Genomic DNA, 57,671 nt, shown 5'->3' with positions numbered 1-57,671 from the left:
ACCAGTTCTGTTCATGCCATTGTTTACATCAATATATAATTGGGCAGAAATATTGGCTTTTGCATGTGCTGCTGCAATTTCCTTTGCGGTAACAATATTGTCGGTTAAGCAGGCAAAAATACATTGGGAGTGTTGTTGTTGCAATGCCACCCATCTCTGTATTTTAGGGCCAACGGGTTGGTATGCCAGCAAAATATCCGGTGCATTTAATTGTGCCAGCATTTCGGCTTCAGCAATGGTAGCACATTTAAATTGAGTGATGCCGGCCTCCATCATCGCTTTACATACTTCGGGTGTTTTATTGGTTTTTACATGCGGTCTGATTCGTTCAGTTTGGTGGTGCATCCTTGTTAATGCTGACTGAATATTCGCCAGCATTTTTTCTTTATACACCAATAAAGCCGGCGAATCAACCATATCAATATTTTGAATACTATACCATTCCATTCTAAAATAATTTTATTGTGAAAGCAACTTATGCCAGTTTAAACATCGCTTCAATTTCAACAGGTATATTATCCGGAAGCGTTGCCATGCCTACTGCACTTCTTACGCCAATGCCTGCATCGTTACCCCATATTTCAGCAAACAATTCACTGCACCCGTTAATAATGAAAGGGTGTTGGTGAAAATCGGTGGTGGCATTCACCATTCCCAATACTTTAATCACTCTTTCAATTTTGTTGAGTGTTCCCAAATTGGCACGCAATGTTGCCAGAATGGCCAGCCCAACCTGTCGGGCAGCAGCTTTTCCTTCATCCGCCGAAATGGCTTCACCAATTCTTCCAATCATAAATTTGCCTTTGCTAATTAAAGGGCCATGGCCTGATACATATACATAATTGTTGTCAATTAAGAAGGGCTTGTATACACCAATAGGATCGGGTGGCGGAGGTAAAACAAGGTTCAATCTTTGTAAATTTTCTTCCGGAGTCATTGTATTGTTTTTGCAATAAAGTTAAACAGATTGGGATGATTGTGGATTGAAAATATACAGCAATGAAAATCAGACTTGTAGTCTGTATTGTTCATTCGGTATTGGGCAGCAGAAATACCGGTGTGAACGGGATTTTAATGGGCTATAAGTATTCGAATGTATAAAAGTCTGTCTTTTTTAATAGGATGAAACAATTAATTGTATATTTTCATCAACAAAATTGATTGAAAAATGACATTGGTTCAGTTAGAATATATTGTGGCTTTAGATACACACCGACACTTTTCAACAGCAGCAGCAGCCTGTTTTGTAACGCAACCTACACTCAGTATGCAGATACAGAAATTAGAGGAAGAACTGGGCGTAAAAATTTTTGACAGGAGTAAGCAACCAGTATTACCTACGGAATATGGTATGGATATTATTCAGCAGGCCCGCAAAATTCTTGCAGATCGGGATGTGTTGCTGGAAATGGTGGATGCCAAAAAAGGCATTATTCATGGGGAATTGAAAATTGGTATTATACCCACACTGGCGCCTTATTTATTGCCCTTATTCATTCATGCGTTTACCAAAAAATTTGCTGCAGTAAAATTGCAGGTAAGTGAATATACCACCGACCAAATTATTCAAAAACTGAAAGAAGGTAATATTGATGTGGGTATTTTAGTTACTCCTTTGCATGAGAAAGGGATAAAAGAAGAACCGCTGTTTTATGAAGAAATGTTAGCTTATGTTTCTAAAAACAATGAAGTTTTTAAAAAAACGTATGTGTTACCTAAAGATATTGATCCCGGCAAACTTTGGCTTTTGGAAGAGGGCCATTGCTTCCGTTCTCAAATATTAAATTTGTGTGAACTGAGAAAGCCTGCTGCAGAAGGTGGCCATTTTGAATATGAAGCGGGTAGCTTAGAAACCCTGCGCCGGATGGTTGATTTATACGATGGGGTAACCATTTTGCCTGAACTGGCTACTTTAGATATGAGCAGCAAACAACAAGCTTGTCTCCGTTATTTTAAAAGTCCTGCACCTGTTCGCGAAGTAAGTATGGTTACCCACCGCAATTATGTAAAGCGCCGTTTGGTAGAAGTTTTGAAGCAACAAATAGAAATGGCTATTCCCGATAAAATAAAGCAAAATAAAAAAACGAAAGTCGTACCCATTTAAGTAAACTGCCATTAACTTAACATATTATTGCACCGTATTTTAACAGCAACATGCCTTGCGTTTGTATATAAATCTTGACGTTTTATTATGAATGCAATACCCATAAAATTAAAACACTCATGAAATTATTTTTTATACGATATACCAAACTATTATTTATCTGGTTGCAATTGCACCGAATTTTTGGTTGGATGGGTAGTTTTTTTGCCAATATGTACTATCTCACCTTGTTTTCAAAATGGGCCTACCAGAACAGAAAAGTAGCTTATAATGATTTTCCCTGCAAGTGGGATTATCAGCGCAGGAAAAAAATGTATGAATGGGTAATTGAGCAGGAAAGGCTTGAACAGGAAGCCATCAATTATCTGGAATTTGGTGTGGCTTGGGGCGAATCCTTCAACTGGTGGTTGCAGAAAAATAAGCATCCACAAAGTACATTTTATGGTTTTGATACATTTGATGGATTACCTGAAGACTGGGGCCCATTTAAAAAAGGAGCTTTTAGCAGTAACCAGGTATTGCCAGATATTAGTGGGGATACAAGAGGTCTGTTTCTAAAAGGATTATTTCAACAAACCATACCTGGGTTTGTGCAGCAGTTAGATAATACCCGAAGAAATGTGTTGATGATGGATGCTGATTTGTTTTCGGCCACCTTATATGCGCTCACTTCGCTGGCGCCTTATTTAAAAAAAGGAGATATTATTTTCTTTGATGAATTTGTAGTACCTACCCATGAATTTAAAGCCTATCAGGATTTTATTCAATCTTATTACTGCAACCTGCAATTAATTGCTGCTGCCAATAATTATTATTTTGTGGCATTTAAAGTGCAATAAAACAAGAATAAGCATCCATTTAGTTTAGTAAAAAACTGCTTAATTTTATTGTACTCTTTTTAAATTCAGGCTGGTATATGGTGCAACGATCAGCGGAAATTTTTCAACTGTAACAAAGCCGGGATCTAAACCAAATCCACGTTCTTCGCTCAGGGAAATTTCTTTCAGCCAAAAATATAGTTTCATAATAATGCGTTCCATAAAGGGTAATTCATTATCTGAACTCAGGTATTTTTCCAATACAATAAACTGAAAATCACCAGCAATATTATTCTTCTCTAAACTGGCATATCGGCTGGTAATATTTACTTCTTTATTGGCAACCAGATCCTGTACCACTTTTTTAAACATTACGTGTATACGTTGTTCTACCCTGAAGCCGAGGCGAAATTCAACCCTGATAATATCATCCGCCATAATGTGATCTACACTGTATTCAGAAGTATACGGATCATCCAAAACATCCACATGTATTAACCAGTAAGTATCGGCCCTTTTTGGTTTTTTGTTGAGGATGGAATAGATAATTTTATGTTCTATTTCTTTGGGATTATTGGCGCTGGTCATATATACCAGATGTGATGCATATTTAGGAATAGAGTCATCCTGGCTTAATTCTTTCAATAGCGGTATATAATGTTGCAGTCGTACAAATTCAACATAGCGGTTTTTAATTTTACGGCTTCTAAACCAAATATACATTACTGAGAATAAGCCACCACCTACTAGTAAAGTAACATAACCACCATGCGGGAATTTTTCTAAGTTGGCAATTAGAAAAGAAACTTCAATGGTAAGGTACACTGCCAGGTATAAATATATCCAAAGCGGGAAAACCCTGTGGCTTACCAAATAATTGGCAAATAAAATGGAAGTACTGATCATGCACATGGTAATAGCCAACCCATAGGCCGCCTCCATATTAGATGATTTTTGAAAAATAAGCACAATGCCCGTACAACCAATAAATAAAAGCAGGTTAACGCCGGGAATATACAATTGCCCTTTTTCTTCTGAGGGATAATTGATTTTCATTTTAGGCCATAAGTTCAAACGCAGTGCCTCACTAATTAAGGTAAAAGAGCCTGAAATTAAAGCTTGGCTGGCAATAATAGCGGCAACTGTGGCAATGATAATTCCAACCAACTTAAACCATTGCGGCATTACACCATAAAATGGATTAAATCCGCCATCAATCATTTCAGATGTAATAATGCCATGGTTGTGTTGTGCCAATAACCAGGCACCCTGCCCCAAATAATTTACGATGAGGCAGGATTTTACAAAAATCCAGGAAATATGAATGTTCTGTTTGCCGCAATGTCCAAGATCACTGTACAATGCTTCAGCCCCTGTGGTACAGAGAAAAATAGCACCCAGTATCCAAAAACCTTTGGGATATTGCGTTAGCAGCTCAATGGCATAATGTGGGCTAAAAGCTCTGAAAATGGAAATATCATCTAACAAATGCGTGGCACCTAAAACGGCAAGCATACTAAACCAGATAAACATGATAGGGCCAAAAAAGCGGCCTATAAAATTGGTGCCGAATTGCTGCACAAAAAATAAAAGCGTTAAAATACCAATAACAATGTATACAATAATGGGATCGCCTTCTACAATGTTTAAACCCGGTAATTGCCGTAAGCCCTCAATGGCAGAGGTAATTGAGATAGGAGGAGTAATAATGCCATCGGCCAATAAAGCGGCACCACCAAGCATGGCAGGATAAACCAGCCATTTTTTTCTTCTGCGTACCAATGCATATAGGCTGAAAATGCCACCCTCGCCCTTGTTATCGGCCTGTAAGGTTAAAATAACATATTTAATGGTGGTTTGAAGCGTGAGTGTCCAGATAATGCAGGATAAACTTCCAATAATTAAAAGATCATTGACAGGCCGGTCTCTGATAACAGAATTCAACACATAAAGTGGTGAGGTTCCAATATCTCCGTAAATAATCCCCAAAGCAATTAACAAACTGGCCGGTGTAACTTTACTAATGGTTTTGTTCACAGTAAACAATTGCGTAAAAAAATATTAACAAATGTATAGTAAAAAAATTTAGACGGCCGGCATCTGTAGCAGGAAACGCAAATCTTTTTTAATGATTTCTTTGCAAGGTTCACTTAATTTTGTTTGCAATGTTCGTATAAATTTGAAGGGAATATTTGTAATGCCCTGCAATGGTTACTGAATGAAGTGATTAATATAAAAAAATAATATATGTATACGAAAAAAATGGCTTTTTTATGCCTGTTGCTTGTATTTTCCCTGTATGTGATGGCACAGGATATTACTTATTCTGCACCCGACAGAGAAGATGTACGAAATATGAACTATGAAATTTTGGGAAAACTGAAGGGTAATTTTCTCATATACAAAAATTATAGAAATATTCACACCATTAGCGTATATGGCGATGATATGAAGCTGGTTACCAAAAATAAAATTGAAGGTCTGCCAGATAAATTATTCAATGCCGATTTTATTGCTTATCCTGATTACTGTTACATGTTTTACCAATATCAAAAGAAAAACATTGTGTATTGCATGGCACAAAAAATAGATGCAATGGGTAAACAAATTGGCAATCCCCTGGAATTAGACACTACCGTATTGGCATTCAATGCCAGTAATAAAATTTATTCATCTGCCTATAGTGAGAATAAACAACGCATTATCTTTTTTAAAATTAACACCAAAAGCGATAAACAGTATATAGTTACCACACTGTTGTTCAATGCTGATTTAAGTTTACTGCACAGAAGTACAATAAATATTGCTATGCCCGAAAAAAATGATTACCTCACTGCATTTGAAGTAGATAATCAGGGTAATCTGGCTTTTTTGCGTGCCTGGGGAACCTCGCAAAATGACAATATTATTGGAATGGATTTTTACTTTAAGCCTGCTATGGAGAATACCGTAGTGGCCACTCCATTAAACGTAAAAGGTTTGTTTTTAGATGATTTACATATAAAATTCGATAATGAAAATCAGCATTGTTTGATTACCGGTTTTTTTGCCAAACAAAGAAGGGGAAGTGTTGAAGGGTTGTACAATTATATTTGGGATGAAACCAAACTAGCCCCATTGCATGCAGGGATTCTCACATTTAATGATGATTTAAGAAATGATGCAAGGGGTGAAAGCAGTATGCGCAATGCCTTCAATAACTACTATATTCATAACATTATTATGCGAAAAGATGGCGGATACCTGCTTACTGCAGAATCAGCTTATTCCACCTCAAGAGGTAATGCCTACAACCGTTGGGATTATATGTATGGATCACCTTTCTTTAATCCTTATGATTATTATTATGGTTATGGTTATGGCTACGGTATAGGTATGATGGGTTCTTATTTTTATCCCTGGTCTTTTGGTGGCCCAATGAACAGTGTGAACCGATTTTACGCCGATAATATCATGATTCTTTCTTTCAACCCTGGTGATTCTTTAGAATGGAGTAATGTAATTCACAAATCACAATACGATGATAACTCTGATGCTTTTATAGGATATGGATTATTAAACTCCGGCGATCAATTACACTTTTTATTTAATACTGTTGAAAGGCGCCAATCGCTGCTAACCGACCAAAGTATTACACCCGATGGGCAAATTATAAGAAACCCGTTATTCAAAAATTTAGACAGAGGTTACCAGTTTATGCCAAGGCAGGGTAAACAAATCGGGTTGAGGCAAATGATAATTCCTTGTCAATACCGCGGTTATATTACTTTTGCCAAAGTTGTTTTGTAATATAAAAATGGCAGCGTGGTAAATTTATTCAGGAACAAATCATATAGTGGCATCATTTTTTTGGCGCTGCTGTTTTTAGTAGTGCATTCACATTTTTTTGTACAGGCTCCCATCATTACCACACCCACCCATAGCGGTTTTTTTGAAGTATTTATTCAGCAATACATACAACCTTTACCCGGGTATTTGCTGTTCCTGATTTATGCTGCATTGGTATTAGTGCAGGCCATTCGCTTCAACTTTGCTTTGAACAATGCACACATGTTTCAGCAGCCGGGTTATACCAGCGGCATGGTCTATATACTGCTTTCGGGTTTTTTACCCGGTTGGAGCCAAATTAATGCGGCATTACTGGCCAATACGCTGATTGTTTGGGTATTCATTAAATTAATACGATTATACAATAACCCTGCGCCTAAAACCCTATTGTTTAATATCGGGCTTATTTCGGGTTGCACCATCTTATCTTATCATCCCACCATTACTTTATTATTGGTGATATTTTTTGCGTTGGCAGTTGTAAGGCCTTTTCGGGCAGCTGAATGGTTGGTTCTGTTAATTGGAGCCATATTCCCCTATTATGTGGTGGCTGCTTTTCTGTTTATTACCAATCAAACCAATAATATCTATGGCATTTTACCCCATTTTCAATTAGCCTGGCCATTGGCATTGCCTGCACACTGGTTAAGTATTACCATTGGTTATGTGTTGCTGTTATTCATTCTTTCTTTTTATTTCTGGCAACTGCATGTAAACAGAATGGTGATTCAAATCCGAAAAAACTGGCTGATTGTGTTGGTATTGCTATTGGTTAGCCTTTTTGGACCATTTATTTTTGCCTATGCAGGTCGAACGGCTGCTTTTGTATGGATAATACCTTTATCTGCATTTTTTGCCAATTATTTTTTATATTCCAAAAAAACATTGTTGCCAAACATTTTTTTTTGGCTGACTTTACTGCTGATTTTTCATAATAATTGGTTATTAGCTAAAATTTAGCGGCATCTTAGCGCAGGCAATTGTAAATTTGCACTGACTGAAAAGTAATGGATAGGGTGCTTAATAATTTTTTGCATTGAACCTAAATAAGCTTTTCTATTGAAATTCATTAAAACCATTGTATGAAATTTGGCGTTGTTGTTTTTCCCGGGTCTAATTGCGATAGAGACATGCAAGATGCATTGCAACAAGATTTGAATAAGGAAGTGGTGATGCTCTGGCACAAAGATAAAGACCTGAGTATGTTTACTACCGATGATTGTATTGTTTTACCTGGAGGTTTTTCATATGGTGATTACCTGCGTTGCGGTGCCATTGCCCGTTTTAGTCCGATGATGGAAAGTGTGATACAATTTGCCAATAAAGGAGGAAAAGTATTGGGCGTATGTAATGGGTTCCAAATTTTATGTGAAAGTGGCCTTTTGCCAGGGGTATTATTGCAAAATATTCATCAGCAATATATATGCAAAAATGTTACTATTACCAATGGTGCAGAAGTTTTTACCATTCCGATTGCACATGGCGATGGAAGGTATTATGCATCAGAAGAAGTGATAGAAAATCTTCAAACGAACAATCAAATTTTGTTTCGTTATTGCGATGCGGAAGGAAATATTGTGGCCAATGCCAATCCGAATGGTGCGCTGTATAATATTGCCGGCATCCGAAATTCCAATGGAAACGTATATGGTATGATGCCACATCCGGAACGGGCCAGTTCACCATTATTGGGCAATACCGATGGCAAAAAAATATTTGCATTATTAGGGTTGGCTTCTTAAAATGGGGGGCAACGGTTAACAGAACTTTTACATCTTGTAAATTGTAATAAATAATCAAAAATAAAATCAATATGAAAAAATTATTGGGTATTTTAATATTGGGAATGTTTTTTTCTGCATCACAGGCACAAATTAAAGATCCGGTGAGATGGAAATATGAAGCAGTTAAAAAAAGTGCAGATACTTATGAAATTGTAATTACTGCTACAGTTGAAAAACCTTGGCACATCTATTCGCAAAATACAGGAGCAGGGGGGCCGGTGCCTACCAGTATTACATTTAAAAAAAATCCATTGGTTACTGTTGGAGGTAAAACAATAGAAGTAGGCAAATTGCAAAAAGTATATGATAATAATTTTAAAACCGAAGTGCTGTATTATTCCGGCCAGGTATTTTTTAAACAAATGGTGAAATTGAGAGGCAATGTTAAAACCAATATTTCCGGCACTGTTGAATATATGGTTTGTGATGATCAGCAATGTTTGCCTCCTACTAAAAAATCATTTGATATTAAATTATAATTTTAAAAATCATTTACTTTTTAGAAAACATACATTTATACATTAAAGTGTTGAATAAGGGCATCATTTGCCAAATTACTGTACTCGAATTGTAAGGATTATTATAAATTTTAGTCTATAGGCTACACCTAAATCAACCATTCATGAAGTATTTGTTTTCATTCTTACTGTTGCTGTTTAGTTTTGCCATACTACTTCAAGCACAGCCACAACATCCGGTAAAATTTTCTTACCAGGCAGAAAGGTTAACAGATACTTCGGGTGTTTTAAAAATACAATTAAAAAGTTCAGATAGTACTGCTTTTTTTGCTGCTGAACAGTCGGCTGCCGATAATCCATTTACGGCGCAATTACATGCCGACAGTAGTACAATAGTTGAATTACATAGGGTAAAAGCAACAGGCAGGGCCATTACTGAAAAAGATAATGGCGGAAATACATTGACCCTTTATCCCGATAGTGTAACTTTTGAATATCCGCTACATTTAACCAAAGACAGCACAACTATTAAAGGAACATTTGTGTGGCTGGGCAAAAAGGGAGAGAATTACCCCAGCAATGAGGAAAAGTTTTTGGTACAGTTGCCATCTGTTTTAAATACAGCAAATAGTACCGGCAATACAGCAGTAGCTGGTCAATCTTTATGGTCTGTTTTTTTGCTCACTTTTGGTGCCGGATTATTGGCCATCATTACACCCTGCGTTTTTCCATTAATTCCTGTTACCGTTAGTTTCTTCTTAAAACGAAGTAAAACCAGAACGGAAGGGATTCGCAATGCGGTGTGGTATTCCATTTCAATTATTGCCATTTATACCATACCCACTTTATTGCTTACTTTAATTTTTGGTGATACAGTATTATACACCATTTCTACTTCAGCAATTACCAATATTTTATTTTTTGCCATATTTATTGTTTTTGCCATTTCTTTTTTCGGTGCTTTTGAACTAAATCTGCCAAGTAGTTGGGCCAATAAAGCCGACCAAAAAGCAGGAAAAGGCGGGTTATCCGGCATTTTCTTCATGGCATTAACACTTGTTATTGTTTCTTTTTCTTGCACTGGACCCATTGTTGGAACATTATTGGGACAAACCAGTGCAAAAGGTGTTAGCATTGCACCCGTAATTGGAATGCTGGGTTTTGGGGTAGGCCTTGCATTACCATTCTCATTATTTGCTTTTTTCCCTTCCATGCTTTCTGCCTTACCCAAAAGTGGCGGTTGGTTAAATTCGGTAAAAGTTACTTTTGGCTTTATAGAATTGGCTTTGGCTTTGAAGTTTCTGTCGAATGTTGATTTAATTTATCACTGGCATTTATTAAATCGTGATGTGTTTCTGGTATTATGGATTGTGGTATTTGGCTTAATGGGCATGTATTTGCTGGGTAAGTTAAAATTTTCTCACGATAGTGATTTGCCTTACTTAACGGTACCCCGTTTGTTTTTTGCCATTATTACTTTTTCATTTGCCTTATATCTGATACCGGGTTTGTGGGGTGCACCGCTGCAACCACTTAGTGGATTTATACCTCCCGCAACTACTCAGGATTTTAATTTAGAAAATTTAAATTATAAAATTGACGACTTGAAGAATGGGCATTTTTCTTCTGCCACAAATAATGGTGTACAACCACTTCCTCCAAAAAAATATACCGATAGGTTAGAAGTGCCATTTGGGTTAACCGCTTATTTTGATTTGGAAGAAGGCATGGCTGCTGCCAAAATTGTAAAGAAACCGATAATGCTTGATTTTACCGGCCATTCCTGCCCCAATTGCCGTAAAATGGAAGAACAGGTATGGAAAAATCCGGATGTATTGCGTAGGATTAAAAACAATTTTGTGCTGGTGAGTTTGTATGTGGATGAGAGTACCGAACTCCCTGCTGCTGAACAAATAACGTTGCCTAATGGCGATAAATTAACAACAGTTGGAGAAAAGAATTTGAATTATGAAGTGACCAAGTTTGGATTGAATGCACAGCCGCTTTACATGTTTCTCGATTTAAACGGCCAGCCCTTGAGTGAGGTGAAGTATGGATATAATCCGGATGTAAGCAAATTCATCCAGCATTTAGACGCAGTAAAACAAAAGTTCAATGCGGAACAAAAATAGAAGCTGCTTTCGTTTTATGATCTAATCACTTCGTTTATAAAACAATTTGGTATTCTACCATCATTTTCCGTAAATTAATTAAGCCATAACGCATACGGCCCAATGAAGTATTGATACTGGTATTGGTAATTTGGGCTATTTCTTTAAAACTCATGTCGGCAAAATGCCTTAAAACAATCACTTCTCTTTGTTCTTCCGGCAAATGACTCAACATGTCATGTAGTTTTTGGCGCGTTTGTGATTGTATCATTGATGTATCTGCACTCTCATTGGTAAGGTTCAGCATATCAAAAACATCTTTATCATCACTGCTAATAATGGGGCCGCGTTTCACTTTTCTAAAATAATCTACACATAGGTTATGCGCTATACGCAAAGCCCATTGAATAAACTTTCCTTCTTCATTGTACCTGTTACTTCGTAGGGTATCAATAATTTTAATAAATACATCCTGAAATAAATCTTCAGCTAAGTATTTATCTTTTACCATAAATAAAATAGAGGTAAAAATTTTTTCCTTATGCCTGTTTACCAACGTTTCTAAGGCAGCCTGATTTCCTTCCTGAAAGGAAAGTATTAAATCGTTGTCAAGCAATTGTTGTAGTGGTTTCATAAGTATTTGTTTGTTGTGGTTGTTCATTTAGAAAATGACCATTCATTGTTTTGGGTGAATATGCCGAATCATTTTTTAAATAGTAACAAAATTTTTTAATGAATACAGTTTTCAGTGCGACAATCTTTTTTCTGTTTACCGCATTATTTCTGTATCCATATATTGTAGGCCTTTACCTCTGGAGGCCGGTAAATAGCTTGAAATTAAATAACATATTTCTCCCTGCAAATTATATGGGTTAATGTTGACAACTATTTATATGTGTTTAACAATATTCACATTTTAAAAACCCGATTGCAACATAACCGCAGGAAATGTGTTTATTTGTTGTAGATATGGTCTCCAAAGAAAAAAAGAAAATAAACTTATTGCCCAAGATAACTGAAAGTAATGATGCTATTTTGGTAAAAGGTGCACGGGTGCATAATCTTAAAAATGTAACGGTTGCATTTCCGCGTAACCAATTCATTGTAGTTACAGGTGTAAGCGGGAGTGGAAAATCGTCTTTAACAATTGATACTTTATTTGCAGAAGGCCAGCGTCGTTATGCAGAAAGTTTAAGTGCTTATGCCCGGCAGTTTATGTCGCGTATGGTTAAACCTGATGTGGATTATATAAAAGGCCTTTGCCCTGCAATTGCCATTGAGCAAAAAGTAATTACCCGTACGCCCAGAAGTACTGTGGGCAGTATGACAGAAATTTATGATTATTTGCGGTTGCTGTATGCAAGAGTGGGGCTAACCATTTCTCCCATTAGCGGTAGAGCGGTTAAAAAAGATGATGTGGCAGATGTATTAACTGCCATTCAACAATTAAAAACCGGAAGTAAATGTTATTTGTTATTTCAATTCAAACAGCATGTATCCCGCTCCGTTATAGAAGAGCTGAATATTTTATTGCAAAAGGGTTTTTCGCGTATTTATTTTTCGGGTACATCTAATGCTCAAAAAGGGCCGGCATTGTATAATATTGAAGATCTGCTGGAAGAAGATGCAGGCTTAGCGCATTCACTTTTTAAAAACAGTGCAGCAGCTTTTGTGCTGGTAGATAGAATGATTGTAAAATCATTTGAAGAAGAAGATATTCATCGTTTATCGGATTCCATACTTACCGCATTTTATGAAGGGGAAGGAGAAATGTTTGTAGAAGTAAATGAGGTAACACTATTGCATTTCAGTAATAAATTTGAATTAGATGGTATTGTGTTTGAAGAACCGGTGCCCAACCTGTTTTCTTTCAATAATCCTTATGGAGCATGCCCCACCTGCGAAGGTTTTAGTCAGGTATTAGGTATTGATGAAGATTTGGTAATCCCCGATAAAAGTCTCAGTATTTACGAAGGGGCTGTAGCTGCCTGGAAAGGTGAGAAACTCAGTTGGTGGAAAGATCAGTTTATTCAAAATGCCAAAGGTTTCCCTATTCATAAACCTATTGCCGATTTAACAACAGAACAATATGAACAGCTTTGGAATGGAACCGGAAAAGCACTGGGTATTCATTCATTTTTTAAAGAAGTGGAAGATAATTTATATAAAATTCAATACAGGGTGTTGTTAAGCCGTTACAGAGGCCGAACTACTTGTCCCGATTGCTATGGTTATCGGTTAAGAAAAGAAGCCTTGTATGTGAAAGTAAATGACAAACATATTGGCGAGTTATGTGCCATGCAAATAAAAGATTTGCAGCAATGGTTTCAGGAAATACAACTCAGTCCATTTCAGCAGCAGGTAGCCAAAAGGGTATTGCAGGAAATTGTACAACGCCTGCAAACCATGATGGATGTTGGATTAGGTTATTTAAGTTTAAACCGATTGGCCAATACCCTGAGTGGTGGTGAAAGTCAGCGGATACAATTGGCCAGAAGCCTGGGTAGTAACTTAACCAATTCATTGTATATTTTAGATGAACCCTCTATCGGCCTACATTCCCGCGATACCGAAAAATTAATAAAGGTATTGAAAAACCTGCGTGATTTGGGCAATACGGTGGTTGTGGTAGAGCACGATGCTTTAATGATGCGGGAAGCAGATTATATTATTGATATGGGGCCATTTGCAGCTCATTTGGGGGGGGAAGTTATTGCAGCGGGTAATTACCATGCGATTATTGAAAATAAAAACAGTTTAACAGGAAAATATTTAAAAGGCGAACTGCGGATAGATCCACCTGAAAAATTACGAATTCCCAAAAAATTTATACGGGTAGAAGGTGCCAGACAAAACAATTTAAAAAACATTACCATCGATTTTCCTTTGGAGGTGCTTTGTGTAGTGAGTGGTGTAAGTGGTAGTGGAAAAACCACTTTAGTAAAACAAATTCTGTATCCGGCACTGCAAAAACTAAAAGGGCAGCCTGCAGAAAAAACAGGTGTACACAAAGCCATTACCGGTGATGTTGCAGCCATCGATCATATTGAAATGATTGATCAAAACCCAATCGGAAAGTCATCCCGCAGTAATCCCATCACTTATATCAAAGCTTATGATGGAATTCGGGATTTGTTTTCTCGGCAGCCTTTGTCTAAAATACGTGGTTTTCAGCCCAAACATTTTTCTTTTAATGTAGATGGTGGGCGATGTGATGCTTGCAAAGGAGAAGGCGAACAATTGGTAGAAATGCAATTTTTGGCCGATATTCATTTGCCTTGTGAGGTTTGTGGTGGTAAAAAGTTTAAGGAAGAAGTGCTGGAAGTGCATTATAAAGAAAAATCAGTTTATGATGTACTAGAAATGAGTGTAGATGAAGCTGTTGAATTTTTTAAAGAAGAAAAAAATATTTACCAGTCATTGTTGCCTTTACAACAGGTAGGGTTAGGCTATATTAAATTAGGCCAGTCATCCAGTACATTGTCGGGCGGAGAAGCGCAACGTGTAAAATTGGCCAGCTTTTTAGGGAAGGGAAAGGGGTATGGTCATATTTTATTTATATTTGATGAACCCACAACGGGCTTACATTTTCATGATATCAAAAAATTGTTGCAATCTTTTCAGGCATTAATTCAGCAGGGGCATTCGTTGATAGTAATTGAACATAATACTGATATCATTCATTCGGCCGACTGGGTAATTGATTTGGGGCCGGAGGCAGGCGATGCAGGAGGGTATCTGGTATATGCCGGCCATCCAAAAGAATTGAAGCATGTAGCCCAAAGTTATACCGGAAAATTTCTGTAAAACCCTTAGTTTTGCCCTTTTGAAAGGGTAATTCCTGCAAAAAACATAGAAAATCAATAATTTTTTTATCAAAATTTTCATATTTCGGTTGTATAAGTATATCTTTGCAGCCCCAAAAATTGTATGTCGAAACAACCGCTGATTAAACAAGATGGAATCATTCTCGAAGCATTGAGTAATGCAATGTTTAGAGTAAGACTGGAAAATGGCCACGAAATTTTGGCAACTATTTCAGGAAAAATGCGGATGCACTATATTCGGATTTTACCGGGCGATAAAGTAGGAGTGGAAATGAGCCCATACGATTTAAGCAGGGGAAGAATTATATTCAGATATAAATAGATATAAATAAGAGCGTTAGATTTAAAAAAGCGAATAGCAAAACACCTTTATATGAAAGTAAGAGCTTCAATTAAAAAACGCAGCGCCGATTGCAAAATTGTAAAACGCAAAGGGAAGTTGTACGTAATTAACAAAAAGAATCCTCGTTACAAACAACGTCAGGGATAATTTGAAAACGAATAAAAACTAAAATTCAGATATGGCTCGTATTGCCGGTATTGACTTACCTAAGAACAAAAGAGGCGAAATTGGCTTAACCTATATTTATGGAATAGGCCCCTCTACTGCACGTTATATACTTGATAAATGTGGTATTGACTACAATAAAAAAGTAAATGAATGGAATGATGATGAGCTGACTGCCATCAGAAATACCATTACCAACGAATTTAAGGTAGAAGGCCAGTTGCGTAGTGAAGTTCAAATGAGTATTAAACGTTTGTTGGATATTGCCTGCTACAGAGGCTTGCGTCATCGTAAAGGGCTGCCCGTTCGCGGACAACGTACCAAAACCAACAGCCGCACTCGTAAAGGAAAGCGTAAAACTGTTGCCGGTAAGAAGAAAGCAGTGAAGAAATAAATTGATGAAATATCCCTTCTACAAGAGGTATTTCATTTTTTTATATTTGGAACAACATTGGATCCCTGCCGGGCAGGAGGAGAGTTGTATCCGGGTTTCGATGTTCGAAATCAATTTTTTAAACCGATTACCTCAAAACAATTATGGCAAAAACTTCAAAAGCACAAAACAGCGCAAAAGCTGCTGCTAAAAAAAGAATTGTAAAAGTAGATGCTGCCGGTGATGTACATATCAGCGCTACCTTCAACAACATCATCATTTCATTTACCAACAAACAAGGTCAGGTAATCAGCTGGTCATCTGCCGGTAAAATGGGTTTCCGTGGTTCTAAAAAAAATACACCTTACGCTGCTCAAATGGCTGCCGCCGATGCTGCAAAAGTAGCTTCAGATGCCGGATTGAGAAGAGTGGATGTGTTTGTGAAAGGCCCCGGTGCAGGCAGAGAAGGAGCTATTCGCTCCATTGCGCAAAATGGGATTGAAGTAACATCTATCAAAGATATTACTCCTTTACCGCATAATGGTTGCCGCCCTCCCAAAAAACGCAGGGTTTAATTCTTCGTTTATTTTTGAATCATTATAAAGGAACAGGTATTGATTTTAGATTTTTAATGATAGCTGTTCGACACTAAAAAATCATAATTTTAAATTACTCTATGGCAAGGTACACAGGTCCAAAGACCAAAATCTGCAGAAAATTTGGAGAACCTATTTTAGGGAATGCCAAATATTTAGACAAAAACAGCAACCCTCCGGGGCAGCATGGCGCTTCAAAAAAGCGTAAAACTTTAGGTGAATATGCTTTACAGTTGAAAGAAAAACAGAAAGCAAAATATACCTACGGTTTATTAGAACGCCAGTTCCGTAAAACCTTTGATGAAGCCTCTCGTATGAAAGGTGTAAAAGGTGAAAACTTAATTAAATTGCTGGAAGCTCGTTTAGACAATACTGTATTTCGTTTAGGATTAGCAGCATCCCGTCCTGAAGCACGTCAATTGGTTACACACAAACACATTACCGTGAATGGTGAAACCATGAACATTCCTTCTTATTCATGCAAACCTGGCGATATTATTGCTTATAAAGCAAAGAGCCTGCACAATTCTTCCATTACCAGTAAGGTACGTGGTAAAAATGCAAAAATCAACTGGTTAGATTGGAATGAAACTGAAAAGAAAGGTACATTTATAACCTACCCTGAAAGGGAAGCAGTACCTGAAAACATCAAAGAACAACTGATTGTAGAATTGTATTCTAAATAATTTGTTCCCTTTTTCAGTTAATTAAAGCAAACCAAATTATTCAGCCTCATGTTGGGGTTGATGAAAAATAAAAACCAAGTTTTAATATGGCCATATTAAACTTTCAAAAGCCCGATAAAATTGTTTTACAAAAAGCAACCGATTTCGAAGGCTTATTTGAATTTCGCCCACTTGAACCAGGTTATGGTTTAACTGTTGGCAACGCTTTACGTCGTGTATTATTAAGTAGCTTAGAAGGTTTTGCTATTGTAGGTATTAAAATTGATGGTGTAGACCATGAATTTGCTACCATTAAAGGTATTACTGAAGATGTTACTGAAATTATTCTGAACTTAAAACAAGTTAGAATTAAACGTACTACTGATCAGGAAGTTGCTAACGAAAAAATTACACTTTCTGTAAAAGGCGTAACCGAATTTAATGCAGGTATGATTGGTGCTGCTACTTCCAGTTTTCAGGTAATGAATCCCGAACTGGTCATTTGTACCATGGATACTACCGCAAAATTAGATATTGAATTAACCATTGCCAAAGGCCGTGGTTATGTTCCCGCTGAAGAAAATAAACCCAAGGATGCACCATTTGGCTACATCGCAATTGATTCTATTCATACACCCATCAAGAATGTAAAATATTCTATTGAAAATTATCGTGTAGAACAAAGAACCGATTTCGAAAAACTGATTTTAGAAGTGGCCACCGATGGTACCATTCATCCGGAAGAAGCCGTAAAACAAGCTTCACGCATTCTGATTCAACACCTGATGATTATTACGGATGAAAACATCACATTCGATAATAAAGAAGATAAAAAAGAAGATGTAGTTGACGAGCAAATTTTGCAATTGCGTAAAGTATTGAAAACACCGCTGGAAGATTTAGATCTTTCTGTGCGTGCTTTCAACTGCCTGAAAGCTGCAAAAATTAATTCGTTGAGCGAACTGGTTCAATACGAGCAGGAAGACCTGATGAAGTTTAGAAACTTTGGTCAGAAATCATTATCTGAAATTGAACAGGTATTGCACGAAAGAGGTTTACACTTTGGTATGGATTTACAAAAGTTAGGGCTCGATAATTTAGACAATTAATAATTAAAACAATCAGGTGGCATATAAACACCTTATTATTCACAGCTTATAATTCCTGACACGGTATAAGCTTTAAAACTAAAAGTCATGCGTCACGGAGACAAAATCAAAAATCTTGGCCGTAAAAAGGCACACAGAGAAGCACTTTTATCCAACTTAGCCAGTGCTTTAATTATGCACAAGCGTATTGTAACTACTTTAGCAAAAGCTAAAGCCTTGCGCACTTATGTTGAACCCCTATTAACCAAAACTAAAAAGGGTGAAACCAAAGAGCAAATCAGCCATCAGCACAGAGTAGTTTTCAGCTATCTGCAAAATAAGGCAGCGGTAAAAGAATTGTTTACTGTAGTGGCTCCTAAAATTGCTTCTAGACCCGGTGGTTATACCCGTATCATCAAATTGGGCATCCGACCCGGTGATAATGGTGAGATTGCCATGATTGAATTGGTAGATTTCAATGAAATTTACGGTAAAACAGCCAATGCCGCAGCTGAACCTGCAAAGAAAACAAGACGTGGTCGCCCTAAAAAATCTGCTGAAACTACAGAAATAGCAACAAATGCTGCTGAAACTGTTCAGGCAGAATCGGCAACTGATATTGCTTCAACCGAAACAAAAGCAGCAGAATAAGTGAAAGCTTTTAAAAATATCAATCAAGCAAGACTGAATGGTCTTGCTTTTTTTATGTGTACAGCGGCCTTTTGCATTGAGGAAAACTTTTTATGTACACCTGCTTTAAAAACATTTTATTTGCACAACAATTTCCGTACACTATGAATCAGGAACAACACCCCGCCGTTTTATTATTAGCCGATGGAACCTTTTTACAAGGTTTTGCATTTGGAAAAAAAGGTACCACTACCGGTGAAATATGTTTTAATACCGGAATGACGGGCTATCAGGAAGTTTTTACCGACCCCAGCTATGCCGGACAGGTGTTAATTATGAATAATGTACATATTGGTAATTATGGTGTAAAAAATACCGATACGGAAAGTAATAGTGTAAAAATTAAAGGCTTAATTGGCCGTAATCTGGAAGAACAATACAGCCGCTATATGGCAGAATCTTCTTTACAAGCCTATTTGTTGGAAAATAATATTGTTGCCATTGAAGGGGTAGATACCCGTGCTTTGGTAGCACATGTTAGAACCAAAGGCGCCATGAATTGCATTATTTCGTCAGAAATATTTGATATAGATACATTAAAAAAAATATTATCAGCCTGTCCTGATATGGATGGTTTAGAATTAGCCAGTACAGTGAGTACTGATGCCGTTTATGAAATGGGCCAACGGGATGCCGCATATAAAATTGCCGTAATGGATTACGGTGTTAAAAAACATATTTTGGTTAGTTTAGTGCAACGGGGTGCTTATTTAAAAGTATTCCCTGCCAAAACACCCATTGAAACCCTAAAAGCCATGAATCCCGATGGTTACTTTCTTTCCAATGGACCCGGCGATCCTGCTGCCATGCCTTATGCCGTTAAAACGGTACAACAAATTTTAGCAGATAATAAACCTGTATTTGGAATATGTTTAGGACATCAGTTATTGGCATTGGCCAACGGTATTGCTACTTTTAAAATGCACCATGGCCATAGAGGCTTAAACCATCCGGTAAAAAATATCATCACGGGGCAATGTGAAATTACTACACAAAATCATGGTTTCGGGATTGATCCTGTTGCCGTAAAAGCACATGCCGATGTGGAAGTAACGCATGTTAATTTGAATGATGAAAGTATTGAAGGTATTCGCTTAAAAAACAAGCCGGCATTTAGTGTGCAATATCATCCTGAATCTACGCCCGGCCCCCATGATTCCAGGTATTTGTTCGATGATTTTATTCAGTTAATCAAACAGCATCAAAACTAATACGCTTGCCATTCAAAAAATAGTATTTAGATTAGTACCCATTGCTGATACAATCATGGGTATTATTTAGTAATATTACAATGGTCATGCGGGCTATTCAAACTGCACCGCACCATCTAAGCAACTGTTTTACATGAAAATAGCAATCATCAATGGTCCTAATTTAAATCTGCTCGGTAAGCGAGAACCCGATGTATATGGGCACCAGACATTTGAAAACTATTTTATTACGCTACAAAATAAATTTCCTGATATTCATTTCAGTTATTTTCAAAGCAATGTAGAAGGTGAGCTGATTAATGCTTTACAGCAGTTTGGTTTTAATTATGATGGAATTGTTTTGAACCCGGGAGGTTATACACATACTTCCGTTGCCATTGGCGATGCAATTGCTGCCATCACAACACCCGTAATAGAAGTGCATATTTCAAATGTACATGCCAGAGAAGATTTTCGAAAAATATCACACGTCAGTGCTAAATCTGTAGGCAGCATTATTGGGCTTGGTTTAAAGGGATATGAATTGGCTGTAAATTTTTTTTCAGCACAGCAATAATTTAGTTGGATTGCGCTTTTTTTATACAGGAATGACTGCGTTATTTTGTAAATAGTTATCAATATAACTCCATACCATTTGTGTAGGTATGCCGCTTATACAGGGGCGTGTAATACAGGATGTTTTACGGTGATTGGTAGCACTTACACAAGGCGAGCAGGGCAGGCCTAAATAAATGGGCGTTGCATTGCCGCCCAACGGTAAATACAAATGTGGTGTTTCAGGTCCGAAAATGACAAAAACTTTTAAATTGGTTACCGCTGCAAAATGAGCTGGTCCTGAATCATTGGTGAGCATTAACTTGGAAATAGAATATAAAGGAATGAGTTCTTCAAATTTAAAAGTACCTGCTGCGTTTATACAGCGTGCATCATTTACCCTATTCACCACATTGGCTACATAATCAAATTCAGCGGCAGCACCGGTGGCTAATACAATACCTTCTTTATCTGCCGCCAATAATAACTGCCCAATTTCTGCAAAACGTTCGGGCAGCCATTTGCGTTGTGGCAGCAAATCAGATGCATTTACATTTAATAAGTAAATATTTTGATGGGTATAAGAAGGGTATAGTTGCTTTATTTTAGATTGAACGGTTGTAACGGCCTGCGGATTAACCCCGGCTTTTTCTAAATGAATATCGTTGAAATGAACCGGGGTAGTTGCATAAAAAGTATCATGATAGCCTAATGCGGTATTAATTAATGAATAAAAATTAACGGCAATGTGTACATGCGGATTATAACGAACCGGATAGTTAATCAGATTGCCTCTATATAAACCTTCATCATGCGGACTGGCAAAGCCCACTCTGGATAGTGCACCTGAGAAAAAAGTAAGGATAGCCGTAAAGCGGGAGAATAATTCCAAATCAATCACCGTGGTTATTTTTTTCTTCCTGCACCAAAATATAAAGCGAATAACATCCATAAATAAAATACCGATATTTTCTGAGCGCATTCTGAAAATATGTTCAGATGGAACAGTATTTAAAATTTCTAAACTTTTGCTATTCGATTTAAAAATGACAAAGTAGAGTTCTGCCCGGGCTTCCTGTTGCAGTTTACGCATGGCAGGGTCAACAATAATGGCGCTGCCCATTTCAGATAATTCTATAAACAGGGTTCTGCTTAAATCAGGTTTAGGAGGTATGGTTCTAAAAATCCGGGCAATTAATGCAATGATGGATAAAAGAAAAGTAAGCGGAACGCCTGCATACTTATCTATTTCACGCATGGTATCTACTTTCATGTGTTCTTTTTTATATTTTCATTCATTACATGTAACATGTTGCATAGTTGGTTTTTGTTCTAAGTAACCTTACACATAACTATTGCATGTATCTATTTTAGTTCCATGTAGCTGCTACCAGCTACTTTTTTTGAATAACATTATCTGCCAATTGTTATTGTTTCAGTTATATTTTCTTAGGGCACAAATAAATAGCTACCCGTTATTTTAATACAATTGCAACATTTTATGCCATTCTTTTTGTGCGAAATAGATGTAATGTGTTTATGCTGCAAAAATAAGAAAATTGTACTGCTGCATGGCTGCTTTTTGAGGCAAGGGTTGTATATGGAGAGAAGCTGTGCTGCTTGGTTTATTCAATTGGTAATCTATATGGCTTTGAAGCCATTCCTACTAATTCCATATACAACCGTTATTTTTGTTTGGCTAAAATCAAATACCATGATGGCTGTTTCTTACAAAAAACTATTATATCGACTCCTCATCATTACCATTTTGGTTAAAATTTTCATTTCACTTTTTGTGGAATTAGGTATTGATGAATCTTATTACTGGATGTATGCCATTCAGCCGGATTGGAATCATTTTGATCATCCTCCTATGGTAGGCTTTTTAATCAGGCTTTCTACACTTAACCTGCATTGGGTAAATGATGTAAGTATGCGGTTGGGGGCTATTTTTTCCGGTGCAGTGGCCACTATTTTTATTTTTAAAACAGGGCGATTACTGAAAAATGAACGCATTGGTTGGTATGCTGCATTAATTTATAACTGCTCAATTTATACGGCAATTATCGCAGGCATGTTCATTATGCCTGATAGTCCGCAAATGGTATTTTGGACGGCCGCTTTATACCTGATGGCAGTATTATTGATGCAAAACAAAGAAAAATCGTTGGGCATTTGGTTGTTATTGGGTTTGATGATTGGACTGGCCTTATACAGTAAAGTGCATGGTTTGTATTTATGGACAGGGTTTGGATTATTCATTATCATTAAAAAACCGAAATGGTTGTTGAATTACCGATTGTATGTAAGTGTGTTGGTAAGTTTGTTGTTTGTAGTGCCCATTGTGTGGTGGAATATTCAAAACGATTTTATTACTTATCGGTATCACTCAGAAAGAGTAACACATACCACCATTCAGGTAGATGATTTTTTGAGAGAAGTAATTGGCGAATTTGCTTATCAGAATCCGGTTGTTTTTATATTATTAATTGTTGCCATTATTTATGTAATTAAAAATCGTTCTGCCATTTTTAATGCTATCATCAATACCTGGATTATTTGCATGAGTATACCGATGATTTTTTTATTTTGGGGCATTTCCATGTTCAATGCAACGCTGCCGCATTGGAGTGGGCCGGCCTATATTCCATTGTATTTTTTTGGGGCCGTTTATTTAGAAAAAATATCGGTTATAACTGTACCTGGGTTTTTAAAAACTGCTTATTGGCTGCTGGGTGGTACGCTTTTATTGGGTATATTATTGGTGCAGTTGGCACCGTTTAATTTAGGCAGTCAGGATAAAGCCAATTTTGGTGAATATTGCCCAACATTAGATGTAAGTGGCTGGACAACCTTTAGTCATCAGTTAGATACATTAATGAAAGCCGATGTTGCTAAAGGAACAATGCAGCCCGATGCACCCATTATTGTAGGCAAAATGTTTCCGGGCGGGCATTTGGAATATTATACCCATCGAATTACTGGACATCGAGTAATTGCGATAGGGCCATTAGATGAAATACACAAATTTGCCTGGTTAAATAATGCCCGAAAACCTTTGCAAATAGGGGATGATGCTTATTGTGTGGTACCCTCTAATTTACCATTTGATCCTCATAAAGCATTTGATAAATATTTTACCACCATTGAGCAACCGGAGGTGATTAATCAAATAAGAGGTGGTAAAATAGTGCGGTATTTTTATGTATATAGAATGAAAAATTGTAAAGCATTACCTACACCTTTAAAATTATAAACCATCTTTTATTGTATCAGTGTGCTATCGGCAGGTGGTTTGATAGTTGTATTTTTTTCTTTATTACCGAACAGCTTTTCAAAATCTTTTTTATACGATAAACCGGCGCCTTGCCTGCTGGTTCTACCTAACGCACCAGCATTGATGTCTAAACTGTTTTTACTGAAAATGATGGCCCGTAATTGTCTGTCTTTGGTTAATATAATTTCTAAATTAAAATCAGGAAGCCATTGAAAGTTGCCACTTTGGGCTGCTGCACTAATACCAAAGTCAAAATCGCCGCCAAAGCTTACTATTACATTATCATTAAAAAAGCTTTTCCCAACTTTAAAATTAATCCTACTTCTGTCTAATGCATTGGTATTGGTGCCAATACCTGCGCCTGTTGTAGAGGATAAAATATCACTGCTGCTGTATACAGAAGTACCCAAATCTACTTTCAGGCTTTTATCTTTTGTAATTTTATATACAATATTTGACACTGCTTTATTCAACTCACGTGTTATAATTTGTGAAATAGTATTTACACCAATGTTGGTGAAATTGGTATTTGCTCCGCCAATATCACCGTAAGGTGCAAAACGTTCTAATACAATCAGGTAGGTTACCTGTTTCAACATTTCGTTTTGATTATTTTCTATTTTGTTGATGAACTCACTAAAAGTGGGATCTGTTTTTAACGGGCTGCCTTGCGGAAAATCTAATTTAAACGTAATATCAGGATGGCTTAATCGGTTTCTTAATTCAGCAATTACATATACCGAACCACGGTATGCACGGCTTGTTCCGCTGAATTGGCCGGATTGATTACTAATTAAATCATTTACACTAATATTTTCTGCAGTGTATTGGGCATCAATATGCACATCTGCATTAAACGGATCTCCGTTCCATTCAATAAAATTACCGGCATCAGGTTTTAAAATAAACGGCTTTCTGATGAAAGATTGAAAGTTGAAATCATAGCTTCCTTCTTCAATATTGTATCTTCCCCGAATGGTTAAAGGGTCTTTAGTACCTACCCTGATTTTTAATCGGCCATTTCCTTTGGCTTTAATCACATCACCACTTAAGGGATCTAATATTACATCAACATTTAATTTATTATTGGCAGCAACATCCAAATCAACCAGTAAATTAAAATTACTGTTCTGCCTTTCATTGGTCATTTCTGTTCCATAGGTTTTAAATACAATAAAATCAGCTTCGCCGCTTTCTTTACTAACCGAGTTTGGTATATATATGTGTGATGGAACATTAATGTCTCCAATGATGGTTAATTTGGCATTTTGTTCGGGGCCTTTGAAACTTAATGTGGCTTTTCCGGTAGCATTACCATAAAATTGGCTATTGTCGATGGCTTTGGTGTTCAACATAATTAATTTGTTGGTAAACAAATCAAAATCAAAAGCCAAATCTTTAAATCCTCTTTCGTATAATTTTCCTTTAATCAGTCCAATATTATTTAAACTATCTTTTATATAAAATTCATTGAAATTAATGCCATCATTTTCAAATGATATATTGGCAGAATCAATGGTATAATACACTTGTGTATACAAAACATTCAGAGCAGCTTTTTTCAATGTAATATTGCCATTTAAATCAGGTTCAGACGGGTTGCCCTGAATAATTAAATGACCGGTTCCGTAACCTTTTAGCCTGTTGAAAATATCACCAATAAATTGTTCAACATAATTGATTTTGGTATTTTCCAATTGTATATCAACATACAATGGTTTGTTGGTACTGTCTTTGGTTTTATAATAACCCGTAGCATTAATATGGTATTCTTTATTTGGTGCTGTAACAGTAAAATCTAATTTTCCTGATATACTGGTATATAAAGATTGTATATTCACTATACCTACAGAGTCATCATTCAATCTAAATTGAGTAGATGATAGTTTAGCTTCTGCAGTAAATGGACCGTAAAAATCACGTAAATAAATTTCTCCATTGGTGATGCCTTCCAGCTTGGGATTTTTGATAAATAATGCCGTAATATCTCCTAAAAATATATTTTTTAATTTTACAATAAGATTATTGGTATTGCCGCCTTCTTCTTCGTCGGTTTCTACGGTAATTTCCTGAAAGCCCTGTATGAATTTTACATTACTGGCCGAAACAAAATTTTTACGCATTACAATTTCACCCTGCTTATCTAAATTCCACTTTTTTTCATTTAATATAAATGAAGATGGGTTAAAGTGTATACGTGCACCATCATTTAAGGTATACACATCAGCATTCAGCAACACATTTTTCAAAACATTATTGGTACTTGTAGAAAGATGTACAACAGAGTGATCGTTAGAAGCTTTGATGGATAATTGTGTGTTGGGAAATTGAAGACTGTCTTTTATTTGAATATCGCTGATATTACCTGATAGTAACAAACTATCGTAATTTCCAATACAATTTAAGTTAATGCCCGAAACTGCATATTGGTCATATTTTGCATATGGTACCAATGCAGAAAGTTGAAATATACTTTTGACAGTGTTTACACGTCCGGAAATATCTATATCGTTTAATCCGGATATTTTTTTGTTGTATATCTGCAACAGGGGCTCAATATAATCGGTTTTCAGGGTTAATGTAAAATCCTGATTAACGGCAATTTTTGCAGGCTCATTAAAGTAGGCAGGGTAGTAGCGATGCAGGAATGACTGAAAGCTGTTGGGTAAATCAAGAATGGTAAATTTTCCTGCTATTGTTCCGTTGAAATTGTTGCTGCCAACTTTTAAAAATTTTACTGAATCGGCTGAGTAACCGGAAGTAAGGTTCAGTGAATCGAAACTTAATTGGGTATCGGCAGATGTGATGGTAGCATTTAAAAATTTTGCACTACCTAAAAACTGGTCAATTGTTTTACCGGTAAAATAAATATCTAATAACCCGGTTAGTTGCAAGCTGTCTTTATAAAAATTTAAAACTTTTAAATTGGCATTCACCAAATCGCCCAAAATGTTAAAGCTGGGATCCGGCTTACTTAAATCTACTTCTACATTACTATTAAAATTCATGTTTGGATCATCAACCTTAACTTCACCATTAAAATATTTTTTTTGAAAGGTACCGTTGGTGGTTATGTTTGAATAAGTGTAATGATTAAAATCGAGCGATGCAATTTTTCCTTCAATTTGTGTTTTGAGTTTCTCAATATCAAAATTACTGCCTGAAATTTTACCTGTAAAATCAACATAACCTAACTGGCTGATGCGTAAAAATTTGCCGATATTGAAATGGTTGGTAATAATATTTCCAGAATAAGTAATATCCTTTTTTTGTGGTATTTGCATGGTAACATTGGCCGCAACACCACCCAATCCTGAAGTGATGGTACCATTAGAAGTAAAATTATAAATAGTGCCATTAAAATTTCCCTTAAACAATGCATCGCCTAAAGTGGTAAGATCGGGTACTTTCATATCTTTTACCGAAGGCGCAAAAAGAACAACATCATTATAATTGGTTTTAATGGTGCCATTGTTAAAGTTGATGATGGTTTTATTTAAATTGGGTAAACCCTTCATAGCAAGGCTGCCACTGATATAACTGCCGCTGCCAATGCGGGCAAATAAATCCTGTACCGAAAAATTGGCTACTGTACCTTCAAAATGTCCGTTAATATTGATTTGTTTTTTCCAGTCTTTTAGTTCCGGTGCAAAATAGGCAATATCATCACTGTATACCGAGGCCTCCGTAAACTTAGCCACCATGGTAACAGAATGAATATATTCACTAAAATCATCATTAAAATGTTTGAATTTCATGGCATAATAGTTGGTTAATCTGCTTTTATTGGTAAGCAGATCTAATTTTGCCAATTCTATAATGTGCGGATTGATGGTTAGTTTTGTTTTTAATCTTTTTATTTCAATACCGCTTCTTTCTTTTGCAGCAATGTCTGCAATGCAGTGTAAAGTATCTTTTATCAAACTTACCTCATCAAAATGCCCGGTTAATTGTTGAATGTAAATATGGCTTCCATCAAAATATGGTAGTGGTTTTTTATCATTTCCTTGAACAGAAAGTGTTCCGTTTTTAATGTTGAGTTTTTTGAGATGCACTAAAAGATTACCGGTATTGAACTGCAATCCTGTATCGGGTGTATTGGTTTGGTGGTCTTTAATTCTGATTGAATCGGGGCGTAATTCATGAATATTGGCTATTTCAAAATAAGGATGATCCAGATTTAATTGATTGATAGAAAAAATTCCTTTGTTTAAATTGATATTGTCTGCATCTAATAAAAGAGAATTCAATTTTGCCGTCATACGTTCTCCGTGCCATTCATCATTTTTAATAAAGTGAATGTTATTGAATTCAAGTTTTTTCAGATTCAGGGTTATTCCATTTTTTGTGTTGGTTGATTTTGGGCTGGCGAAATGGTCAACAATGTACTGGAAATTCCATACACTGTCCTTCCTTTGTAATTTTACAACGGCATCATCCAGTCCAATATATTTTAAATCGGCTGAATCTTTTAAGAAAAACCAGTCGGTTATTCTAAGCTTTAAAGCAGCTGCATATAATAAAGTATCTTTTTGCCGGTCACGTATTAAAGTTCCATCTAAATTGAGTTTATTGAATAAGGTAACGTTTATTTTTTTAATGCTTACTTCTGTACCTAAGGACTTAGATAATTTTTTGGTGGCAATGCCAATTAACCAGTTTTGAACGATAGTTGTTTGTATGGCAATAAATACCAATAAAACAAGCGCTATTACAATAAATACAAAACGCCTTAATATGGTGAGTGTTCTTTTCAGGTGAGTAGTTTTATAAACAGAAATTAATCAATCAATGTAATATTCCAAATACAGTACCAAAACTAAGGCTTCTATGTAAATGATTGCGATGAAAGTGCATTGAAGTTGTTAAGATTTTTATTCCTGAATGAGCTGCTGCAGTTGATGATAGGTGATGCTGGTGAAATCTGTAACAATTTTGTCGGCAGCTGCTAATTCACCGGCTGTATGTGTGGTTGTTAATGCAATTACTTTTAAACCTGCTGTTTTGGCTGAAGTAATACCTGTTACTGCATCTTCAAAAGCAATGCATTGCTGAGGTGGTAATCCCAGCTCAAGGGCTGCTTTTTCATAAATTTCAGGATGTGGTTTACCATGTGTAATATGAACTGAATAAATAATTTCTTTAAAATATTGCCTAATGGGCAGGTGTTGTAACATAAAATTTATATTGTCTTTTATGCCCGATGTGGCAATTACCATAGGTATTGCATGTTTTAATAACGTTTCTAATAGCTCCATTAATCCGGCAACCGGTTGAATATATGGTGCATAGATTTCCCGATAAATGGCCTCTTTTTCGTTCGTGTAATTTTTTATATCTGCTTCAGAAATCTGATTGCCAAAAATGTATTTTAAAACATCTACATTTGTTTTGCCGTTAAAATGTGCTAAATATTCTGCTTTTGTTAGCGGGGGAATATTTCTTTGCTGATAAAATATTTGCCAGGATTGTAGGTGGTAATCGTTGTTATTGATGAGTGTTCCATCTAAATCGAAAGCAACGCCAAATGTTGGTATCATATAAAATGTTAGCTGATGAAAAAATGCTGTATGTGTAATATATTAACGAAATATTGAAAATATATCGGTTGTTTAATACCCGGCCACTGCATCATCGCCACGGGTATCTGCAGCTGTTTGCCTTTCTCCATTCTGTAATATTTTAATAATTTCTGTTCGGCCAATGCTACCCCGTTGTTGAATGGTATAACCCATTGCTTCTAAATCTGAAATGGTGCTTTTAGGAAAATCGGGTTCTACAAAAATTACATCGGGTAACCATTGATGATGAAATTTTGGAGCAGCAATGGCTTGTTCTGCGCTCATATTGAAAATAAGTACATCTACCAATGTTTGAAATACAGAGGTAGGAATAGTGGTACCACCGGGTGTACCGCAAACCATAAATGGTGTATTATTTTTTAATACAATGGTTGGCGACATAGAACTGAGCATGCGTTTACCGGGTTGTATGGCATTGGCTTCACCGCCTACTGCGCCAAACATATTGGGTACGCCGGGCTTTACACTAAAATCGTCCATTTCATTGTTCAAAAAAAATCCGGCACCACCCACAACCGTTCTGCTGCCATACCATCCATTCAACGTAGTAGTAATACTTACCATATTACCTTCTGCATCCATAATGCTAATGTGTGTGGTTTCTTCGTGCTCGGGTATTTGTCCCTCTTTAATCAGTTTGCTGGGTGTAGGTTTTGTACTGTCGTAATTTACCATGCGTTGAGCAATATATGCATCGCTTGTAAGGGTTTTTAATGGAACTTTCCAAAAATCCGGATCGCCCATATAGGCGGCCCGGTCTGCAAATGCTCTCCGTTCTGCTTCTACCATTAATTGTACCATTTTAACCGATTCAAAACCATATGATGCTAAAGGTTTATTGGCAATCATTTTCATGAGTTGTTCAACAATAATACCCCCGCTACTGGGTGGGGGCATTCCGATAATGGTAAAATCCTGAAAGTTAAAAATGAGGGCAGTGCGTTCTGCAGGCCGGTAATTTTTTAAATCATTCAATGTTATAATGCCTTTACCACGTTGCATTTCGGCTGCAATTAATTGGGCTGTTTCACCTTCATAAAATCCTTTTGCTCCTTTTTTGCTGATACACATCAATGTTTTAGCCAGGTCTTTTTGTATCAGTGTATCCCCTTCCTTCCAGGGTGTTGCTTTTACAAATGCATTGGGCTTAGTATTATAACGTATAAATTCAGCTCTTTTGGCATTTAAGAGATGTGCTTCTTTTGTGGTGATTACAAATCCGTGTTCAGCTAATTCAATGGCGGGTGCAATGAGTTGTTGAAATGGTAATCTGGCATGTTTGTACATGGCAAAAATACCGGCTATGGTACCCGGAACGCCACTGGCCAAATGACCATCTTGCGATAAATGCATATCGGGATTGCCATTCTTATCTAAGTACATATCTCTTGATGCATGTTCGGGTGCCGTTTCTCTAAAATCTAAAGCTATATTTTCACCATTACTTTTTCTGGCCACCATAAAACCTCCGCCACCTATATTTCCGGCTTCAGGAAACACTACTGCCAGTGCCAATTGTGTTGCAATGGCGGCATCAAAAGCATTGCCACCTTCCTGCATTATGGCAGCACCAATCATACTGGCTAACGGATGTGCACTTGCTACGGATGCATGCAGAAAGCCGGCAGACTTATGAATGGTGTAATGAAAAGGATCGATCTTTTTGCCTGCTCCAACCAGATTGTTTTCTTTTTGGGCATATAGCTGAAAAGGGAAACATGCTGTAACCGTAAAAATAATTACAATAATTGACAATATATTTATTTTTTTTGTATTTAGTTTGAAAGCAAAGTACATAGTGCAATTTTTTTTATAAATATTTTATAACAGCAATTTACAGATTATTTGTTGATGGTGTAATTTTTCAAATGGTAATCATTTTATGTAACTTTTCCACTGTTTAGCAGATGCATTGTGTACATCAATTTTTCCTGTTCATACTTTTTCAATTTTCAACTATTGTGTTCAATAAAAAGAGGCTGTCTCAAAAGTCACAGGCAGCCTCTTTTTATTCGGTAAATGGGGTGGAAAAAGTTTTCATTTAAGCCATTCTCAAACGCTTCATTTTACTTTTGAGACTTCCTCTTATCAATGATTGCGTATGAATTTGTGTGGCTAAACCAATTAAAATTTAAAACCGATAGTTGCTACAATATTGCCCAAATTGCCGGTTTGTATGGCATAGGTATTGGGTTTGTCATTTAAATAGTAAGGAAAGTTGGCATCTTTCACAAAAGTGTAAACATAAGTCAGGTCAATGAAGATGCCATGGTTTCTGTATCCTACACCACCACTGGTTACAATTCTATTCGCCTTTACTTCAGATGCAGCATAAGGACTACCATAATAAGCTGCACCTAATCGAAACATCCAGGGATCAAATTTTAATTCACCACCAATACGGGCATTAATATTGCCTTTGTAATAATTTTTTACGGTACTGTTAAGCTGGCTGTAATAATCAATACTCGATTGGTCTGCATTGCTGGCAGCTCTGAACCGGGCACCGCGGTAGTTTACATATTCTAAATCGGCACTAACAAAAGCTCTCTGTTTATGGGTGTTGGCTACTTCTCTAAATACATAACTGGCGCTGGCAATGGCGCGCCATGGGGTAACGATACTATATTGACGTGTTCCCGGATTGCCGCTATTTAATTTGTCGCTGGTTTCGGTTCTCAAACCTGCATATGATTCGGTGTTGGCAGTAATGGAAGAACGTATTTGATCGTTAAATGAAATGAGTTGTGGGGTGTGCAATGCAAAACCTATACGCCAGAACTCTTTTGGTTTGTATAACATTCCCAGTTTTAAACCAACGCCAACCCCCTGCGATTTAAACGTTTCATGATAAGTAAAATAAGCAAAGTTATTGTTGGGGTTATTGGTAGCATCGGTTTCAGAATAAGTTAAATCACGTTGATACGATACAATGGGTACCGTTAAACTACCCCCAATATATAACCTGTCGGCCATATTGCCGGCCAGACCTAAAGCAATTTCATTGTAGCCACCTCTAGTTACTGCATCGTACGATTGGATAACACCTGTTGAAATAGGTACCAGACTTTGATAGCCTGCTACTGATCCGTTGGGGCCGCTTAAGGTATCAATCAGGTAGGTTCTGAATGCCAGAGATGAACCAAAAATATAATTGCTTAAGGCGGCATTGGTATCCGCCCTGTCGCGGGTCAGTTCTTCTAAATACTGTTCGGTAAAAGAACTCATATTGTTAAATCCACTGTATTGAATATGATTGTTGTAATTGGCTAACTGATTTACCGAAAGTGAAAAAGCAGAACTGGTAAATTTACTGTCGCTATACCTGCTGGGTGTACCAATTACGATACCACTGGCACCATACATAAATGCATTTTTTTTAGCAGTTGAATCGGTGCCTCTGTAATTGAGTTTGTTGTTATTCATTAAAAAACCGGGTGATAATACCAACTCTCTTGTTTTATACAATCCCAACCCGGCCGGATTTACGTTGGCTGCGGAAATATCGCCACCTAATGAAGCCATAACACCACCTACAGCCATATTTCGGGCAGAACCATTTTGGGTAAACCATGCAGTACGCAAAGCATCTTCAGGAGTTTGAGCCCATAAACTCTGGCTCACTAAAATGCATAGAATGGGTATTAATTTCTTCATAGATTGGCTTTAGTGCTGAATCTTACAAATAGTTGAATAGGTTTCAATCTTTTTTAAAATTAATTTCTGGGTCCGCGGCTACCGGAGGCACTACTGCCTGCACTATTAAATCCGCCACTTCTGCCACCGGCATTACTGCTGGGCGTAAAGGTATTACCGTTGGTATTAAAAGTTCGGGCGGGGCGGTACCAGCTATTGTTATTGGGCATATTATTGTTGCCTGTGGGAGAAGTAGAAAATACCCGGCGCACCAAACTGCCAAAACTGTTACCCGGCGCATACATATTGCTGCCTTCTTTCAGTTGGCGAACATAATTGGTATTATTGTAATTTCTATTCAGGTAGGCAGATAAATAACTACCTGATGTAGATCTGCTGATGATGGATGGGCTTTTATAGCCAATTAAAGTAGCAGCAGGATTGTACCAACTGTTCCAGCCATATCCCAATCCGTAACCATAACCATAGCCATAAAATGGCATCATGCCATAACCGGAGGTGTAATAAGGGCTCCACATATTCCAATAAGGGTTCCAGCCATTATATCCCAGATAAGCCCAGTTATTGTATATTGGAAAATTATAGCGGCTGTCATACCAATAACTGTAATCATCTAAAGGTGCCCACAAATAATAGTTGTGCACTTTCATGCTTAAATAACGGTCGTCATTATAATTTTGAAACTCCTGATAACGATCTTCCTGACGGGTTTGGTTAACAAATGCATTGCCATTAGCAGGTGAATAATATAAATCATCTGGTGTTTGGGTTGATTTATAAGCGGTAGAGCAACTGCTTAGCAGGGCTGCAAAAGCTATTGTTAATAAAAAAGTTGTTTTCATATTCATGCGTTTTAAAAAATTCGTAATACTAAGTTACATACATTTGCTGCATTCTTTTTTCAAATTAAAATTACATCAAAAATGTTGCCTGTATTAATATTAACTTAATTTTTATGTTAACGATATGTCAATTACGGGCTTCAAGTAAATAACAAAAAAAGACACAAAAAGTTATGGCGAAAGAACTAACCTCACGTGCTGAAGATTACGCCCAATGGTACAACGATTTGGTCATTAAATCTAATTTGGCTGATTATAGTGCAGTTAGAGGCTGTATGGTTATAAAACCCTATGGGTATGCACTTTGGGAAAATATGCGTAATGCCCTCGATGCAATGTTTAAAGAAACCGGCCATGTGAACGCCTATTTCCCACTTTTTGTACCCAAAAGTTTATTTGAAGCGGAAGAAAAAAATGCGGAAGGATTTGCAAAAGAATGTGCCGTGGTAACCCATTACCGCTTAAAAACGGATCCTGACAGGCCGGGTAAATTAATGGTTGATCCGGATGCTAAATTAGAAGAAGAATTGGTAGTAAGACCTACCAGTGAAGCCATTATTTGGAATACCTATAAAAACTGGATACAATCATACCGCGATTTACCTTTATTAATTAACCAATGGGCTAATGTGGTTCGGTGGGAAATGCGTACCCGCCTGTTTTTAAGAACTGCTGAATTTTTATGGCAAGAAGGGCATACTGCACATGCCACACAGGAAGAGGCATTGGAAGAAACCCGTAAGATGCTGGATGTGTATGCCGATTTTGCCGAAAACTGGATGGCTGTTCCTGTTATTAAAGGAGTAAAAACCGCCAATGAACGTTTTGCCGGTGCAGTAGATACGTATTGTATTGAAGCATTAATGCAGGATGGAAAGGCATTGCAAGCAGGTACTTCGCATTTTCTGGGGCAAAACTTTGCCAAAGCATTTGATGTAAAATTTAGTGATAAAGAAAATAAGTTAACTTATGTATGGGCTACCAGTTGGGGGGTTAGTACCCGCTTAATTGGCGCTTTGGTAATGGCACACAGTGATGATGGTGGATTAGTATTGCCGCCTAGAATTGCACCGCTGCAAGTGGTAATTGTGCCCATTTATAAAGGTGATGAACAAAAAGCCATGATTGCCGAAAAAGCTTTGGCTATTGTTCAACAGTTAAAGAAAAAAGGGATTAGTGTAAAATTTGATGATAATGAAAATACAAGGCCGGGCTGGAAATTTGCACAGTATGAAATGCAGGGTGTGCCGGTTCGGTTGGCTTTGGGCATTCGTGATATTGAAAATAACGTGGTGGAAGTGGCCCGAAGAGATGCCAAAACCAAAGAAACAGTTTCATTGGAGGGTATTGATGTTTTTGTTGAGCAATTATTGGATGCAATTCAAACAAATATTTATCAGAAAGCACTGGCTTACCGTAATGAACATATAACATCTGTGAATAGTTGGGATGAATTTATGGAAGTATTAGACAATAAAGGTGGTTTTGTTGCAGCACATTGGGATGGCACTTCAGAAACAGAAGATAAAATTAAAGAATTATCTAAAGCTACCATTCGTTGTATTCCGCTCGATAACCAACAGGAAACGGGTGCATGTATACTAACCGGAAAACCCTCTGTGCAACGTGTATTGTTTGCCCGGGCTTATTAATCAACAATGCTCTGCAAACCAATTCACATTATTTGCTGAGAGGGTTGCTGCAGTTTGATTGAAGAAAGTACCCAAAAAATGCTGCTAATGGTGTGGGAACCAAATAGCATGTGTGTATCATTTTTTTAATTCTTATCATTGAAACAAAAGTCTGTTATACCTGCTTTGCAACCTTTTTTAGATGGGAAAATGTTGTTGTTGAATAAGCCGTTGCACTGGACTTCATTTGATGTGGTGAAGAAAGTCAGAATTACCACAGGTATATCAAAAGTTGGCCATGCCGGTACTTTAGATCCGCTGGCTACCGGCTTATTGATTGTTTGTACCGGTGCTTTTACCAGGAAGATTAACGATTTTATGGGAATGGATAAAGTGTACACCGGTTCTATTACGCTGGGAGCCACCACTGCTTCTTACGATTTGGAAACCACTCCGCAACCTGTTGCATCAACTGATCATATTACGGAACCCATGTTGGAACAAGCTACAAAACTATTTACCGGTGCAATTCTGCAAATGCCACCCCAACATTCTGCTATAAAAAAAGATGGCAAACCCTTGTACCTCTTTGCACGCAAAGGAATTGAAGTAGAAGTAGCGGCAAGGCCGGTAACCATACATTCTTTTGAAATAACAAATGTAGCAATGCCTGTTGTGCATTTTAAAGTACATTGTTCAACCGGAACATATATTAGAAGTCTTGCAAACGATTTTGGAGCAGCACTTGGCGTTGGTGGCTATTTAAGCAGTTTGTGCAGAACTGCAATTGGTAATTTTGAATTGAAAGATGCGAGTACAATTGAAGCATTTGAACAATCTGTACAAATTTTAAAAACAGATACGAACGGGTAGCCATTGTTGGTTTTTAAAAAAATTTTCTTTTCAAAACGTACTGCCTGTTGCCCAATGTTTGGAACGATGAAGTGATTGCGACGCAACAGGCGGTGCCACGAAGGTTAGCAGCCGGTATTATCAACTTTATTCAGCTATTAGAAGGGTAGCCCAATACCGAATTGTATGGCGTAATTATTGACGACTGCATTGCCTCTGTTTTCTGTCCAGGTTAGTTTATTGAGCTCTGCCCAACCATCATTGTATTGCCGGGCCGGGTCCTTTAATTTATAACCAAAATCGAGGCGCAATAAGAAGTAGGAGAAGTCGAAACGCAGGCCTGTACCCACGCCTATAGCCAAATCTTTCCCTAATCTTTGTAAGGCAAAAACTGAATTGGGATCGGAAGGGTTGGGGGTAAGGCTCCATACATTGCCCATATCGGTAAACAATGCGCTGGATAGTTTGAATGCACTAAATGTAAACAATGGAAAGCGGTATTCTATATTGGCTTCCAGCGCCATGTCGCCAAAGCGTTCTTTGTAGTTGGTATTTGAAATAGTATCTACTAATATGGAAGAACCCAAGCCCAATTCTCTTAAACTCCATGCCCGCATACTGTTGGGGCCTCCTAAGAAATATTGTTTATACACCGGAATATTCTGGCCTGCCTTCGGAAAGGCGGCGCCGATAAAAAAGCGGGTAGCCAGTTCTGTTTTGTGGTATTTTTTTAAATAACGGTATTCCCCTTCTGTTTTAATGTATTTGAATATTCGGTCGGTGTAAATATTCAGTAACGATGTTAATGTACCCGATTCTTCAATACCCAAACGGATAAAATGGCTTTTGGAAGGGTCTCTCGGACTGTTGAATGTTCGGATGGCTGATATGGCTGAGCCTGCTACATTGCCATCGCGAAATGAATTTCGAAGAAATGGATTGTTTTTGAAAAGGGTATCTAATCCGGGTAAGGTATCAATTTTATATAACTCCACATTCAATGGCTTGAATGAAACGCTGGTGACGGCATTGGATTTACGTGCATTTTTTGAGAACTCATACCCCCAACTGGTGGTAAGAGAGCGTAACTGGTAATAATCTCTCCGGTCGGTATAAGAGCCTGCAACGGAAAGTAAGGTTCGTTTATTATCGGCCGATCTGAAAAATTTTGAATCAATAACCCTTGGGATAATGAGTTTTGGAAAGTTATAGGTATGACTTAAACTGACCTGAAAGGTTTGTAACAAAGGCGTACCCGTTACCCCCGGGTTTTGTGCCTGGCCAATATTCAATTCTGTACCCAGGCGCAAACTGGTGAGAGACTGTATGGCCCGCTTCCATAAATTTCTGTTGGTGTAAGTAAAATTAGTGGCAATACCAAACAGGTTGCCAATGGTAATATCGCCGGTATTGCGGCTGCCTTCTAAATTTACACTATAGCTTTGTTTCAGGGCAGGGGTTAAAAAAAAATACAGGTCTAATGAATCTGTTCCATAAGGTACTACCTTACCATCAACCTGTTGCCAGGCGGGTAAATGGCCCAAATCGTTGATGGATTTGTAATATTTTGATTCACTATAGGGTTGATTGTATTTTAAGTAAGTATGTTCAATTAAGGGTTTGTAAATAAATTTACCATCCTGATACACCATGGTTAAGTGTTTGTAATTGAATTGCTTTAAATTCTTTTGCAATAAAACACTATCTGGCTGGTCAGTAATTTTTAGTTCAGGGTAATAGTAAATATGATGAATGTAATATTGGGTAAGTTTACTGCTGTCCTTAAACTGGTGCTGTTTAATTTCAACATTCCATTTCGGATTTTCGTAACGGGCTTTATTGGCTTCTTCAATGAGTTTGGCTTGTGTTAATGGATCGAAGGCCAATTGCAGTAATTGAGTATTGGTGGTATCAATTTCAGCATAAAAATCGTCTTTTGAAATTTTATAATACCCGCTATCTCTGAATAAAAGCGCCAGCCTGTCTAATTCGTTACTAATTACCTGTTTGGTATAAGGCGTACCTTTTTTTAATAAGGTTTTTCCGCTGGCAGCCAATGCCATTTTTTGTAAACTGGAATCAACAGGGTGAATGGCTGTATCCAGCAAATGATAGCGCACAGAATCGATGGTAATATTTTTACCCAGATTAATTTTCATGATAATGGTAGCACGTATCTGGTTTTTTACTGTATCGAACCTGGGTACTGAATCAGCAAATTGTGCATAATAAAACCCCTGCGAGTTGAGATAGGCATTCATATACCGAATGGTACGCGAAATGTTGGTGGAATCAAATACAGGTGGATTTTTCAATACTTTGCTAATAATGGGTTGTTTGAAGGAAAGCTTAATTTCGCTGATGTAACGGGCCTGTAAACTATCATCCCAATAATTGCTTAATTCATTTTTTAAGCGTTTTTTCTCATCTTTGGACACCTTTCCGTATAGTTCTATTCTGTTTTCAAAAACAAAAGGTTTATTGATCGGGTAATTTTTTACAATAGAACAGGCGGCTAAATATAGAAGTAGCAGGATTAGGGTGGTATATCGTAATAATTGCTGTAGCTTAAAATTCATATCAATGCTTAGTCGGAATGAGGTCAAATATATTCAATCTTTGTGCCACAAAAAACAAAGAACAGAAGAAGGTGTATTTATAGCTGAAGGAACCAAAATAGCTGCTGAAATACTGGCATCCGATTATCCCATTAAAAAAATTTATGCAACGGAACACTGGGTGGCACATCAGAGGGATGTGCAAGTGCCTGTAACCATTGTATCGGAGGCCGAATTGGATAGAATCAGCAATCTGCAAACACCTAACGAAGTGGTATTGGTGGTGCAACAACGTGCTGAAACGCCGGTAACTGCTACACCACAGGGGTTGGTACTTGTGTTAGACGGCATTCAGGATCCGGGGAATCTGGGTACCATGATTCGAATAGCAGACTGGTTTGGTGTTGCGCATATTGTTTGCAGCACCGATACGGTGGAGTGGTACAATCCCAAAGTAATTCAAAGCACCATGGGTAGTTTTTTAAGGGTAAACCATTGGTATACACATTTGCCATCCTGGCTTGAAAAACTGCAGGTGCCCGTTATTGGCGCTGTATTGAATGGAGTTCCGGTACAACAAATGCCCTTTTTACCCAATGCAGTATTGCTCATTGGAAGTGAGGGAAGTGGTATTCGGCAAGCGGTATTATCTGCCATTACACACCCCGTTACTATTCCCGGCAAAGGGCAGGCCGAGTCGTTAAATGCAGCAGTAGCTGCGGGTATTTTACTATCGCATCTTACCGGAAAGTAATGGCTTTTACCGGTTGAATTTTTTTAACCAGTGCAGTAGGCACCATTAATGCCAACAAACAAACCAAAGCAGTAGCTACACAAACTAATACAACCTGCCATCCAATAATATGAACAGGCGCCACTGATACATAATAATTGCTTTCATCTAAGTGAATAAATCCGGCAAATTGTTGCAGCAAACATATACCCAGCCCTGCAATTAAGCCAATGCCAATACCAAAACCTGCAATAAACCAGGCATAGAGCAGAAATATTTTTTGTATCAGCCAATCGTTGGCGCCAATGGCTTTCAGAATGCCAATCATTCTTGTGCGTTCTAATACCAGAATGAGCAGGCAGGTAACCAAATTAATAATGGCTACAATTGACATTACGATAAAAATTACATTGCGGTTTACATCTTGTATATTCAACCAGTCGAAGATATTCGGGTATACATCCTGAATGGTTTTGCTGCTCCAGACATTGGGAAGCTGATTCAGTAATGCCTGGTTCACACTATTCATGTCCTTGTAATTATTTAAAAAAACCTCGTAACCTCCAATAGCATTGGCAGGCCAGTTATTAATGCGGCGAATGAGGCGTATATCACCAATTGCAAACAGTTTATCATATTCTTCAATACCTGTTTTATACAGGCCAACAACTTTCAGTTTACGGTAGGTATTGCCACTGCCATCAGTTGAAATAAAGAAAATACGCAGGGTATCGCCTAATTGAATATTGAGTTTATTGGCAATATTTGTTGAGATGATGATTTCTTTGGAATAGCTGCTGTCATTAAACTGCAGCCATCTTCCTTTTTGTAAAAACGGTTTTAGCCGGGAACTGTCATCTCCTGCATTAATACCTTTGAATAAAGTGCCTTCAATTTCCCGGTGATAAGCCAATACGGCACTTTTGGTAGCATATACCTGAACCTGCTGAATACCTTGTTGGTGGTGCAGAATATATTCTACAGTATCATTGCGCTCAATGGGCGTTTCTTCTGCTACCAGGGCTTTATCTACTTCAAAATGTTGTACGCGTATATGTCCCCAGAAACTGAACACCTTTTCAGAAATGGTTTCCTGAAATCCATTTACAAAGGCTAAGGTAACAATCATCGACATAACGCTTACCGCAGTAGCCACTATGGCCAAACGAATAATAAATCGCGAAAATGTTTTTTCGTGGTTAAAAGTTATTTTTCTGGCAATATAAAAAGCAACATCCAAGGCAACGGTTTTAAAATGTTTCAAAACTACGTGCTGCGGGGCAATCAGCAAAACCAATTAAATTATGGCAATAATCAGCAGTATTGTATTTTTATTAAAAGTTTGAAACATGAAATGGCTACAGCTATTGGTGGTAATGTTGTTATGCACTTCGTTGCAGGCGCAAATCTATGTTGATTCGGTGTATATGCCATCCATTGGCAATGTATCTTTCTTCAAACAAAACAATCAGCAAAGCATGCCCGTTATTCACCTCAATTCCGGTGAATTATTGGAATTGTATTTTGACGATTTGGTAGCTTATCCCAAAAATTTTTATTACACTTTTGTGTTGTGTAATGCCGACTGGACACCGGCTGATGTAAGTATATTTGATTATCTGAAAGGATTTCAGCAACAGGCTATTAACCAATACCGCATTTCCTCCATTACGCCACAGCAATACGTTTCTTATCAGTTGGTATTACCCGATGCCAATGCCATGCCGGCTGTAAGCGGTAATTATATTTTAAAAGTGTTTTTAGATGGCGATACTTCTAAATTGGCATTTACCCGCCGTTTTTTTGTAGTACATAACCGGGTTGATATTTTGGCCAATATTGCTCAGCCTTTTACCAGTCAGTTATTTTTAACACATCAAAAAGTACAGTTAAGCATCAATACCCGCGAATTAAATATTTTAAATCCGCAACAGCAATTAAAAGTGCTAATTATGCAAAACTATCGCTGGGATAATGCTATTAAAGGAATACAGCCTATTTTTATTAATAACAATATTTATCAATACAATGCCGAGCAGGATTGTATTTTTCCCGGCGGGAAAGAATATCGTTGGGCTAATTTAGAAAGCTTTCGCTATCAGAGTGAACGGGTAGCGGCTGTTGATAAGGGTACTTTTCCCTATCAGGTGTATTTGAAAAACGATTACGATTTATCGGGTCAGCCTTATTTATTGATGAACGATATGAATGGCTGGTATATGATCAGCACCACTGAAATGGTGAATCCCTGGTGGCAAACCGATTATGCTTATGTGCATTTTAGTTTTGTTCCGCCGGGCAATCATCCTTTTACCGGACAAAACGTATACATTCTGGGTGCACTAACGGGTAATCGCTTAACCCGTAATGCCCAAATGCAATTCAATGCCGATAAGGGTATTTATGAAAAAACGCTTTTTTTAAAACAAGGGTATTACAATTATACCTATGTTACCCAACCTACCGATGATCCTAATGCCCCCGGGTCATTAAAATTAACCGATGGCAATAGTTGGGAAACGGAAAACGATTATACCATTTTTGTGTATTACCGTTCTTTAAATGACCGATATGATGAATTAGTAGGTGTTACCACCATAAATTCCAGATTTAACCGACAGTAAGGCAATCCGATCCTCTCTCGGTCGGTATTATTCAATAACAACGGGCATGGTTTTGCTATTGGGGGTATTTCCCAGGCAATTGCCGGTGTACAGGGTTAATTGGTAATTGCCTTTAGCCAAAGCCGGTATGGCAATATACATGGTATCCTGCATAGAAGCTTGCGGAGCTATACATTGTTGGGGCAGTGGATTGTTATTAGGGAGTAATATATACTGTTGTGCTTTCACCAGTACAATACCAGATACGGTACTAAAATCGCTGCTTTGTAAACAATATGGCTGTAGCCCATTGTTTTGTAATAGAAAAGGGATGCGCAAAGTATCGCCCTGATGAATAGGGGTATGGGGTAGGGTATAGTTGAAGTGAAGGGCTTGTGTAATATACAGGGAGTCGGTACCAAACCCATACCATATGCTGCCATTGGCATAATAAGTGCTTGCTTTCCCTTGATAATTACCTACACAAAAAGCCGGTTTACCCAACCAGTTGTATTGAAAATTCCAGATGTCAAACTGCGATTTCCGATTTTGTAAAGTGGGAAATGAAATAGCAGTATCTCCGGTAAAGTAGGTATATAATGCAGGTTCAATATGATTGTTGGCAAAAATAACCGGCCGATGCGCAGCCGCCCTTGCAATAGATTGGTAGTAAGCCGGTTTTGCTGAAAAGCCCAATTGTTCCGGTACCCAACCGGCAATTAAAGCCACACGCAGCATCAAAATTAAAACGGCAGAAAAAGCCAGCAGTTTTCGAATATTTTTAAAAAAGGCAGTATGCTCATGCAGGTGCTCATTTATTGCAATAAGCATAGGTACAGCGGTTACAATGGTCCAGTGCGGTTCTGCATGCCCCCGAAAAGTACTTATCCAAAAAACAATAAAAATACCTGCTATATTATAATACAATGCCCGTTGATAATAGTCTTGGTAGCGATACTTCACCAAAATATATGCGGCAGCTATCCATATAAAGGGATTAAAGGCCAGCATTTGGTTGGGAACATATTCTAAAAAATACGCCCATTTAAATGGTTCTGCCCGGTCTACTGCATGAAATTGTAAGGAAGGGAACCGATGGCTAAATTGCCAATAGACATGTGGTAAAAAAAGTATCAAACTACTGAGTGCTATTATGTAAAAGGCCGGTTTTTTGAACAGTGCTTTATTAGATGCAACGGTAAAAAATACCACCAATATGCCTTGGTATTTGCTGTATAACAAACCTGTTACACTTACAATCATGATAAGTATAGTAGCGGTATCTGTTTTTTGCAGAAATTGCTGATAGGCAAAGAAAAATAAAGCCGTAAAAAATAGTAATGGCGCATCGGGTGTAGTAATAAAGCCATACACGGAAAACATCACCATTACAAAGGCTGATAAAAAAAAGAATATAATTTGTTGTTGTGATACAGGTGATTTAAACCGTAGTTGATGCCAAATGAGCCCCAGTGTAAGTGGTTGAAGTACCACAGTAACAAAACGAACTTTTAAAATATCATGAAAAAACCAAGAACCTATTCTAATTATCCAGGCTACAAAAGGGGGATGGTCAAAATACCCCCAACTTAAGTGTAAACTGTACAAATAGTAGTACGTTTCATCTTCCTGAATATTGGTAAACCGGGCTTGTACCAGGTTCATTACCAACCAAATAACCAATAGCCCATAAACTTGTTTCTTCTCCATTACACACAATAAAAAACTGGTCAAAAAAAATAGTTTTTTTATCGGGTAATGGTGAATGCAGGTGTTGTTGCGTTGTTGTATACCATTGGTAAATAGGGTAAATAACAACAGGTGCAAAATTACTATTTTTATTAGATGGTATCCAGTTTTTTTCTACCTATATCCATTGCAAAAAGAAAGCATACATTCTGCTTAGGTAGCTAACCGGTTGGTGGGCTGTTAACAGCAGTTCTTAAAAATGAAGTTTAAAAATTTAATTAGTTGCCTTACATTTGCAGCCGGCAGGTCTTACACGACCAGCTCCTGCTGAACCTCCCCAGGGCAGGAATGCAGCAAGGATAAGCGGTTGTAGCGGTGCGATGTGAGTAGCCTGCCTTTTTATTATGCTCAATGCTTTCGTAAAAGCAATTATTCTTCCGTCTATTGTTCACGTTTTAAATATAATTCATCATGAAATTTTTTATTGATACCGCTAATCTTGCTCAAATTAAAGAAGCAAACGATTTAGGTATTTTAGATGGTGTTACCACCAATCCCTCTTTAATGGCAAAAGAAGGTGTAAAAGGCAACGATGCTATAATTAACCATTACAAAACCATTTGTGAAATGGTAGATGGCGATATTAGTGCAGAAGTTTTCTCAACTGATTTTGATGGTATTATTGCTGAAGGTAAAAAATTAGCAGCCATCCACCCCAATATTGTAGTAAAAGTTCCCATGATTAAAGATGGCGTAAAAGCCATTAAATGGTTTACCGATAATGGTATTAAAACCAACTGTACTTTGGTATTTTCTGCTGGTCAGGCTATTTTAGCGGCTAAAGCAGGCGCCAAATATGTATCACCCTTTATTGGGCGTATTGACGATACCAATTGGGATGGGGTAGAACTGATTGCACAAATTGCGCATATCTATTCCTTACAGGGTTTTGAAACAGAAATATTGGCAGCCTCCATCCGTAGCTCATTGCATATTGTAAAATGTGCCGAAGCCGGTGCCGATGTTTGCACTTGTCCATTAGATTCTATCCTCGGTTTATTGAAACACCCTTTAACCGATATAGGATTGGCTAAGTTTTTAGAAGATGCCAAAAAAATGTAAATACAATCACATTCATTCTTTTAAAAAAATCTACATATAAACTGTGTAGATTTTTTTTAACATTTAAAACAGAGATGACATGACAGGTTGGATGTTATTGGTGGTTTCAATTGCATTGGTGGCTATTCTTATATTTTGGCCCAAACAAAAAAAATCAAAACCGATGCCGGTATCCTGGCAACAATTGCTATTGCAACACCTTCATTTTTACCGGCATTTGAGTGAGGCAGAACAAAAATTATTTGAGAAAAGGGTAATGGATTTTTTGCAATATGTACAGATACATCCTGTAAAAACTACGCTCACCGATTTGGATAAAATACTTATTGCCAGCAGCGCCATTATACCCATCTGGGGCTTCCCCAACTGGCACTATTATAACTTAAAACACATTTTATTGTATCCCAATGCTTTTGAAGAAAAAACCTTTCAGATAGAAGGTATGAACCGAGATGTATTGGGAATGGTAGGTACAGGCACCTTAAACCAAATGATGATTTTATCGCAAAAAGCGCTTAGAGAAGGTTTTATGAATGAACACTCGAAAAGTAATACCGCCATTCATGAATTTGTACATTTATTAGACAAAGCCGATGGTGCTACCGATGGTATTCCTGAAAATTTATTGGAAAAACCCTATATATTACCCTGGGTGCAGTTAATGCACCAAACCATTCAGGAAATGCAGGCCGGACAGAGCGATATCAATATTTATGGTACCACTAATCCCGCCGAATTTTTAGCGGTGGTGAGTGAATATTTTTTTTCTCAGCCGCATTTGTTACAACAGCATCATCCGCAATTGTATGCATTGTTAGAAAAAACATTTCGTCAAAATCCTGCTCAACTACTTCAAACATCTGATCAATGATGCTCAATATAGCTCAGCATTACTTTGCATCCCTTTTGGTTACTTTCAAAAGCTTTTTCAATAATAGCAATTACAGCTGTGCTTTCATCAATGGTAACGGGCAGGGGTTGCTGATTCACTAATGCCTGATACAACGCCTCAAAATAACCCATATAATCACCTTTTTCGGTAGGTACATTTTCCCGTATTATTTTTCCGTCTATTGCTGTATGCAATAAACCCTGTTCAGCTTCGGGTTCAATACCCCAATTGGGCGTGGTTGGTTTTTTGCCTTCTATTAAATGATTTTCCTGCACATCTGCCTTCGATTTTAAAAAACTACCGGCTGTTCCAAATACAATGTAACCCGGTAGGGGTTCCCGCACAAAATAGCCGCTTTTTAAACGTACCCTGCAATTTTTGTAATACAATAGCAATTCAAAATAATCATCAATCATAGAGCCTGGCCGGGTAACAGTAATATCTGCAAACAAAGCCTCGGGTTTACCAAATAATTGCAAAGCCTGGTCAATTAAATGCGAACCTAAATCATACAAAACACCGGTGCCTGGCTTGCCGGTTTCCTTATGTGCTTTTGAACTTAAGTGAGGTGCATATCGGTCAAACCGAAATTCAGCTTCCACTATTGTACCCAATACCCCAGAATCAATGATGCGTTTGGTAGTTAAATAATCGCTGTTGTAGCGACGGTTTTGGTACGGACAAATTATTTTACTCTGTTGCAAAGCCAATGATTTTAGGGCATTGGCTTCTTCAGTAGTTACAGTAATGGGTTTTTCTAATACTACATTTTTTCCTGCCAATAAAGCCTGCCGGGTATATTCATAGTGCGTATCATTGGGTGTATTCACTATTACCAAGTCAATATCATCTGCCAGCAGTTCTTCTAATGTATTGTAACTTTTGGCATAGGGATAAATTTGTTGAATTTGCTTTTTAGTTCTTTCCCAGGCACCCACTAAAATATAACCTGGATGCGCATCAATAAAGGGTGCATGAAATACTTTTCCACTCATGCCAAAAGAAAGCAGCGCAGTTTTAATCGGTGCATTCATCAGTTCAATGATTTAATATTTTAATTAATGTGCATATTTAATCAACTGCCCGAAGCTACAATTTTTTTTAGTGGTTTGCAGGATGATTTTTTCAACTCGTTATAAATAACTATTATATATGCATGCAGGGTGTTTGATTACATTTGTTTTTAAAAAATTGTAATGTATTAAACAAAAATTAAAATATTTTTTACAACGAAATGGAGGTTTTATTTGTTGATGCTTTTTTTATTTAAAATAGATCGTATGATGTATCGATTGGATGGCATGGGTGAATTTGTTAAAAGTGGCCATGAAATCAATAGCTTGTATGCATTACAAGTGGTAGTACAATGGATGCAGCAATGTTAAAAAGAGAAAAGTGCTGCATGAATGCAATATCATTATAGGCGAAGGTTTAAACGGATTGGTAGCTGCTTGGCGTTTACAACAATTAGGGGCAGATGTGCTGGTTGCTGGTGGTAGAAGCACAGCCCAATTTGGGAGGCAGAATCCAGACACATTTGGGTACAAAAGATACGCCCATGGAAATGGGTGCTACCTGGTTTGGACCGCAACATCAATATCTGCAACAATTGATGCAGGAATTGAAAATTGACCGTTTTCATCAATGGCAGGGTGGTTATGCCATGATAGAGGCACAGGGCGAGATAGGGCTATATGCCCTGCCACAACAGGCCGATCCGTATTTTCGCATTGCAGGCGGCAGCAGCGCGTTAATCCGTACACTGGCGGATGCTATTGGCAGTCATCATATACACACGGCAACCACCATACAAAGTATTACAGATAAAGGTGATGGTTTGGAATTAACTGCTACCAATGGAACACTAAACCAGACTGCCGGTATTATTTTGGCCATTCAGCCGCAATTAGCTGCGCAAACCATGGTATTTGAGCTGCAATTACTTGCCGGATTATTGCAGGTGATACACCATACCCAAACCTGGCTATTAATTTTGCCGTTGAATATGAACAACCTTTTTGGAAGCAAAACAAACCTGTCAGTACCCTATTTAGCGACAAAGGTACTGCCACCGAAATCTATGATCATACCGATGCAACCCAACAACTTTTGCACTGAAAAGGTTTTTTATTGCCCATGTTGCGCTCACAATCATTTGAAACCAGAAAAGCAATGGTAACCCGGCAATTGGTGCAATATTTTGGCGAACAGGCGGCCCATTATCTGCAGTATTGGGATGCCGTTTGGTTGAATGAAACGATTGGTATGGATGAAAAACAATTGACACTATCACCGCATCAAAATAACGGAGATGCATTGTTTACAAAAGGTTATCTGGGCAACAAACTTTGGTGGGCAGGTACTGAAACAGCACAAAACTATGGCGGTTATATGGATGATGCCGAAGAGAGTGGCTTATGTGCAGCCAATGTAGCAAATCGGATAGGAGCTATCAATAAAACATCTTAACGGTATTTTAAGCAGTTAACCAGCCATTCATCACCTCATGCAGTCAGTTTTTAAATGGTTCATTTATCTTCGTATTATTATAGAGCACATCAGCTTATCAATTGTATTGTATCTGTTACATTAAACATATTTGTAAAATTTTTTATAGAAAAAAAATATGCGAAAATTAGTATTCTTTTTTTGTTGGGCTGCAGGCCTGTTATGCAGTAAAACTGTGTTGGCACAAAATCCGCCCATTGCAAACAGTGCAACTATTTTTTTGCAGATGAAAAAATTAAATGTGCTGGGTAGTGTATTATATGTGGCTGCACATCCTGATGATGAAAACAATACCCTGTTGCCTTATCTGGCAAAAGGAGCTTTGTATAAAACAGCTTACCTGAGTTTAACCAGAGGAGATGGCGGTCAAAATTTAATTGGAGATGAACAGGGTTTTGAATTGGGACTGATTAGAACGGAAGAATTGCTGGCTGCCAGGAGAATAGATGGAAGTGGCCAGTATTTTAGCCGGGCATTTGAATTTGGATTTAGCAAAAGTGCCACAGAGGCATTGCATATTTGGGATAAAGAAAAAGTATTGGCCGATATTGTTTGGGTAATTCGCAAATACCAGCCCGATGTAATCATTACCCGTTTTCCACGTGATAAAAGAGCAGGACATGGCCATCACTGGGCTTCTGCTATTTTGGCCAATGAAGCATATACTGCCGCCGCCGATTCTACTAAATTTCCTGAACAATTTAAATATGGCGTAAAGCCTTGGCAAGCCAAACGTATTTTATGGAATACCTACAACTTTGGCAGCATTAATACCACCTCCAACGACCAGTTAAAAATTGAAGTAGGCGGCTATAATGCGTTGTTGGGCGAAAGTTATGGAGAAATTGGAGGCGAAGCCAGAAGCATGCACAAAAGCCAGGGTGAAGGCAGGCCCAGGAGGGAAGGTAGTATTACCGAATATTTTACCACTACCGGTGGTACCCCGCCCGATAGTACTTTGATGGATGGCATTAATATTACCTGGAGCCGCATCAAAGGCGGTGCCGCCATTATTCCGAAAGTAAATCAATTGATTCAACAATACAATATTCAACATCCTGAATATTCTTTACCTGCCCTGGTAGGGCTGTACCATTCCATTCAACAATTGCCCGAACAAAACAACTGGACCAAAGAGAAGCTGAAAGAAGTGATAAACCTGATTGTGGATTGCAGTGGATTGATGGCAGAAGCTACCAGTAGCAATGAATATGCAGTAGAAGGGCAGCACATGCAGTTACAGTTTTTTGTGAACAAACGATTACCAGCTGCTTTACAACTGAAAAAGTTAACCTTAATGAGCAGGCAACAGGTTTTGTTTGATACGGCTATTGCTCAATTGTTACCTGTAAATGATAATATTGCTTTTGAACGAAAATTTCTGGTAGCGTTGCATCAGCCGGTTTCACAACCTTATTGGTTGGTGCATCCCATGGAAAATGTGGGTATGTTTACTGTAACCGATCAAACCTTAATTGGCCGACCCGAAAGTCTGCCTGCTTATGCAGTTGCATTTACTTTTTCAATTGATGATGTTCAATTTACTATTCAAAAGGCCGTACAGTACAAATACTTAGACCCGGTAAAAGGAGAAGTATACCAGCCTTTTGTGGTTACATCGCCTGTTGCGGTAAGTTTACAACCAAATGTAGTATTGAGTGATGTGGAAAGACAGGGTAAGCCTGTTGATCAGCCTGCTTTAAACTTGCAGATACAAGCCAATTACGCTGCTCCAAATGTTCCGGTGCAATATCGATTGCAACAAGGCAATACCGTTATTTATACGAAAGATACTGTTCTAAATTTTGAAACCGGAAAAAATTACGCCTGGTCTGTACCGTTGGCCGGTACTTTTGATGCGCAAAAAATACCCGTTATTCACCCTTCTGTTACCATACCCATACAAGGTAAAAATGAAACTTATGATTTGAATGTGAAGAAGATTGCTTATAATCATATACCCACCATTCATTATTTTTATACGGATAGCGTAAATGTAATTACCAAACCGATAAAAGTAGTAGGTAAGCGGATTGCTTATATAGCCGGTGCCGGCGATAAAGTACCCGATGCCATTCAACAATTGGGTTATTCGGTGCAGTTGTTACAGGAGCAGGATATTACTGATGAAAAGTTACGTCAATTTGATGCCGTTGTAATCGGTATTCGTGCGTACAATATTCACGAATTTCTAACCACTAAGAATGATATTTTTAACAGGTACATTTACAATGGCGGTAACTTCATTATCCAATATTTTAAAAGTAATTTTATCAACAACAAACCGGTTCAGGCAGGTCCATATAAGTTCTTAGTCAATGGTAGTCCGCGTGTTACGGAAGAAAATACACCCGTACATTTTTTGCTGCCACAGCACTCCGTTTTAAATTATCCCAACAAGATTACTGAAAAGGATTTTGACGGATGGGTACAGGAACGCAGCACCTATCAGGCACAAACCAACGATACCCATTTTGAAGCCCCGCTGAGTATGCACGATACCGATGAACCTGCTTCCTCCGGCAGTTTAATCATTGCACCGTATGGAAAGGGAAATGTAGCGTATGTAAGTTTGGTATTGTTTCGGCAATTACCTGCCGGTGTGCCAGGTGCTTATAAATTATTGGCAAATTTAATTGCTTTACCTAAACACGAATAATGCAGATGCACCCCAGAAAAAAAATAGGTTTTTTTACGGTATTGATTATTGGTATTGCCTTAGGTTTTTTAATTAAAAATGTAAAAATCGGTTTGGTTATTGGGTTGGCTTTGGGTTTGTTTGCAGGCAGTTTGGTAAATGGGAAATAGCAGTGTATAAACAGCTTTAATAAAACTTTAGCAAAAATGCAGCAGTATTTCCGTTACAAGACTTGATGATATGAGAATAATTAGCTAAACTGCGAAAGGAATGATACTGAAGTGAATATGATGATTGCATTAAAGATTCAATTACTTTTTAAAGGCTGTTTAGTTTGTTATTACCGGTTCATTTATGAGGGTTCAGAAAAAAATTAATCAAATGCCACAAAACAATAAAATAATTGTTCTCTCCGGTTGGAATAAATGGTACCTGTTGGTAATTGTAGTGTTGATTGCAGAAATTATATTTTTTACCTGGTTTACACAATATTTTTCATGAACCAAATTGACTGGATTGTTCTTACGCTCATATTGGTAGGCATCATTGCTTATGGGCTATACAAGAGCCAAACAGAAAAGAACCTGGAAGGCTATTTTCTCTCCAATCGTTCCATGCCTTGGTATTTGGTATTGTTAAGTGTAATGGGTACGCAGGCCAGTGCCATCACTTTTTTATCGGCCCCAGGTCAGGCATTTACTGACGGTATGCGCTTTGTGCAGTATTATTTTGGTTTACCTATTGCCATGGTCATTATCTGCATCAGCTTTGTACCCTTGTTCAGCCGTTTAAAAGTTTTTACGGCGTATGAGTTTTTAGAGCATCGTTTCGATATTAAAACCCGCTCCATTACTTCTTTTTTATTCCTCTTATCACGTGGTCTTTCAACCGGTATCAGTATTTATGCACCCGCCATTATTCTGTCTTCATTGTTTGGCTGGAATATTTATATCACCAATATCATTATGGGCGGACTGTTGATTATTTACACCGTAAGTGGCGGGGCAAAAGCAGTAGCCTATACCCAGCAATTACAGCTCATTATCATATTTGCAGGAATGGCTATTGCTGCTTTTATGATTGTACATTTATTGCCCAACGGCTTTGGCTTTATGGATGCTTTAAAAATTAGCGGCAGTAATGGTAAATTAAATGTAATTACCACGGGGTTTACTAAAAATGGGTTCGACTGGAAAGACAAATATAATTTGCTGAGCGGTATTATTGGCGGTTTCTTCCTGGCGCTTTCCTATTTTGGTACCGACCAAAGTCAGGTAGGCCGTTATCTTACCGCCAAAAACGATAAAGAAAGCAAAATGGGTTTGTTGTTAAATGGATTGGTAAAAGTGCCTATGCAATTTGGTATTTTACTCATTGGCGCTTTATTGTTTACCTTTTATCAGTTTAGTGACCAGCCCATTTTTTTTAACAATGTGGTGCATGAACAGTTACTGAGCAGCAGCCAGAAACACAATGCCATATCGTTAGAACAACAATACAACCAGATAAATGCCGAAAAGCAGGTGGCTCTTAAAACATGGAATACTGAACCCAATAAGGCAAGAGCAAAATTGCAGGAACTGAATGTACATTCGCAACAACTCAAAACCAGTTATCAGGGTTTGTTTCAAAAAGCAGGTATTACCGGCGATACCAATGATACCAATTATATTTTTCTGCGCTTTGTTGTAGACTATTTACCGCATGGATTAGTAGGATTACTCATTGCCATTATTTTTTTAGCAGCCTGGGGGTCAACTGCAGCAGCACTGAATTCATTGGCTGCTACTTCAGTTATTGATTTTCATTTGCGTTTTCAAAAAAAGAAAGAAGATTTACCCGTTTCTTATGATGAAGCACTTAATAATTATAAAATCTCAAAATTTTATACCCTTGCATGGGGTATTTTCTGTGTAGTTGTAGCAGAGTTTGTGATTGGCATGGGCAGTCTTATTGAAGCAGTAAATGTTTTGGGATCACTTTTTTATGGAGTGATACTCGGTATATTTTTAGTAGCGTTTTATATGAAATCAGTAAAAGGGAATGCTGTTTTCTGGGCGGCCATTGTAAGTGAACTCGTTGTAATACTGGTGTTTATATTAAACAAATACAATATTATAGGGGTTAGTTTTTTATGGCTCAATGTAATTGGTACTTTACTCGTTGCCATCATCAGTCGGCTCATCCAAATTTTGCTTCCCAACAACTAATCCTTTCACAAAGGGCCATTCTTTATTACGTTTTGCTTTTAGCAGATAGGCAATAATACCCAATAGGGTTACCGTTATTCCGCCCAGCATCATGGTATAGCCGGTTGAAATAAAAATATAGAACCACATGGCTATAGCCAGCAATACCGGTATAGGGTACAAGGGCATGTGCCAGGCAAAGTACTTCCGGCCTTTTCTTTTCACCAATAAAATTAAGCCCAATGCTTGACCAATAAACTGAATTAAAATACGCATAGCCAGAATGGCATCAATTATATCACGTAATTTAAACAACAAACTAAACACAAAGGCAGTACCGCCTAATACCAATAATGATACATAAGGAAAATGTTTAGTAGGGTGTAGTTTGGCAAATGCCGAAAAGAAAGCCCCATCGGCAGCCGCGGCATAGGGTATACGGCTATAACCCAGTGTGGCAGAAAAAACCGAGGCAAAAGCCACCCACAAAATTAACAACGTAGCCACATTAGCGGCAGAAGGACCTGCTATCTGTTCAATAAAAGTACTTACCACAAACTGGCTGTGTTGAATGGTGTGCAGCGGTAACACACTGGCAATGCTTACATTCATTAGCAAATACAACACGGCAATACCCCCAATGGAAATAAACATGCTGCGGGGTATATTTTTTTTAGGGTGCATAATTTCGCCCCCCAAATGGCAAACGTTGTAATAACCTAAGTAACTGTATATGGTTTTTACACTCGCAAAGCCTAATGTGGCAGCAAATGCATGATTAATCGTCAATCCATCGTTGATGTGTAGTATGGGTTGCATAAAATGCCCATGCAACATACCTCCGCTAATAATCCAGCCCATGGTAAACAATACCCCCGTCCACAAAAACACACTGATTTTTCCAATGGCATCAATTTTCCTGTACAACAGAAACACAATAGCAATAACCACCGAACCGCTAATACATTTTGAAACCGGGGTACTATAGGGAACCAAAAAGGAAGCATATTGTGCAAAACCAATTGCCGCCGATGCTATTACCAATGGGGCTTGAATCATGGTTTGCCATACAAACAAAAAACTCATCAACTTCCCCCACCGGGGGCCATAACCTTCTTTTAAAAAATTATAGCTACCGCCTGCCAATGGAAATGTGGCACCTAACTGGCTCCATACATTGGCATCAATTACCGATAACAAGGCACCGGCAATCCAGGCATATAAATACCAGGGGCCGTTCATGCTTTCTGCTACCACACTCAACACCACAAAGGGGCCAATGCCCACCATATCTGTCATGTTAATAGCGGTAGCCTGTAATAAACTAATCTTTCTGTCTAGTTTTGGTTTGTTCATCTTCAATTTACAAAATAAGGCTTTTCTTTGTTGTAAACATACAGCAGTTATGGCCAATCATTTTCCAATGGTATACTGGGCTAACGGAGCCGTTATTTACGAAGTGAATATTCGACAATACACACCGGAAGGAACCTTTCAAGCATTTGCAAAACATTTACCCCGTTTAAAACAAATGGGAGTACGTATACTCTGGTTTATGCCCATTACACCCATTGGTAAGGTGCACAGATTAGGAACGCTGGGCAGTTATTATGCCTGCAGCAGTTATACGGATATAAATCCTGAATTTGGCACCCTTGATGATTTTAAAGCCTTGGTACAACAAGCACAGGCATTGGGTTTAAAAGTGATAATAGATTGGGTAGCCAACCATACCGGATGGGATCATCACTGGACAAAAGAGCACCCCGACTGGTATGTGAAAGATGCTTCAGGAAATTTTACCGAAAAAAATGGCTGGAAAGATGTGATTGATTTAGATTATACACAAAACGAAATGCGCAAAGCCATGATAGCCGCCATGCAGTTTTGGATGCACACTGCAAATATTGATGGGTTTCGATGTGATATGGCCCATTTAGTGCCTTTAGATTTTTGGATGGAAGCCCGGCAGCAATGCGATGCCGTTAAGCCTATGTTTTGGCTGGCCGAAACCGAAAATGTACAATACCACGATGCATTTGATGTAAGCTATGCCTGGCAATGGATGCACCAAACCGAAGCCTATGCCAAAGGTACAGCCGGCATCAATAATTTATACAATACCCTGCACGATTATTCACAATATCCCGCAGATAGTTATAAGTTGTTTTTTACATCCAATCATGATGAAAACAGCTGGAATGGAACGGAATACGAAAAATATGGCGGTGCCGCCCTGCCGTTGGCCGTACATAGTTTTTTGTGGAGGGGGCTCTCATTGATATACAGTGGCCAGGAAAGTCCGAATAAAAAGCGAATTTCATTTTTTGATAAAGATTTAATTGAATGGCAACAACCATTGGGTTTGGAAGATTTTTATACCCAATTATGCGGCTTGCGGCAAACCGATCTTATCATGAAAGGTGAAACCTTTATTTTGCCCGTAAGTGGCAATAACATTATGGCATTCATGCGCCATTGGCATAATGAAGCATTGCTGGTATTGTTAAACCTGAGTGGGGATGACAAACAAAAATTTTCGGTACAGCATGAATGGTTAAACGGTGCATTTACCAATCCCTTTTCCGGCCTGCAGTTCACCTTTTCAGGCAAAATAGATTTTGAATTACAGGGGTATGAATTCCTGGTTTACCACAAAACCCAATAATTTTATTTTACTGCATAAATGGCATCAATTAGCCATGCACCTACTTAGATACTGGTTCGATGCTATTTCTGTTTTTAACGCTGTTGAGTCGAATCAGTCTCGAATCAGTCTGCTATCAGATCAGAGGTAGCTCTGCTGACGATATGGCAGTATTTTAATATTTGGTAGTTTTAAATTGTATCATAATGAACTGATAGCATTAAACCTGCCTTAGAGAAAGCGGTTTTTAATTGGTTTAAAATTGGCCCCACCATTCAGTACAGTATAAAATGGAATGGAAGTGGCAGGTAATATTTTAAATATAAAATTTGGATGATGTTTTAAAAGTGCATATATTTATTTTTATAAATATTGGTATAATTGTACCATACATTACCCGGAGAGATAGGGAAGTAGTTCTGATTGTGGGTGAGGGAGGCGAAGCTGTAGGTATGTTAACCAGGCGTTGAAAAAAAACGAAAAGGGTAGGGTTGGCTTTACGAAAGCGTTTAAAAATGTATATGTATTTCGCAGAAGCATTATAGCACCCGAAAAATAAGTAGTATAATAACCTGTTGGATGAATTATATTTTGAGATGAAGCGTTAATGGATTTGTTGGGGCATTTTAACATAAAGACAACGGAACGGTATTTACACATAAGCAAACTACATTTGGTAAACATTAGTAGCCCATTGGATGATTTGATGAAGAAAGAAAGCATAGAATGGTAAAACCGCTGTGCGGGGGCGACAATTTGGTTTTGATAACAGTAAAGCATTGATTTTAAGCAATCTATAAGGAGTAATAGCGATAAACAATAAAAAGTTGTTTTACAAAAAGAGCCGAGTGGATTGTCCTAACGAAAATTGAAATTGTATAATGTTAAGTAGTTGGCTATCAAGGTGTGTTTTTTTAGGAAAGTAACGGATTATAACATAAATTTACGCGTTAGCGGCAAGCACTGCGGACAGCTTCCATTTCAGCATCAGACGCTTTTTTTATCCTTTCAATGTAAGAACGAATACCTTTTACATTATTTCTATTTCGGGGGTAATCGTAACTGTTTCTAAGTGCAGTGTCTAATTGGTGGTTGTAGCCTTCACGAATTGCCCAGCGATAAGAAACAAGCAGTTCATAAGTAAGTAAGTGCCTTTCTTCTTTTACCAAATCGGATTTTTCAAGAGCAACTTGCATATACCAGTCGCTTTCGTGTTTGTTGTAAACTTTTGGTTCAGGCTGTTTAAAAGTGATAGTTTCATTATTGGTAAATTGTACAACTCTTTCACGTTTATACACATCGTTTTCTTTGACTAAAATCATAGCCTTAGACGATGTGCCAGCCGCTAACATTGGGTTTGCTTCTATATCGGCAGACGAATTAACAATGGGCTGTGTGCTACTATCAGCAGCAGTTCCAGCAGACGAATTACTATTTTGCATTTGTTTTTATTTTAGCTTTTGAATAAATATTTAACTTTAGTTCCAAGCGGAAGTATTCCAAATTCCGCCACAGCAGCAAGCCCTGCTCGTTGCACGCAAGCTACAGACAACCCCACCATATGTTACAAAGACTAATCATTGAAAATTATCGTTCAATTCAATCTCTTGACTTGCCATTGGACGACATTAACGCTTTTATCGGGGCAAACAGTTC

The 57,671-nt window shown here is 37.8% G+C and carries 46 protein-coding genes and 1 other RNA gene (1 of these 47 running past the window's edge); 31 read left to right on the top strand and 16 right to left on the bottom strand.

Going from position 1 to position 57,671, the window contains the following annotated elements; genetic code table 11:
* Both EO766_RS14880 and EO766_RS14875 read right to left on the bottom strand, forming a co-directional pair.
* Window positions 1-447, bottom strand: partial view of a D-TA family PLP-dependent enzyme gene (locus EO766_RS14880; protein ID WP_074420354.1) — the beginning only. The gene continues 657 nt to the left of window position 1, outside the view; only the first 447 of its 1,104 coding nucleotides appear in the window; the start codon lies at window positions 445-447; its stop codon lies beyond the left edge, outside the window.
* A 28-nt stretch (window positions 448-475) separates the two neighbouring features.
* On the bottom strand, window positions 476-937 hold the full coding sequence (locus EO766_RS14875; RefSeq protein ID WP_074420353.1) for a RidA family protein: 462 nt from the start codon (window positions 935-937) through the stop codon (window positions 476-478).
* Window positions 938-1,168: 231 nt separating this feature from the next.
* Between EO766_RS14875 and EO766_RS14870 the strand changes: the two genes are divergently transcribed.
* Window positions 1,169-2,104, top strand: a complete 936-nt coding sequence (locus tag EO766_RS14870; protein WP_074418489.1) for a hydrogen peroxide-inducible genes activator — start codon at window positions 1,169-1,171, stop codon at window positions 2,102-2,104.
* Between the two features lie 119 nt (window positions 2,105-2,223).
* Window positions 2,224-2,943 carry a TylF/MycF/NovP-related O-methyltransferase gene (locus EO766_RS14865; protein WP_074420742.1) on the top strand — a complete coding sequence of 240 codons (720 nt, stop codon included), beginning with the start codon at window positions 2,224-2,226 and terminating at the stop codon, window positions 2,941-2,943.
* Window positions 2,944-2,988: 45 nt separating this feature from the next.
* Here the strand turns inward: EO766_RS14865 and EO766_RS14860 are convergent, their stop codons facing one another.
* Entirely contained in the window at window positions 2,989-4,959 is a 1,971-nt protein-coding gene (locus EO766_RS14860) for a KUP/HAK/KT family potassium transporter (protein WP_074420351.1), read from the bottom strand.
* A 210-nt stretch (window positions 4,960-5,169) separates the two neighbouring features.
* On the opposite strand from EO766_RS14860, the gene EO766_RS14855 reads away from it, so the two are divergent.
* The 5 genes from EO766_RS14855 (at window position 5,170) to EO766_RS14835 (ending at window position 11,124) form a co-directional block, all read left to right on the top strand.
* Entirely contained in the window at window positions 5,170-6,711 is a 1,542-nt protein-coding gene (locus tag EO766_RS14855) for a hypothetical protein (protein WP_143439434.1), read from the top strand.
* A 15-nt stretch (window positions 6,712-6,726) separates the two neighbouring features.
* Complete coding sequence (locus tag EO766_RS14850) at window positions 6,727-7,710, top strand: hypothetical protein (protein WP_074420349.1); 984 nt, start codon at window positions 6,727-6,729, stop codon at window positions 7,708-7,710.
* Between the two features lie 122 nt (window positions 7,711-7,832).
* Window positions 7,833-8,492, top strand: a complete 660-nt coding sequence (purQ, locus tag EO766_RS14845) for a phosphoribosylformylglycinamidine synthase subunit PurQ (protein WP_074418011.1) — start codon at window positions 7,833-7,835, stop codon at window positions 8,490-8,492.
* Window positions 8,493-8,563: 71 nt separating this feature from the next.
* Window positions 8,564-9,013 carry a protein-disulfide reductase DsbD domain-containing protein gene (locus EO766_RS14840; RefSeq protein ID WP_081300477.1) on the top strand — a complete coding sequence of 150 codons (450 nt, stop codon included), beginning with the start codon at window positions 8,564-8,566 and terminating at the stop codon, window positions 9,011-9,013.
* Between the two features lie 143 nt (window positions 9,014-9,156).
* On the top strand, window positions 9,157-11,124 hold the full coding sequence (locus EO766_RS14835) for a protein-disulfide reductase DsbD family protein (RefSeq protein WP_081301333.1): 1,968 nt from the start codon (window positions 9,157-9,159) through the stop codon (window positions 11,122-11,124).
* A gap of 34 nt (window positions 11,125-11,158) precedes the next feature.
* On the opposite strand, the gene EO766_RS14830 is transcribed toward EO766_RS14835, so the two are convergent.
* The gene (locus EO766_RS14830) at window positions 11,159-11,737 is read right to left on the bottom strand and encodes a sigma-70 family RNA polymerase sigma factor (RefSeq protein WP_074418023.1); all 579 of its coding nucleotides are present in this window, start codon (window positions 11,735-11,737) and stop codon (window positions 11,159-11,161) included.
* 314 nt (window positions 11,738-12,051) lie between these two features.
* Here EO766_RS14830 and uvrA point away from each other — a divergent pair, with 314 nt between their 5' ends.
* From uvrA to aroQ, 10 genes are all read left to right on the top strand, one after another.
* Window positions 12,052-14,910 carry an excinuclease ABC subunit UvrA gene (gene uvrA / locus EO766_RS14825; RefSeq protein ID WP_228733116.1) on the top strand — a complete coding sequence of 953 codons (2,859 nt, stop codon included), beginning with the start codon at window positions 12,052-12,054 and terminating at the stop codon, window positions 14,908-14,910.
* A gap of 123 nt (window positions 14,911-15,033) precedes the next feature.
* Complete coding sequence (gene infA, locus EO766_RS14820; RefSeq protein ID WP_068245579.1) at window positions 15,034-15,252, top strand: translation initiation factor IF-1; 219 nt, start codon at window positions 15,034-15,036, stop codon at window positions 15,250-15,252.
* Between the two features lie 51 nt (window positions 15,253-15,303).
* The gene (gene ykgO, locus EO766_RS14815; RefSeq protein WP_026774906.1) at window positions 15,304-15,420 is read left to right on the top strand and encodes a type B 50S ribosomal protein L36; all 117 of its coding nucleotides are present in this window, start codon (window positions 15,304-15,306) and stop codon (window positions 15,418-15,420) included.
* A 31-nt stretch (window positions 15,421-15,451) separates the two neighbouring features.
* A complete protein-coding gene (gene rpsM, locus EO766_RS14810; RefSeq protein ID WP_068245576.1) occupies window positions 15,452-15,832 on the top strand; it encodes a 30S ribosomal protein S13 in 381 nt (126 codons plus the stop codon).
* A 143-nt stretch (window positions 15,833-15,975) separates the two neighbouring features.
* Window positions 15,976-16,386 carry a 30S ribosomal protein S11 gene (rpsK, locus tag EO766_RS14805; protein WP_074418013.1) on the top strand — a complete coding sequence of 137 codons (411 nt, stop codon included), beginning with the start codon at window positions 15,976-15,978 and terminating at the stop codon, window positions 16,384-16,386.
* A 101-nt stretch (window positions 16,387-16,487) separates the two neighbouring features.
* On the top strand, window positions 16,488-17,093 hold the full coding sequence (gene rpsD / locus EO766_RS14800; protein WP_068245567.1) for a 30S ribosomal protein S4: 606 nt from the start codon (window positions 16,488-16,490) through the stop codon (window positions 17,091-17,093).
* Window positions 17,094-17,179: 86 nt separating this feature from the next.
* On the top strand, window positions 17,180-18,181 hold the full coding sequence (locus EO766_RS14795; protein WP_074418014.1) for a DNA-directed RNA polymerase subunit alpha: 1,002 nt from the start codon (window positions 17,180-17,182) through the stop codon (window positions 18,179-18,181).
* An 87-nt stretch (window positions 18,182-18,268) separates the two neighbouring features.
* On the top strand, window positions 18,269-18,811 hold the full coding sequence (gene rplQ / locus EO766_RS14790) for a 50S ribosomal protein L17 (protein ID WP_074418015.1): 543 nt from the start codon (window positions 18,269-18,271) through the stop codon (window positions 18,809-18,811).
* Window positions 18,812-18,954: 143 nt separating this feature from the next.
* Window positions 18,955-20,061, top strand: coding sequence for a glutamine-hydrolyzing carbamoyl-phosphate synthase small subunit (carA, locus tag EO766_RS14785; protein ID WP_074420741.1), 1,107 nt, complete (start codon window positions 18,955-18,957; stop codon window positions 20,059-20,061).
* Between the two features lie 133 nt (window positions 20,062-20,194).
* Window positions 20,195-20,617, top strand: coding sequence for a type II 3-dehydroquinate dehydratase (gene aroQ, locus EO766_RS14780; protein ID WP_074418016.1), 423 nt, complete (start codon window positions 20,195-20,197; stop codon window positions 20,615-20,617).
* A 21-nt stretch (window positions 20,618-20,638) separates the two neighbouring features.
* Here aroQ and EO766_RS14775 read toward each other — a convergent pair whose 3' ends face one another.
* Entirely contained in the window at window positions 20,639-21,868 is a 1,230-nt protein-coding gene (locus EO766_RS14775) for a glycosyltransferase family 9 protein (protein ID WP_074418017.1), read from the bottom strand.
* Between the two features lie 441 nt (window positions 21,869-22,309).
* On the opposite strand from EO766_RS14775, the gene EO766_RS14770 reads away from it, so the two are divergent.
* Window positions 22,310-23,851 (top strand): ArnT family glycosyltransferase, encoded by a 1,542-nt coding sequence (locus tag EO766_RS14770; protein WP_176712993.1) that lies wholly within the window; start codon window positions 22,310-22,312, stop codon window positions 23,849-23,851.
* An 8-nt stretch (window positions 23,852-23,859) separates the two neighbouring features.
* Here the strand turns inward: EO766_RS14770 and EO766_RS14765 are convergent, their stop codons facing one another.
* The 5 genes from EO766_RS14765 to EO766_RS14745 form a co-directional block, all read right to left on the bottom strand.
* Window positions 23,860-28,569 (bottom strand): translocation/assembly module TamB domain-containing protein, encoded by a 4,710-nt coding sequence (locus EO766_RS14765; protein WP_074420740.1) that lies wholly within the window; start codon window positions 28,567-28,569, stop codon window positions 23,860-23,862.
* Window positions 28,570-28,746: 177 nt separating this feature from the next.
* Window positions 28,747-29,412, bottom strand: a complete 666-nt coding sequence (locus EO766_RS14760) for an HAD family hydrolase (protein WP_074418020.1) — start codon at window positions 29,410-29,412, stop codon at window positions 28,747-28,749.
* Between the two features lie 72 nt (window positions 29,413-29,484).
* Window positions 29,485-31,209: a gamma-glutamyltransferase gene (gene ggt / locus EO766_RS14755; protein WP_287101463.1), complete on the bottom strand. Its 1,725-nt coding sequence runs from the start codon at window positions 31,207-31,209 to the stop codon at window positions 29,485-29,487.
* A 369-nt stretch (window positions 31,210-31,578) separates the two neighbouring features.
* Complete coding sequence (locus EO766_RS14750) at window positions 31,579-33,111, bottom strand: OmpP1/FadL family transporter (RefSeq protein ID WP_074420738.1); 1,533 nt, start codon at window positions 33,109-33,111, stop codon at window positions 31,579-31,581.
* 59 nt (window positions 33,112-33,170) lie between these two features.
* Window positions 33,171-33,953 (bottom strand): hypothetical protein, encoded by a 783-nt coding sequence (locus EO766_RS14745; protein ID WP_074420737.1) that lies wholly within the window; start codon window positions 33,951-33,953, stop codon window positions 33,171-33,173.
* Between the two features lie 173 nt (window positions 33,954-34,126).
* On the opposite strand from EO766_RS14745, the gene proS reads away from it, so the two are divergent.
* Both proS and truB read left to right on the top strand, forming a co-directional pair.
* Window positions 34,127-35,605: a proline--tRNA ligase gene (proS, locus tag EO766_RS14740; RefSeq protein ID WP_074420736.1), complete on the top strand. Its 1,479-nt coding sequence runs from the start codon at window positions 34,127-34,129 to the stop codon at window positions 35,603-35,605.
* Window positions 35,606-35,743: 138 nt separating this feature from the next.
* Window positions 35,744-36,457: a tRNA pseudouridine(55) synthase TruB gene (gene truB, locus EO766_RS14735; RefSeq protein ID WP_287101460.1), complete on the top strand. Its 714-nt coding sequence runs from the start codon at window positions 35,744-35,746 to the stop codon at window positions 36,455-36,457.
* Between the two features lie 137 nt (window positions 36,458-36,594).
* Here the strand turns inward: truB and EO766_RS14730 are convergent, their stop codons facing one another.
* Window positions 36,595-39,015: a BamA/TamA family outer membrane protein gene (locus tag EO766_RS14730; protein ID WP_074420735.1), complete on the bottom strand. Its 2,421-nt coding sequence runs from the start codon at window positions 39,013-39,015 to the stop codon at window positions 36,595-36,597.
* A 4-nt stretch (window positions 39,016-39,019) separates the two neighbouring features.
* On the opposite strand from EO766_RS14730, the gene EO766_RS14725 reads away from it, so the two are divergent.
* Window positions 39,020-39,748, top strand: coding sequence for a TrmH family RNA methyltransferase (locus EO766_RS14725; RefSeq protein ID WP_074420435.1), 729 nt, complete (start codon window positions 39,020-39,022; stop codon window positions 39,746-39,748).
* On the opposite strand, the gene EO766_RS14720 is transcribed toward EO766_RS14725, so the two are convergent.
* A complete protein-coding gene (locus tag EO766_RS14720; RefSeq protein ID WP_287101457.1) occupies window positions 39,735-40,991 on the bottom strand; it encodes an ABC transporter permease in 1,257 nt (418 codons plus the stop codon). The genes EO766_RS14725 and EO766_RS14720 overlap by 14 nt on opposite strands.
* An 85-nt stretch (window positions 40,992-41,076) precedes the next feature.
* Here EO766_RS14720 and EO766_RS14715 point away from each other — a divergent pair, with 85 nt between their 5' ends.
* The gene (locus EO766_RS14715; protein ID WP_074420434.1) at window positions 41,077-42,351 is read left to right on the top strand and encodes a type IX secretion system plug protein; all 1,275 of its coding nucleotides are present in this window, start codon (window positions 41,077-41,079) and stop codon (window positions 42,349-42,351) included.
* A gap of 27 nt (window positions 42,352-42,378) precedes the next feature.
* On the opposite strand, the gene EO766_RS14710 is transcribed toward EO766_RS14715, so the two are convergent.
* Window positions 42,379-44,064, bottom strand: coding sequence for a glycosyltransferase family 39 protein (locus tag EO766_RS14710; protein ID WP_143439523.1), 1,686 nt, complete (start codon window positions 44,062-44,064; stop codon window positions 42,379-42,381).
* Between the two features lie 255 nt (window positions 44,065-44,319).
* On the opposite strand from EO766_RS14710, the gene ffs reads away from it, so the two are divergent.
* The 3 genes from ffs (at window position 44,320) to EO766_RS14695 (ending at window position 46,012) form a co-directional block, all read left to right on the top strand.
* An RNA gene (gene ffs / locus EO766_RS14705) (signal recognition particle sRNA small type) lies at window positions 44,320-44,419 on the top strand.
* A 71-nt stretch (window positions 44,420-44,490) separates the two neighbouring features.
* A complete protein-coding gene (gene fsa, locus EO766_RS14700; protein ID WP_074420432.1) occupies window positions 44,491-45,141 on the top strand; it encodes a fructose-6-phosphate aldolase in 651 nt (216 codons plus the stop codon).
* A gap of 79 nt (window positions 45,142-45,220) precedes the next feature.
* Window positions 45,221-46,012, top strand: coding sequence for a M90 family metallopeptidase (locus EO766_RS14695; protein WP_074420734.1), 792 nt, complete (start codon window positions 45,221-45,223; stop codon window positions 46,010-46,012).
* Here the strand turns inward: EO766_RS14695 and EO766_RS14690 are convergent.
* Window positions 46,006-47,067, bottom strand: coding sequence for a Gfo/Idh/MocA family oxidoreductase (locus tag EO766_RS14690; protein ID WP_074420498.1), 1,062 nt, complete (start codon window positions 47,065-47,067; stop codon window positions 46,006-46,008). The two genes, EO766_RS14695 and EO766_RS14690, sit on opposite strands and share 7 nt — an antisense overlap.
* A 443-nt stretch (window positions 47,068-47,510) precedes the next feature.
* On the opposite strand from EO766_RS14690, the gene EO766_RS14685 reads away from it, so the two are divergent.
* From EO766_RS14685 to EO766_RS14665, 5 genes are all read left to right on the top strand, one after another.
* Window positions 47,511-48,212, top strand: a complete 702-nt coding sequence (locus tag EO766_RS14685) for an FAD-dependent oxidoreductase (protein ID WP_074420497.1) — start codon at window positions 47,511-47,513, stop codon at window positions 48,210-48,212.
* On the top strand, window positions 48,170-48,502 hold the full coding sequence (locus EO766_RS14680; protein WP_074420496.1) for an FAD-dependent oxidoreductase: 333 nt from the start codon (window positions 48,170-48,172) through the stop codon (window positions 48,500-48,502). Before EO766_RS14685 ends, EO766_RS14680 begins: the two co-directional genes overlap by 43 nt.
* A gap of 157 nt (window positions 48,503-48,659) precedes the next feature.
* The gene (locus EO766_RS14675; RefSeq protein ID WP_074420495.1) at window positions 48,660-51,200 is read left to right on the top strand and encodes a PIG-L family deacetylase; all 2,541 of its coding nucleotides are present in this window, start codon (window positions 48,660-48,662) and stop codon (window positions 51,198-51,200) included.
* Entirely contained in the window at window positions 51,200-51,349 is a 150-nt protein-coding gene (locus tag EO766_RS14670; RefSeq protein ID WP_179852374.1) for a hypothetical protein, read from the top strand. The genes EO766_RS14675 and EO766_RS14670 overlap by 1 nt, the downstream gene beginning before the upstream one ends.
* A gap of 327 nt (window positions 51,350-51,676) precedes the next feature.
* The gene (locus EO766_RS14665; protein WP_074420733.1) at window positions 51,677-53,389 is read left to right on the top strand and encodes a sodium:solute symporter family protein; all 1,713 of its coding nucleotides are present in this window, start codon (window positions 51,677-51,679) and stop codon (window positions 53,387-53,389) included.
* Here EO766_RS14665 and EO766_RS14660 read toward each other — a convergent pair.
* On the bottom strand, window positions 53,336-54,724 hold the full coding sequence (locus EO766_RS14660; RefSeq protein WP_074420732.1) for an APC family permease: 1,389 nt from the start codon (window positions 54,722-54,724) through the stop codon (window positions 53,336-53,338). The genes EO766_RS14665 and EO766_RS14660 overlap by 54 nt on opposite strands.
* Before the next feature lie 49 nt (window positions 54,725-54,773).
* On the opposite strand from EO766_RS14660, the gene EO766_RS14655 reads away from it, so the two are divergent.
* Complete coding sequence (locus EO766_RS14655) at window positions 54,774-56,036, top strand: alpha-amylase family glycosyl hydrolase (RefSeq protein WP_074420731.1); 1,263 nt, start codon at window positions 54,774-54,776, stop codon at window positions 56,034-56,036.
* Window positions 56,037-56,965: 929 nt separating this feature from the next.
* Here EO766_RS14655 and EO766_RS14650 read toward each other — a convergent pair.
* Window positions 56,966-57,457 carry a hypothetical protein gene (locus EO766_RS14650; protein WP_143439521.1) on the bottom strand — a complete coding sequence of 164 codons (492 nt, stop codon included), beginning with the start codon at window positions 57,455-57,457 and terminating at the stop codon, window positions 56,966-56,968.
* Between the last annotated feature and the right edge of the window lie 214 nt (window positions 57,458-57,671).

Origin of the sequence: Hydrotalea sp. AMD, assembly GCF_004100315.1 — a bacterium.
GTDB lineage: Bacteria > Bacteroidota > Bacteroidia > Chitinophagales > Chitinophagaceae > Hydrotalea > Hydrotalea flava.
This window is presented reverse-complemented; position numbering and strand designations above follow the sequence as displayed.

Bases quoted from the DNA above. Each gene is read 5' to 3' on its own strand.
- EO766_RS14830 (WP_074418023.1), bottom strand. From the start codon at position 11,737: ATGAAACCACTACAACAATTGCTTGACAACGATTTAATACTTTCCTTT.
- EO766_RS14870 (WP_074418489.1), top strand. From the start codon at position 1,169: ATGACATTGGTTCAGTTAGAATATATTGTGGCTTTAGATACACACCGA.
- EO766_RS14725 (WP_074420435.1), top strand. From the start codon at position 39,020: ATGCTTAGTCGGAATGAGGTCAAATATATTCAATCTTTGTGCCACAAA.
- rplQ (WP_074418015.1), top strand. From the start codon at position 18,269: ATGCGTCACGGAGACAAAATCAAAAATCTTGGCCGTAAAAAGGCACAC.
- EO766_RS14865 (WP_074420742.1), top strand. From the start codon at position 2,224: ATGAAATTATTTTTTATACGATATACCAAACTATTATTTATCTGGTTG.
- EO766_RS14665 (WP_074420733.1), top strand. From the start codon at position 51,677: ATGAACCAAATTGACTGGATTGTTCTTACGCTCATATTGGTAGGCATC.
- EO766_RS14655 (WP_074420731.1), top strand. From the start codon at position 54,774: ATGGCCAATCATTTTCCAATGGTATACTGGGCTAACGGAGCCGTTATT.
- fsa (WP_074420432.1), top strand. From the start codon at position 44,491: ATGAAATTTTTTATTGATACCGCTAATCTTGCTCAAATTAAAGAAGCA.
- EO766_RS14670 (WP_179852374.1), top strand. From the start codon at position 51,200: ATGCAGATGCACCCCAGAAAAAAAATAGGTTTTTTTACGGTATTGATT.
- rpsK (WP_074418013.1), top strand. From the start codon at position 15,976: ATGGCAAAAACTTCAAAAGCACAAAACAGCGCAAAAGCTGCTGCTAAA.
- proS (WP_074420736.1), top strand. From the start codon at position 34,127: ATGGCGAAAGAACTAACCTCACGTGCTGAAGATTACGCCCAATGGTAC.
- EO766_RS14875 (WP_074420353.1), bottom strand. From the start codon at position 937: ATGACTCCGGAAGAAAATTTACAAAGATTGAACCTTGTTTTACCTCCG.
- rpsM (WP_068245576.1), top strand. From the start codon at position 15,452: ATGGCTCGTATTGCCGGTATTGACTTACCTAAGAACAAAAGAGGCGAA.
- infA (WP_068245579.1), top strand. From the start codon at position 15,034: ATGTCGAAACAACCGCTGATTAAACAAGATGGAATCATTCTCGAAGCA.
- EO766_RS14675 (WP_074420495.1), top strand. From the start codon at position 48,660: ATGCGAAAATTAGTATTCTTTTTTTGTTGGGCTGCAGGCCTGTTATGC.
- EO766_RS14760 (WP_074418020.1), bottom strand. From the start codon at position 29,412: ATGATACCAACATTTGGCGTTGCTTTCGATTTAGATGGAACACTCATC.
- uvrA (WP_228733116.1), top strand. From the start codon at position 12,052: ATGTGTTTATTTGTTGTAGATATGGTCTCCAAAGAAAAAAAGAAAATA.
- EO766_RS14840 (WP_081300477.1), top strand. From the start codon at position 8,564: ATGAAAAAATTATTGGGTATTTTAATATTGGGAATGTTTTTTTCTGCA.
- purQ (WP_074418011.1), top strand. From the start codon at position 7,833: ATGAAATTTGGCGTTGTTGTTTTTCCCGGGTCTAATTGCGATAGAGAC.
- EO766_RS14690 (WP_074420498.1), bottom strand. From the start codon at position 47,067: ATGAATGCACCGATTAAAACTGCGCTGCTTTCTTTTGGCATGAGTGGA.
- ykgO (WP_026774906.1), top strand. From the start codon at position 15,304: ATGAAAGTAAGAGCTTCAATTAAAAAACGCAGCGCCGATTGCAAAATT.
- EO766_RS14770 (WP_176712993.1), top strand. From the start codon at position 22,310: ATGATGGCTGTTTCTTACAAAAAACTATTATATCGACTCCTCATCATT.
- carA (WP_074420741.1), top strand. From the start codon at position 18,955: ATGAATCAGGAACAACACCCCGCCGTTTTATTATTAGCCGATGGAACC.
- rpsD (WP_068245567.1), top strand. From the start codon at position 16,488: ATGGCAAGGTACACAGGTCCAAAGACCAAAATCTGCAGAAAATTTGGA.
- EO766_RS14775 (WP_074418017.1), bottom strand. From the start codon at position 21,868: ATGAAAGTAGATACCATGCGTGAAATAGATAAGTATGCAGGCGTTCCG.
- aroQ (WP_074418016.1), top strand. From the start codon at position 20,195: ATGAAAATAGCAATCATCAATGGTCCTAATTTAAATCTGCTCGGTAAG.
- EO766_RS14650 (WP_143439521.1), bottom strand. From the start codon at position 57,457: ATGCAAAATAGTAATTCGTCTGCTGGAACTGCTGCTGATAGTAGCACA.
- EO766_RS14680 (WP_074420496.1), top strand. From the start codon at position 48,170: ATGTTGCGCTCACAATCATTTGAAACCAGAAAAGCAATGGTAACCCGG.
- EO766_RS14855 (WP_143439434.1), top strand. From the start codon at position 5,170: ATGTATACGAAAAAAATGGCTTTTTTATGCCTGTTGCTTGTATTTTCC.
- EO766_RS14685 (WP_074420497.1), top strand. From the start codon at position 47,511: ATGTGCTGGTTGCTGGTGGTAGAAGCACAGCCCAATTTGGGAGGCAGA.
- EO766_RS14795 (WP_074418014.1), top strand. From the start codon at position 17,180: ATGGCCATATTAAACTTTCAAAAGCCCGATAAAATTGTTTTACAAAAA.
- EO766_RS14750 (WP_074420738.1), bottom strand. From the start codon at position 33,111: ATGAAGAAATTAATACCCATTCTATGCATTTTAGTGAGCCAGAGTTTA.
- EO766_RS14695 (WP_074420734.1), top strand. From the start codon at position 45,221: ATGACAGGTTGGATGTTATTGGTGGTTTCAATTGCATTGGTGGCTATT.
- EO766_RS14745 (WP_074420737.1), bottom strand. From the start codon at position 33,953: ATGAAAACAACTTTTTTATTAACAATAGCTTTTGCAGCCCTGCTAAGC.
- EO766_RS14730 (WP_074420735.1), bottom strand. From the start codon at position 39,015: ATGAATTTTAAGCTACAGCAATTATTACGATATACCACCCTAATCCTG.
- EO766_RS14835 (WP_081301333.1), top strand. From the start codon at position 9,157: ATGAAGTATTTGTTTTCATTCTTACTGTTGCTGTTTAGTTTTGCCATA.
- EO766_RS14715 (WP_074420434.1), top strand. From the start codon at position 41,077: ATGAAATGGCTACAGCTATTGGTGGTAATGTTGTTATGCACTTCGTTG.
- EO766_RS14660 (WP_074420732.1), bottom strand. From the start codon at position 54,724: ATGAACAAACCAAAACTAGACAGAAAGATTAGTTTATTACAGGCTACC.